Here is a 56,368-nt window from a genome sequence, read left to right on the forward strand (position 1 = left end):
GGTATAGATAACCCCACACACCCCCCCCCCCCCCCCCCCCCCCCCCCCCCCCCCCCCCTCTCCCCCCCCCCCCCCCCCCCCGCGCTGCCCGTACGAGCGGCAGGGCGGGCCCGGTCAGTTGCCGGACTCCGCCGACTTGTCGCGCTGCACGTTGCGGTGCACGGCCAGGGCCGGCCACTCCTCCCGTACCAGGCGGCGCGTGGAGCGGCGCAGATGGCGGGCGCCGAAGCCCGGTACGAGATGGCTCGTCATGCCCGTGGCGGTGGCCAGCGAGCCCAGGGCGCGGCCGCGCTGGTCGGGGAAGCCCGCGCGCATCGCCGCCTCGAAGCGCTGCCGGGCCGGGGTGGTCCAGTCGACGCTGCCCGCGGGGTAGAGGCGGTAGCGGATCAGGCCGAGGAAGCGCCGGTCCTCCGCCCGTAGCGCGCCGCGCTCCACCAGCCGCTCCAGCCACGGCCCCTGCAAGTGCCGCCCCGAGCGCCGTACCCAGCCGCGGGGGCGGGGCCCCCGGTCGCCGCGGCCCTTGCCCGGCGCGGGCAGGGTGGCCATCGCGGCGGCCAGCAGCGGCTCCCGCGGCGGCAGCGGATTGACCACCGTGATGCGGCCGCCCTGCTCCACGATGTGCCCGGAGAGCTGGAGCTCCGCGAGTACGGCGCCGGCCACGCCGTACTGGAGGAACCGCGCCCTGCACAGCCGCCGCCCCGCGGTGGGGTGGTGGGCGAGGAGCAGCAGCTCTTCGGGGAGCGTGAGGTGGGGCGCGGCGAACGTCATGGTGCGCCGGCGTCCGTGGCGGTGGCTTCGGTGCGAGCGGGCGCGATCCGGCCGGTGACCTCGCCGAGGCCGATGCGGGAGCCGTCGGGGCCCGGGGCCCAGGCGGTGATGGTGACCTCGTCCCCGTCCTGGAGGAACGGGCCCTTCCCCTTGGTGAGTTCGAGGAGGCACCCCAACTGGTGCTCCTCGGGGCCGCTGACCGTGCCGGAGGCGAAGAGGTCGCCGGTGCGCAGGGTCGCGCCGTTGACCGTCAGGTGCGCGAGCTGCTGTGCGGCCGTCCAGTACATGGTGGAGAAGGGCGGGGACGTCAGCGGCTCGCCGTTGAGGGCGACCTCGATGCGGATGTCGAGCCCGGCGGGCTCGGCGGCCGAGTCGTCGAGGTAGGGGAGCAGCGGGTAGGTGCGCTCCGGCGGGGCCGTACGGGCGTCGTCGAAGGCGTCGAGCGGGGTGATCCAGGCGGAGACGGAGGTCGCGAAGGACTTCCCGAGGAACGGGCCGAGCGGCACGTACTCCCATGCCTGGAGGTCGCGCGCCGACCAGTCGTTGACGAGGCACACGCCGAAGACGTGGTCGCGGAAGCCGTCCAGCGGCACCGGAGTGGAGGAGGGGGTTCCGACGACGAAGCCGACCTCGGCCTCGATGTCCAGGCGGCGGGAGGGTCCGAAGGTCGGGGCGTCGTCGGCGGGGGCCTTGCGCTGGCCGCTGGGGCGTACGACCTCGGTGCCGGTGACGACGACGGTGCCCGCGCGGCCGTGGTAGCCGATGGGGAGGTGCTTCCAGTTCGGGGTGAGCGCGTCGCCGTCGGGGCGGAAGATCCGGCCGACGTTGGTGGCGTGGTGCTCGCTCGCGTAGAAGTCGACGTAGTCGGCCACCTCGAAGGGGAGGTGGAGGGTGACGTCGGCCAGCGGGAGGAGAAACGGTTCCTCGCTGATCCAGTCGCGCACCTCGGCCCGTACCGCCTGCCAGGCGGGGCGCCCCGCGGCCAGCAGCGGTCCCAGGTCGGGAGCGGCCAGCAGCTCGGCGTGGACGGAGCCGCGGACGGCGGCGACCGCGCCGGCGTCCAGTACGCGCTCGCCGTAACGGACGCCGATCCGCCGCCGCTCGGGGGCGTCGGCGGTGGTGAACACGCCGTACGGGAGGGTGTGCGGGCCGAAGGGGTCTTGCTGGGGCATGGGGTGCTGCCTCGCCTTCCTCGTCGCCGATTGGCTCGGACCAGATTACGGCCTGTCGCCCGCTGGGCAACCGGTCGCAGCCGCCCCGGTAGGAGACGTTCCGGCCGATCCGCGCCGCGATCCTTAAAGCGCGTGCAATGTCCCGAAACGCCTTGCTGGAGCGGACGATTCCGAAGTAGCGTTCCATGTCGGGGCACGCACAGTGGGGGGCCACTGCGCTGCGGTGGCCGAGGGGGAGCTGGTGGCGAGCAGAAGCACGCCCGTAGCGGCGGACCGGTCCGTTCCCGCACTGATCGTCAAGTTCGGCGACTACCCGCTGCACCACGGCGGAGTGGGCGCCATCCGCAGCCTGGGCCGCCTGGGCGTCCCCATGTTCGCCGTCACCGAGGACCGCTGGACCCCCGCCGCCGTCTCCCGCTACCTCAACCGCGGCTTCGTCTGGCCGACGACCGGCACCGAGCGCGCCGAGCGGCTGGTCGAGGGGCTGCTGGGGATAGGCCGCCGGATCGGCCGGCCGACGCTGCTGATCCCCACCGACGAGGAGGCGGCGGTGCTGATCGCCGAGCAGGCGGACGCGCTCCGCGGGCGCTTCCTCTTCCCCCGGGTGGAGCCGGAGTTACCCCGCCGCCTCGCCAGCAAGCAGGGCCTGCACCAGCTCTGCGTGGAGCACGGAGTGCCCTCCCCGGCCGCCGTGTTCCCCGATTCGTATGACGAGATCGCGCGGTACGCGGCCGTCGCGCGCTTCCCCGTCGTCGCCAAGAACCGCGAGGCGTACGAGCGGCGCCGCAAGCCCGCCGTGCACGGCACGACGCGCATCGGCGACCCCCGGGAGCTGCTGGAACTGGCGCGGGAATGGGGCCCGCGGCCCGGCGTGATACTCCAGGAGTACCTGCCGCGCGAGGAGGCCGAGGACTGGATCGCCCACGCCTACTTCGACGCGGAGAGCACGGCGCTGTCGATGTTCACGGGGGTCAAGGTCCGCTCCTGGCCGCCGCACGCCGGGATGACGGCCAACGCGTACGTGGTCGACAACCCCGAACTGGCCGAGATGACGGCGCAGTTCATCAAGCGGATCGGCTTCTCCGGGATCGTCGACCTCGACTGGCGGTACGACCGGCGCGACGGCCTGTACAAGCTGCTGGACTTCAACCCCCGCATGGGCGCCCAGTTCCGGCTCTTCGAGAACGAGCACGGCATCGACGTCGTACGCGCCCAGCACCTCGACCTCACCGGCCGCAAGGTCCCCGAGGGCGAGCAGCTCGCGGGGCGGCGCTTCATCGTCGAGAACATCGACCTGCCCGCGTTCGCCGCGTACCGCCGCAGCGGCTACACCACGCCGCACGCGCCCGCGCGCGCGAGCTCCACGGAACTGGCCTGGCTCGCCCGCGACGACCTGAAGCCGTTCTTCACGATGCTCGTCCGGTTCGTCCGGCCGGGCGCTCTGCACCTGCTGCAACTGTGGCGCTCACGTCGCTCGCGCCGTCGCGCCACTGCCAAGTAACGCCCTGGGGAGGGGACTCGTGACACATCCGGTAGCAGTCATCGGGGCCGGTCCGTACGGTCTCTCGACGGCCGCCCACCTACGGGCCCGAGGGGTGCCCACCCGCGTGTTCGGCGCGCCGATGGTGAGCTGGCGCGAGCACATGCCCGCCGGGATGCTGCTCAAATCGACGCCGGCCGCCTCCAGCATCGACGCCCCGCAGCCCGGCCACACGCTGCTCGACTTCTGCCACGAGGCGGGGGAGCGGCGGTACGAGTCGGACTGGGACATCATCCCCGTCGAGACCTTCGCCCGGTACGGGGAGTGGTTCCAGCAGCGGCTGGTACCGGAGCTGGAACAGGTGCGGGTGGTCTCCGTCGACCGGCCCGCCAAGGGAGGGGCCGGCTTCGAGTTGAAGCTCGACTCGGGGGAGCAGTTCACGGCGCGCGCCGTGGTCGTCGCCACCGGGCTGTCCGGGCTCGCCCACCTGCCGCCCGAACTGGCCCCCGCCGCGCCCGACGGGCCCTCGGCCGCCGGCCCGGTGTCGCACAGCTCGCAACACCGCGACCTGTCGCGCTTCGCCGGGGCCCACGTCGTCGTGGTCGGGGCCGGCCAGTCGGCGCTGGAGAGCGCGGTACTGCTCGCCGACGCCGGCGCCGCCTCGGTCCGGGTGGTGGCGCGCGGCCGGGGCGCGGTGCGGTTCGGCTCGGCCCCGGACGGCCAGTCGGCGCTCCGCCCGGAGACGCCGTTCGGCCGCGCCTGGTCGCTGTACGCCCTGACGTACTACGCCGAAGGCTTCCGCCATCTCCCGCCGCCGACCCGGAAGTTCCTCGTCAAGCGGGTGCTCGGGCCGCTCGGCGCGTGGTGGCTGCGGGACCGCTTCGTCGGCCGGGTACAGGTCACCGAGGGGAAGCGAATCGTACGGGCACGCGTTGCGGACGGCCGCCCGGTACTCACCCTGACCGGGTCCGACGGCCCCGCGAGCGAACTGCCCGCCGACCATGTCCTGGCCGCGACGGGCTACCGCGTGGACCTGGCCGCCCTGGGCTTCCTCGGCCACGGCCTCCGCGCCCGCCTCGCGGTGGGCGCGGGCGGCCCGCGCCTGGACGCCGGCTACGGCTCATCGATACCGGGCCTGCACTTCACGGGCCTCCCGGCGGCGGCGAGCTTCGGCCCGGTGATGCGCTTCGTATGCGGCACGGAGTACGCGTCGCCGCGGGTGGCGAGGGCGGTGGCGGGGAGGTAGGGGCCACTGGTTGGGGCCTGGTTGAGGAGTCGTGCCCGTACGGGACAGCAACGTTCCGCATGGGTCGGCGCTCACTCTCGGCCCGGCCGCGTGGGCCGCGTTTGTGGGTTTCGCGGCTGGGTGGAACGGATCACTCGTTCGAGTTGTTCGGTAGTAATCGTGTTCCCCTGATGCGTGGTTGAGACCACGATGGAGCCCTGGTCTCTTGGAGGGGGAAGCCGGTGGGCATGTCGGTCGGGGCGCTTGCGCCCGATTGGGTTTCGGCCTGCGCTGCCGTGCCCCGGGCGTCGTTCCTGCCCGACCTGATGTGGCCCCACGATATGGGCACCGGGCAGAGCGCCGCCGTCAGCAGAGAGCTGGACCCGGAGGGCTGGCAGCGGCGGGCGGAGGCGGATGAGCCCATCGTCACGCAGTGGGATGACGGAGCCCACGACGGCGACGGCCCCGGCAAGTCGTTCAGTTCGTCGTCGTCCATGCCGAGCCTGGTGTTCTCGATGCTCGGGGACCTCGATGTGCGGCCGGGGCAGCGCGTGTTGGAGGTCGGTACGGGCACGGGGTGGAACGCCGCGCTGCTCGCCCATCGGCTCGGCGCGGCGAACGTCGTCACGGTGGAGGTGGACGGCGCGGTGGCCGCTCGGGGGCGGGCCGCTCTGGAGCGGTTCGGGCTGCCGGTTCACGTGGTGCATGGGGACGGGGCCCTGGGGTGTGCCGGGCGGGCTCCGTTCGATCGGGTCATCGTGACGTGCGGGGTGCGGAGCGTTCCGGGTGCGTGGATTCAGCAGACACGGCCCGGTGGGGTGATCCTGCTGCCCTGGGGGACCTATTACGGGGCCGAAGAAGCCACCGCCCGGCTTGTCGTCGACAGCGATGGGCTGAGTGCCTCCGGGCCCTTCACCCGCTCCGTGGCGTTCATGCGGATGCGCTCCCAGCGTTCCGTATGGCCCCGGCATGACGCGTACGTGCCGGGGCCGGAGGCCATGGACGCCGCGGAGGTCTCGTTCACCGAGGTGCCGGAAGCCGCTTTCCGGGGGGCCGGGTTCGTGATCGGGCTCCGGGTGCGGGACGTCGCCCACAACGCCGACCGCGAGCGCGGCGGCCGGCGGGCCGTCTGGTTCTACGGGCTGACGGACCGGTCCTGGGCCGTTGTGGTCTTCCGGGGCGACCGCGCGCGGGCCAAGGTGTACCAGGCCGGGGCCCGGCGGCTCTGGGGCGAGGTGGAGGGCGCTTACCGCTGGTGGGACGGGCACGGGCGGCCCGGCCCCGAGCGGTTCGGGCTCACTGTCCGCTCGGAGGGGCGGGCCGCCGTCTGGCTGGACCGGCCGGATGGCGCCTGGGGCGTCTGAGCGGCGTCAGCCCGCCGTGCGCGGCAGGCGGTTGCGCCATTCGCGTTCGAAGACGATCTCCTCGCCCTCCCGGCACGTCACCTTGTTGTACGTCACGAAGTCGGCCGCGTCCGCCGTGATCTCCGACTCCGTGTCCACCCGTACGTCCCAGCCGATGTCCGGGCGGTGCAGGCGGATGTGCCAGTCCGAGCGGGTCCGGGCGCTGAGGGGGTCGTAGGTGCGGATGCGGTACGTCTCCAGGGCGTCCTCGGTGAACTGGAGGCCGTCGGGGTAGACGCGCGTGCCGCCGTAGCGGGGGTCGACCTCCAGGGTCCAGTCGGCGGTGGCCACGTCGCGGATGACGCGGCGCTCCGGGCGGGCAGACGCCGCCTCGGGGTATTCGACGCCCAGCGGCTCGGACTGCTCCGGGGGTTCGAAGACGATGGGCGGCCGGGCCGCGTCCGAGGCGGGGTCCCTGACCGGCAGGTCCATGGCGCTGTGCGACGGGTGCACTGTCCAGCCCGCGGCGTCGGGCTGCGGCCAGATCCACGGCCAGTAGGCGGAGGAGAGGGAGAGCCGGATGCGGTGGCCGGGCGGGAAGGCGTGGCCGATGCCGTTGAGGTCGAAGGCCACGTCCTCGGTCGCGCCCGGTTCCCACTCGACGCTGCGGTCGCGGCCGTGCCGCGCGGCCAGGTTGAGGACGCCCCGGGTCACCAGGGTGGAGGAGCCGTCCGGGGCCACGTCGCAGACGCGGGCGATGACCTGGCCGCGCCTTGCCTGCGAGGTGAGGCGGAGCCGGACCCGGGGGCGGCCGAGGATCTCCACCCGGTCGGTGAGGGCGGCGGAGTCGAAGGAGACCGAGCGGCCGTCCTCCTCCCGCTGGTCCGGCGGCAGGTCCGCGTCGTTGCCGAACGGGAAGAAGCGGCCCGCGTCGACGCCGGTGTGCTGCGGCGAGGCGACCTCGACCGGCGCGTCGCCGGGCAGCGCGTAGGCGGTCGTACGGATCGCGGGGGAGGGCCAGGTGTCCTCGCCGACCCAGCGGCCGGGCAGCTCGGTGTAGACCGTGGCCGGCGGGTGGGACTCGCTGATCCAGGCCCGTAGCAGGGGGTCGCCCATGACGCCGGTGTCGGCGTCTTTCAGCCAGTGGTCCCACCAGCGCAGGGTCTCCTGGAGGAAGCCGATGGCCGGGCCGGGCGGCAGGCCGCGGTCCGGGTACTGGTGCGACCAGGGGCCGAGCAGGCCGCGTACGGGCGCGCCGCCGTCCCGGGAGAGGTTCTCGACGAGGCGCAGCACGGTGTCCCGGTACGGGTCGTGCCAGCCGCCCACCGCGAGCACGGCCGCGTTGATCGCGGAGTAGTCCTCGCTGACGCTGCCGTGCCGCCAGTAGGCGTCGCGCGACTGGTGGGCCAGCCAGGTGTGGATGAAGGGGTCGACGGTCTCCAGCCGGTCCAGCCACATCTGCCGCCAGGCGTCGCCGACCTGGGTGGGGTCCGGCGGCCGGGAGACGAAGGCCAGCATGGTGGCGGCCCACGCGTGCATGTCCACGGCGAGCACGGAGCCGCCCATGTAGTGCACGTCGTTGTCGTAGCGGTCGTCCGCCGAGCAGACCGTGATGACCGCCTTGAGCGCCTCGGGGGCGCGGGCGGCGATCTGGAGGCTGTTGAAGCCGCCCCAGGAGATGCCGAACATCCCGACCCGCCCGCTGCACCAGGGCTGGGCGGCGAGCCACTCCACCACCGCGACGCCGTCGGCGAGCTCCCGCTCGTCGTACTCGTCGCCGGGCATCCCATGGGAGTTGCCGTGGCCGCGCACGTCGACGCGTACGGACGCGTAGCCGTGGCCCGCGTACCAGGGATGTCTCTGCTCGTCGCGGGGCGCGGTCCAGTCGCCGAGCCGGTAGGGCAGGTATTCGAGGAGGGCCGGTACGGGCTCGGAGCCGTACGGGCGCCAGATCCGCGCGTACAGCTCGGTGCCGTCCGCCATGGGGATGCGGACGTCCTCGCGGAAGGTGCGGTGCGGGAAGTCGGTGCGGATATGCGGGGTGTTCTGCATGGCGTGGTCCCAACAGCCTCAGTGGACGGGGTGCATGGTGCGGCGCAGCCAGGGGCCGACGGCGATCACCGCGATGCCCGCGATGACGGCGATGGCCCCGTTGGCGCCGAAGTACAGCGCGTTCGAGATCTCGCCGAAGAGCTTCACGGTCTGCGCCTGGATGCCGTTGGCGAGGGCCAGTGAGAGGAACCACAGGGCCATCGTCTGGCTGGCGAAGGCGGCCGGGGCGAGCTTGGTGGTCGCGGACATGCCGGTGGTCTCCAGCAGGATGTCGCCGAGCCCGAGGAGTACGTACGAGACGACCAGCCACCAGGCGGCCATCTTCCAGTCGCCGGCGCGGCCGGTGGTGGCGGGCACCATGACGAGGAAGGACAGGCCGCCGAGGATCACTCCGTAGGCGATCTTGTGGGAGGCGTGCGGCTGCCGGCGGCCCATCCGGACCCAGAGCGCGGCGACGAACGGGGCGAGTACCACCTCCACCACGCCGAGCACGGAGTTGTACCAGGTGGAGGGGAAGTCGAAGCCGAAGACGGAGGTCCGCGCGTGATCGGCGGCCAGCAGCGTCATCGTCGAATACGACTGGAAGAGGATGAAATTGAAGACCACGGACGCGGCGAACAGCACCATGTACGGGCGCAGCCTGCCGCGTTCGGGCGCGCTCACCCGCGGGCTGCGGAACATGACGGTGAAGTAGACGACCGGCGCGATCACGGAGATGACGGTGATGGCGTCGACGGTGCGGTCCATGGTCAGCCACCCCGCGGCGTGCAGCGCGAGTGCGACGGCGGCGAGCGCGACCACGCCCCCGGCGATCAGCAGGGCGGCGCGGCGCATGGCGGCGGGCGGCAGCGCGAACTCGGCGCTGTGCTTGCGGCCGGCCAGGCCGCGGCGGCCGAGCACGTACTGGGCGATGCCGAAGGTCATGCCGATCGCGGCGGCGGAGAACCCCCAGTGCCAGCCGACCTTCTGGCCGAGCCAGCCGGTGATCAGCGGGCCGAGGAACGCCCCGATGTTGATCCCCATGTAGTACAGCGCGAACCCGGCGTCGCGCCGCGCGTCGTCGGTCGCGTACAGCTTTCCGACCATGGTGGAGACATTGGGTTTGAGCAGGCCCGTACCGGCGATGATCAACCCTAGGCCGACCCAGGTCATGGCGCCGGCGGGCACGGCCATCGCATAGTGCCCGCAGGCGATGAGCACGCCGCCCCACAGGACGGCGCGGTAGGTGCCGAGGATTCGGTCGGCGAGCCAGCCGCCCGCGACCGAGACGAGGTAGACCAGGGTGCCGTAGGCGGCGGTGACGGAGGCGGCGGTGTTCGAGGCCATCCCGAGGCCGCCGTGGGCCAGGGTGTCCGCGAAATACAGGACCAGGATGGCCTGCATGCCGAGGAAGGAGAACCGCTCCCACATCTCCAGGCCGAAGAGGGTGAGCAGGCCGCGGGGGTGCCCGAAGAAGGAGTGGTCGGCTGCGGTCGGCGGTCTCTCGTCGGCCGGTGCGGTCTCGGACAAGGCGCTGGCTCCAAGGTCATCAGTGTTCCGACTGCCGTTGCTGCCCCTTCCTTTCCGGGCAAAACCCGATGCTTTGGGTGATCAAGAACATACCGGGTGGAAAAGCGGGCTGCGCGGCGGCGGACGCCGACCGGACGCCGCGCGGAGCGGCCGACCGGGCACTTTGCCGGGCAGGCGGCCACGGTGATCCATACGGGACCGGATACGCTGACTTTCGGTGGAGACAGCGATACATCGACAAACCTCGTGATCGCAGGCAGACAGGAGTAACCCTCGTGACCGTCGTAGGGCCCTTCGGGCTGAGCGTGCGGGACCAGGCTCTTGAAGCCGATGTCCAGGCCGGGCTGGCCGCCGTCGAGGAGGGCCTCCTGGAGGCCACCAAAAGCGAAGTGCCATTCATCACCGAGGCCGCGCAGCATCTCGTGCGGGCGGGCGGCAAGCGGTTCCGGCCGCTGCTGGTGATGCTCGCCGCCCAGTTCGGCGACCCGTACGCGCCGGGCGTCGTGCCCTCGGCCGTCGTCGTGGAACTCACCCACCTCGCGACGCTCTACCACGACGACGTGATGGACGAGGCCGAGGTGCGGCGCGGCGTGGACAGCGCCAACGCCCGCTGGGGCAACTCCGTCGCCGTCCTGACCGGCGACTTCCTCTTCGCACGCGCCTCGCACATACTGGCCGACCTGGGCCCGGAGGCGGTGCGCATCCAGGCCGAGGCGTTCGAGCGCCTGGTCACCGGCCAGATCCTGGAGACGGCCGGCCCGAGCGACGGCCGGGACGAGGTCGAGCACTACCTCGACGTCCTGGCGGGCAAGACCGGCTCGCTGATCGCCGTCGCCGGGCGGTACGGCGCGATGATGGCCGGGGCCGACGAGGGCACGGTCGACATCCTCACCCAGTACTGCGAACGGCTCGGCATCGCCTTCCAGCTCGCCGACGACGTCCTCGACATCGCGAGCGAGGGCCACGAGTCGGGCAAGACCCCGGGTACGGACCTGCGCGAGGGCATCCCCACGCTGCCGGTGCTGCGGCTGCGCGAACAGGCCGCGGCGAGCGGTTCGGCGGACGACCGCGAGCTGGTCGAGCTGCTGAGGGGCGACCTCACGGACGACGCCCGGCTGGCGCACGTACTCGGCCGCCTCCGGGTGCACCCGGCCCTGGAGCAGGCCCGCCGCGACACGGTCCGCTACGCCCAGGACGCCCGTACGTGCCTGGCCCCGCTGCCGGACGGGTTCGCGAAGTCGGCCCTTGAGGAACTGTGCGACGCGGTGGTGCACCGCGCGGGCTGAGGCCCTGTGCGGGCACGGCCCGCTGCTGCTCGGCTGATCGGCTGATCGGCCGTACGGGCCGCACACCGCCCGCGGTCGTACGGGCCGCCCGTCGCCCGTAGATGTACGGGCCAGACGTCGTCGGTGGGCGTACGGGCCAGACCTGGCCCCCGGGCGGGCGGGGCCGCTCCTCGTCCGCGGCCGTACGGGGCCGCGCCTCTCCCACAGCCGTACGGGCCGTGGCGGAGCCGGATTCCACGGGCGTACGAACCGTGGCGGAGCCGGGGGCTCCCCCTAAGGGATCGGGGGCGAGCAGTGAGCCAACTGGGGTACCCCGTCTCCCTGATGACGAGTGGACGTCATACCGGAGGCGTACACGGAGCTGATCCCCGGGGCTGACGTTTCTTACCGGCCGTTTTGATGGGATTGGTAGCGTCACCACAGGGCGGTCGGGCGACAATGGCCCGAGGGTGGACGAGTGCAGGACGCGAGAGACCGCCGCCGACGACGGAGGTAGAGCAGATGCCACTGATCCGACCGACACACGAGACCGACGGCGCGGGCGAGGCCCAGGAGCCTCGCGCGGGGCGTCGCAAGGCGATCCGGTACGGAGTACCGGTCGCGGTCGCGGGGGTGGCGGCGGCGACGATCGGGCTGGTCCCGGCGCTCGCCAGCAGCGGCGACCCCAGCCTTCCGAAGATCACCGCCCAGGACCTGATAGCCAAGGTCGCGGCCTCCGACACCCAGCAGCTGTCCGGTTCGGTGAAGATCTCGACCGACCTGGGCCTGCCCTCGCTGCCGTCCGGCATGTCGCTCGGCGGGGACAGCGCCGGCAAGGGCGGCGGCTCCGACGCCTCCCCGACGTCCAAGCTCACCGAGCTCGCCGCCGGTACGCACACGCTGCGGGTGGCCGCCGACGGACCCGACAAGCAGCGCCTGTCGATCGTGGAGAAGGCCGCCGAGTACAGCCTGATCCACAACGGCGACCAGCTCTGGGGCTACGACAGCGGCAGCAACTCCGCCTACCACGCGACCGTTCCGAAGGATGCCTCCGGTAAGGGCAAGGGCTCCTCCGACGCGTCGAAGGGGCTGCGCGGCGCCTCCCCGCAGGAGCTCGCCAAGCAGGCGCTGGCCGCCGTGGACGACTCCACCTCGGTGTCCGTCGACGGCACGGCCAAGGTCGCCGGGCGGGACGCGTACCAGCTGTCGATCAAGCCCAAGCAGAGCGGTTCGACGATCGAGTCGATCCGGATCGCGGTCGACGCGAAGAACGGCGTGCCGCTGAAGGTCACGGTCAACCCGAAGAGCGGCGGCAAGCCGGTCGTCGACGCGGGCTTCACGAAGGTCGACTTCGGCAAGCCGGCCGCCAGTACGTTCGACTTCACGCCGCCGAAGGGCGCGAAGGTCACGGAGGCGAAGGACGCCAAGGCCGACGCCGGGCGCAAGGGCGGCTCCGGCCCCTTCACCGGCAAGGGCGCGGACAAGGCCGAGGACTGGGCCAAGAACTTCGGCGGCGCGAAGGGCGACTCCGAGGTCAACGTCACCGGCAAGGGCTGGGCCTCGGTCGCCGAGATCTCGATGCCCAAGGGCAGCGTCCCCGGCAAGAGCGGCACGGACAGCAAGGGCGGCAAGGGCAGCGGTGACGCGTCGGGCCTGATGGACTCCTTCGGCACGAAGGTGTCCGGGAAGTTCGGCTCCGGCCATGTCTTCAGCACCCGGCTGGTCAACGCCCTGCTGACGGACGACGGCAAGCTCTACGTCGGCGCGGTCGACAAGGACGCGCTGGTCAACGCGGCGAACAACGCCAAGTAGGCAGGCGCCCGCCGTTCCGCACCACTCTGCCCCGGCCGCCCGTCGGCCGGGGCAGAGTGCTCGGGGCGGGGCGGGGCGGGGCGGGGCGCGGGCAGGCCGGCGGAACGGCAGGCCGGCGGAACGGCAAGTCGGCTGGACAGCCGGGAGACGAAGGTGGAGCCCGTGAACGACGCGTCCCGACCGCACCTGGCGCCGCCGCCCGCGCGCCGGCCCGCCGCCCCGGCTCCGGTGCCGCCGGATGCCGAAGCCGTGATCGCGACGCGCGGGCTCAGCAAGCGCTATCGCGGCGGGCAGCTGGCCGTCGACGGGCTGGACCTCACCGTGCCGCGCGGCAGCGTCTTCGGGTTCCTCGGGCCCAACGGTTCCGGGAAGACGACCACGATCCGGATGCTCGTCGGGCTGATCGAGCCGACGTCCGGCGTCGCGCGCGTCCTGGGCGAGGCGATGCCGCGCGGGGGGCGGCGGGTGCTGCCGAGGGTGGGGGCGCTCATCGAGGGCCCCGCTCTCTACGCGTTCCTGAACGGCCGCGACAACCTCGCCCGGTACGACGCCGCCGACCCGACCGCCGACCCCCGTACCCGGGCCGCCCGGGTCTCCGCCGCCCTGGACCGCGTCGGCCTGGCCGCCGCCGCGGGCAAGAAGGCGCGCGCGTACTCGCTCGGCATGAAGCAGCGGCTCGGGCTGGCCGCGGCCCTGCTCCAGCCGCGCGAACTGCTCGTACTCGACGAGCCGACCAACGGCCTCGACCCGCAGGGCATGCGCGAGATCCGCACCCTGGTGCGCGAGCTGGCCGCCGAGGGCACCACCGTCTTCCTCTCCTCCCACCTCCTCGACGAGATCGAGCAGGTCTGCACGCACACCGCGGTCATGGCGCAGGGCCGGCTGCTCACCCAGGGCACGGTCGGCGAGCTGGCCGGGGCCGCCCGCGGCAGGCTGGCCGTCACCACCCCCGACACGGCGGACGCGGTGCGCGTCCTCAAGGAGCACGGAGTGAGCGACCTCGTCGTCGCCGACGACCGGATCACCGGCGAACTGCCGACGGCGGAGCCCGGCGGCGGCCCCCTCGACCTCGCCGACCTCAACGCCGCCCTGGTACGGGGTGGGGTGCGGGTGCGCGGGTTCGGCACGGAACGGGCCTCGCTGGAGGACGCCTTCGTCGCGCTCACCGGGGAGGGCTTCGATGTCGCGGGTTGACGCCGGGGCACGGGCCGGGGCCGTGCGCGCGCCCAGTCCGCTGTGGCGCCTGGGGCTGGTCCGCAGCGAGATCGGTACGACCTTCCGCCGCTGGCGGACGCTGGCGCTGCTGGCCGTGCTCGCGGCCGTACCGGTCCTGGTCGGCATCGCCGTGAAGATCCAGACGGACGACGGCGGTTCGTCGGGCGGGGGCGGCGCCGGCGGGCCCGCGTTCATCGCGCAGGTCACCAACAACGGGCTCTTCCTGGTCTTCACCTCGCTCGCCGCGACGCTCCCGTTCTTCCTGCCGATGGCGATCGGGGTGGTGGCGGGCGACGCGATCGCGGGCGAGGCGAGCTCCGGAACGCTCCGCTATCTGCTGGTCGCCCCCGCGGGCCGGACGCGCCTGCTGCTCGCCAAGTACGCGACCGTGATCGCCTTCTGCCTGGCCGCGACCCTGGTGGTCGCCGTCTCGGCGCTGGCGGTGGGGGCGCTGCTCTTCCCGCTGGGCGACGTCACCCTGATCTCCGGGACGACGGTCTCCTTCGCGGACGGCCTGCTGCGGGCCGGGGCGATCGCGGTCGCCGTCGCCGCGTCACTGGTGGGCGTCGCGGCCGTCGGCCTGTTCATCTCCACGCTCACCAACAGCGGCATCGCCGCGATGGCGGCGACCGTGGGGCTGCTGATCACCGTCCAGATCCTCGACCAGTTCCCCCAGCTGGACGCCGTACGGCCCTATCTCTTCTCGCACTACTGGCTCTCCTTCGCCGACCTCCTGCGGGACCCCGTCTACTGGGACGAGCTCCTGAAGAACCTGGGCCTCCAGGCCCTGTACGCGGCGGTCTTCGGGTCGGCGGCCTGGGCGCGCTTCACCACCCGCGACATCACGGTGTGACGCGGGCGCCGGCGGGACGGCGCGAGGGGGCCGGGGGCGAGTGGCCGCCGGCCCCGGTGCGGGTGGTTCAGAAGGTCAGCTTCCAGCTGTCGATGTAACCGGTGTCCTGCGGGCCGGTGTCCTGCACGCGGAGGTTCCAGGTGCCGTTCGCGGTCTCGGACGACGCGTCGACGGTGTACGTGGCGATGACGTTGTCGGCCGAGTCATTGCCGCTGGCGGCCTTGAGGCTGAAGGTGCGGCCGCTCGGGCCGACCAGGGCGACGGTGAGGTCGCCGCGCCAGGTGTGCTTGATGTCGACGCCCACCTTGAGGGTGGCGGGTGCGTTGCCCGGGATGCCCGTGACGGTGACGGGCGAGTCGACGGGCGCTCCGGCGTCGGGGATCTGGACGTCGGCGGTGTTCTCGAAGGTCTTGCCGGGCGGGTTGGTGGAGCCGCCGCTCAGCGACCAGACGGCGCTCGCGATGGCGTCGCTGTTGACGTCCAGGGCGGTGTCGTTGATGTTCGCCGAGGTGTCGCAGGAGCCGTGGTAGCAGCGGTCGAAGGCGCGGCCGGAGGTGCCGCCCCACTTCTGGGCCTGGGCCGCGGTCTTGATGTAGTCGGCGCCGCTGAAGAGGCCGCCGACGCGGACGCCCGCGCTCTTGAAGGGCGCGTGGTCGGAGCGGCCGTCGCCCTCGGTCTCGATCTCGGTGGGGATGTTCTTGGTGGCGTAGTAGTCCTTGAAGACCTTCTCCAGCTGCGCGTCGTCGTCGTAGACGAAGTAGCCGGGGTTGGGCGAGCCGATCATGTCGAAGTTCAGATAGCCGTCGATCTTGGAGCGCTCGGCGCCCGGCAGGTTGTTGACGTAATACCGGGAGCCGACCATGCCCAGCTCCTCGGCGCCCCACCAGGCGAACCGCAGGTGCTTGTCGGGCTTGTAGCCCTCGCGGGCGGCGGCGAGGGCGACTTCGAGTATGGCCGCCGAGCCGGAGCCGTTGTCGTTGATGCCCGGGCCCGCGGTGACGGAGTCGAGGTGCGACCCCGCGAAGATCACGTGGTTGAGGTCGCCGCCGGGCCAGTCGGCGACGAGGTTGTAGCCGGTGGCGCCGCTGGAGGTGAACTGCTGCACGGTGGTGGTGAATCCGGCGGCGTCCAGCTTGCCCTTCACATAGTCGAGGGACGCCCGGTATCCGGCCCGGCCATGGGCGCGGTTGCCGCCGTTGGAGTTCGCTATCGACTGCAACTGGGCCAGGTGCGCCTTGACGTTGGCGACCGGGATGTCGGGGGCGGCGACGGTGGGTGCCGCGACGGTGGGTGTGGTGGGCGCCGGGCCCGCGGCCGATGCGGGGGCGGTGCCGAGGAGGGCCGCGGTCGCCGCGGCGCCGACGGTGAACAGGGCGAGACCGCGGGATCTTCGGTGCAGGGGCTGTCCGGTGCTGTGAGGCATGGGGGGCTCCCAACTCTGTTGACGTGGGCATGATGCTGAGGGCGCCCCATGCCACCGTCAAGGGCGGGATTCGGACAGTGATTCCCGGATATCGGGCCCCTCGGCGGGCCCTTCGGGGCCGTTGGCGCGCGCGGTGGCGGCGTGCCCGGCCCTCGCCGCCGCCAGCTCCGCCCGCCCCTTGCGGACCGTACGCAGCGCGTCCCAGCTCAGCAGCGCCAGCGCCAGCCAGACCAGCGCGAACCCCGCCCACCGCTCGGGCGGCATCGCCTCGTGGAAGACGAGGAGCCCGAGCAGGAACTGGAGCGTCGGCGCCAGGTACTGGAGCATCCCGAGCGTGGAGAGCGGCAGCCGCACCGCCGACGCCCCGAAGAGGATCAGCGGCAGCGCGGTCGCGATGCCGCACCCCGCCAGGAGCAGCGCGTGCCCGGCCCCGTCGGAGGTGAAGGTGGACTGGCCGCGCGCCCCCAGGAAGATCAGGAAGCCGAGGGCGGGCAGGAACTGGAGGGTGGACTCGGCGGCCAGCGACTCCAGTCCGTCCAGCCCGATCTGCTTCTTGACCAGGCTGTACGTGCCGAAGGAGAACGCCAGCGTGAGCGCGATCCAGGGCAGCTTGCCGTAGCCGACGGTCAGCACGACGACGGAGATCACGCCGACGCCGACGGCCGCCCACTGCACGCGCCGCAGCCGCTCGCGCAGCACGAGCACGCCGAAGGCGATGGAGACCAGCGGGTTGATGAAGTAGCCCAGGGCCGCCTCGACGACATGGCCGCTGTTGACGCTCCAGATGTACATCCCCCAGTTCACGGAGATGACGGCCGCCGCGACCGCGACGAGCGCGAGCTTCTTCGGCCGGCGCAGCAGCGGGCGCACCCAGGACCAGCGGCGCAGCACGAGCAGGGCGAGCCCGACGGCCGCCATCGACCAGGCCATGCGGTGGGCGAGGATCTCGATCGCGCCGGAGGACTGGAGCAGATGCCAGTAGAGCGGCAGCAGTCCCCATATGCCGTAGGCGATGAGGCCGTATACGAGGCCGGTGCTGGTGTCGGATCGCGACGTCAAGAGGTCCTCCCCGGGGGACGTGGTGGCCCGTTGACGGTAGCGCCGCGGAGACCGCCTGTCAGGTGCGTTCTGTATGACGGTCGTTACCTGGGGTAGGCGGCCCGCCCGGCCTGGCTTTGGCTCCGGCCCCGTTCTCGCACGCAGCCGTTTCACCGCCCGTTCCACGTCGAAGGGCAGGATCGTCACCGTGTCCCGCAAGTGCTCCACGGACCTGGCCGACTGGTCGCCCGTGCCGCGTGCAGCGGCCGGCCCAACAGCGGGGAGTACGTGCGCTGGGGGATCGGCACGGCAGACATGCAAACGCCCGCTGTGCTCGGGGGCGTGTGACAGTCGGTGCTGGTCAGGCGCTCAGTGGCCAGCTTGGGCCGTCGGGAGTGTCGAGCCAGACCCGCTGTGCTGTGCCGCTGACGCTGACGCCGTAGCGGTCGGAGGCGGGCTTGCCGTTGCCGCGGAAGACGGCGTATGTCTCTTCGAGGTGTGTCCAAAGGCGGCGGGGGCCGGCCTCGGTCGCGGTGCCGTCCGCGTCAAGGCCGGCGATGGAGCCGTCGGGGGACCATACGCGCGCGCCGTTGGGGGCGGGGTTGTCGTCGAGGTCGTACTGCCAGACAAGGCCGGGCTCGACGATGCCGACGAGGAACCGGAAAGCGTTGTTGAAGAGCATCGCGGTGGGCAGCGTGGAGGGGCGCCCGGGTGCGTCGGAGAGTTGGGCGAGGTCGCCTTTGGGCGGGCCGGTCTCTTCACCGTGGCGTAGCGGCATGAATGCGGCGGTGCCGATGAACCGGCCCTCTGCGGTGCGGGGGCCGGTGCGATGGATGCGGGCGAGTCCGAGACCGAGCGGGGCCAGAATGAGCCCGCCGTCGGCGAGCTGGTCGAGCCACGCCGGGGGCACGGATTCGATGCCGCACGTTGCCAGGATGCACCCGTACGGGGCCGCGGCGGCGTGGCCGTGCACACCGTCGCCGGTGATGACGCGCGGTCGGTATCCGGCCTTGGCGAGGCGCTCGCGGGCGGGCTCGGTCAGCTCATCCGTCAGGTCGACGGTCGTCACGTGCTGCTCACCGAGACGGTGCGCGAGCAGGGCCGAGTTGTAGCCGGTGCCCGTGCCGATTTCGAGCACGGTGGTGTCGTTGTCGGCGATGTTGAGGGCTTCGAGCATTTCCGCCATGAGCGAGGGGACAGTGCTGGACGAGGTCGGGGCACCGTCGGTGCGTTGCGTGATGAGGGTGCGGTCGGCGTAGACGCCGGCGAGCCATTCCTCGCGGGTGTCGGGGTCGTCTCCGCTGACGCGGCGCCCGCTGTTGTCGTAGTAGGCGGGTACGAAGACGTGGCGGGGGACGTGCTCGAACGCGTCGCGCCATGCCGGGGTGACGAGGTCGCCGGAGTCGCTGAGGGCTTGGGCGAGTTCGACCCGCAGCGCGGCGGCCCGCTCGTCGAGTCCGGGGTCGGGAGCGGGGTTCGTCATGCGGTGGTGCCTTTCTCGAAGAGGTCGGCGAGCGCGTGCGTGATGGGTTCGCGGGTGCGGTCGATCCATGCCCACTGGCCGTTGGCGTTCACGTCGATGAGGTGGTGGGTGCCCTTGCTGTCGACGATCAGGTCGAGGGCGGCGAAGACGAGGCCGAGACGGTCCAGCAGGGTGCGCATGCCGTCGGCGACGGCGACGGGCAGCTCGGCGGGGCCGTAGCTGAGGCTCTCTGCGTCGCGGCGCCAGTCGAGGCGGGCGGGCCCATCGGGTGCGTGGACGGCGACGGGGAACAACTGGCCGTCGACGACGGTCACGCGGACCTCGTACGCCTTGTCGGTGATTTCCCGTTGGAACAGATGGGTGGTCAGTGCGATTCGGGGGTCGCTCCACTGCTCGCGCGGTACGCGGCGGGTGTAGAGCTGTCCACGCTGTCCGCCCTCGGTGTGCACGATGCCGCCGAGGACTTTGGTCACGATGTGCCCGCCGCATCGTTCGGCGAACGGGGGGACGTCGTCGGGGTTGTTGGTGATCAGTGTCTCCGGTACATGGAGGCTGACCTCGATGGCGGCGGCAAGCTGGCGGGGTTTGGTGCAGTCCGCGTTGCGCTCGGGCCGGTTGACCCATAGGACGTCGGGCAGCGAGCCGAGCACACCGGATACGGCGCGTTTGGCCTGTGAGGCGGCGAAGTCCTGCTCGGGGCCGCTCATGGTGTCGGGAAAGGCGAAGCGGGTGGGCTTGCGCCACCACACCGCGCACAGCTCGGACAGGTCGATTCCGTGTGTGCGGCCGTGCATCTGCCCGCCCCATCGGCCATCGGGCCGCAGTTCGGCGGACAGGGCCGAGGCAGTCGGGAAGTCGGCAAGGTCCGTACGCCAGAACGGTACGCCGCGGCGGTTGAGCTCGCGCAGGACGTAATCGGCGGTCGGGTCGAGGGCGTAGGTCACGACGAGCACGCGCGGCGGCGCCGCGCCGCGCGTGCTCTGCCCGTAGGCGTGAGTCATCAGTCGTCGTTCTCGTCGTGATCGACGGCGATCGCGTCCTTGCCGTCCGACGGGGTGTTGCATGCCGTACCGGCCATGCACTCGACATCGAGGGCAACCTGCCCGTCGGCGAGGGAGAGCTGCGAGACCGGGTCGACGGCGACCGCGGGGCGACGGCCGGGGGTAACCAGGGAGGTCAGCGCATCCAGCCCGAACGGCCGGGTAGCGAGCGGGCCGGCAGGCTCGGTTCGGATCGCGTGAGACAGGGTCGGAACTCGTTCAGTGGGTACAGACATGCCGTGTGTTCCCTTCGCTCAGTCTTGCGGATCGGTTGGCGTGTGCGGTGGTGCACCGCCCCGAACAACGAGCCTGTGAACAAGCCGAGTTGTCCGAGGCGGGGACTGAGTCGTCACCAGTTGGCGACGGCGATCGCGGGGTCGTAGTCGATACCAGCCGTGGCCAGGGCGGCGGCGGTGCCCGAGGCGCGGCGGAGCGGTTGCCCTCACCAGATGTCAAGGCAGGCGATGGAGTAGCGCATTGTGTAGTCGCGTCCTCTTGACTCGGTCGCTGGCGACGTTCTGTCCCGGCGGCCGGTGCTACGACTCCATCGGGGCGCTTTGCCGTCGAGTCCGGAACGCGGCCTCGTACTCGGCGTGCCGTCCGAGCCCGACCTCGGCGCGGCGTGCGTCGAGGTGGTCCGGGTCGGCGACGTCCCACAGGCGAGTGCCGTGACCGTCGCCGGTGTCGAGGTACTGCGTGCCGAACAGTTGCGGTTCTCGCTGGTGCATGAGGCACCGGTCGGTGAGGTACGCGAGGTGCCATGCGGGTGCCTCGCCGCGGGCGACGGCGTCGCGGAGCATGTTCAAGGCTCTCAGCTGAAAGTCGAGTTCTGCGTGCTGGGCGATGAGCCATGCCGCGGTTGTGGCCTGCTCGCCGACGAGGGAGAGGCCGGGCCATCCGTACTCGTCGAGGATACGGGCAAGAGCGGCGGTGTTGTCGGTGTCGACGGTGCGCATCAGGTCGCCGTCGGGAGCGACGCTCGGACAGTTCTCGCGTACGCCGCGGGCGTGTTGGTCGGTGGCCATGCGGCGCAGCAACTCGTCGGCGACGGCGGGATACTGCGTCGGTGTGGGGTCGGGCATGGCTCTGTCCCTCTCTGCCTACCTGGCGGGCGGTCGGCGGGTGGCCGATGAAGAGTGCAGCCACTGACGGGCTGCGGTGGCACGGTCGTGCTGTTCCTCGGGTACGACGATGCGCCGCTCTCTTCGGGGAACGCCGACCGCGGGCTGCCGGCGGACGACAGCGTTCGCCGGCACATATACGCGGGTGACCTCGATGTGGACCGAGCGGCCGACTACGTAGGCGTTGCCGTCCTCGAACTCAAGTCGCTTACGCCTGCCGGCGAGCTCCCGCACATCGGCGACGGCGTGCGGGATGCCGCCTACGGCGATCACGTCGCGAGGCCGGACACTGTCGGCGGCAATGGTCACGGTCTGCACGAGTGGATCAGGCATACGGAGCCCTTCGCTGGGGAGGTGAGGCATGCGCCCCTACCGCAGGCGGTCGGGCCGCATAGGCGGAGCTCGACCGGGGCCATCACGGCAGGGGCGGGGGTGGGGGCGCAGCTCAACTGTCATAACTCCAAGATCAGCCGTGTTGAGCTCGCGAGGCGGGCCTGCACGCGCAAGGACTTTGACGCCTTCATGGAGCTGTACGAGGTTGACGAGGAGAAGCGCGCGGAGCTCGCCGAGTTGATGGTCCGGGGCAAACAGCGCATCCCGCCGTGGTGGCAGGCGTACGCGGATGTGATCTCCGCGAACTACGCCGAATTTCTGGCCTACGAGTCGGAAGCGGTCCGCTGTCTTGAGTACCAACCGCTACTCATTCCGGGACTGTTGCAGACGGACAGCTACGCCCGCGCGATCACCGGTCCGGGCTTCGCTGCTCTCGGCCCTGACCAGGTCGACAGCCTTGTCGAGGTTCGGATGCGTCGGCAGGAGCGCCTGCGCGATGATGAGACGCTGACGCTCGACGCTGTAGTTACCGAGGCCGCGCTGCGCCTGCAAGTGGGCGGAGCGGAAACTATGCGGGCTCAGCTTCGCCACCTCGCCGAAGTCGCATCACTCCCGAACGTGACATTCCGCGTGATTCCCTTCGAGGCGGGGGAGAACGGGGCAAGCACGGGAGCTTTCACGCTCTTCAGCGATGGGCAGGAGAGTGATGCAGACGTAGCCTTTATGGAGTCGACGGAAGCGACCACCTTCCGGGATGATGCGCTCGGGCTACGCCGCCTGAACCGCCTGTTCAGCAACCTGGCTGGGGCCGCGCTGTCGGAGCAGGACACTGTGAAGCTGGTCGAACGTATCGAGAAGGAACGGTGAGATGAACGAGCCGGCCGACCTGTACGCGGTCGACCTCGCGCGCGCCGCGTGGCGTAAGAGTTCCTACACGGCGAACAACGGCAATTGCGTCGAGGTCGCCCGCATCCCCACCATGCCCGGTGTCGCTGTACGCGACTCCAAGAACGTGGACATTCCAGCGGCGCGCGTCTCCCGCGCGGCGTGGTCTTCCTTCGTGGCTGCTGTCGATGACGACACGCTGGCAGGCTGATGACAGGCGAGCGAGCGAAAGCCGAGCTGTACGCGTTGGATCTTTCCAGCGTGACGTGGCTCAGCGCGCCGGACAGTGACGCGCGCGATCGCATCGAGATCGCCAAACTTCCCGGTGGAGCTGTCGCTATGCGAAACCCGGCGGACCCGGCCGGAACAGTGCTGCGGTATACCGCAGCCGAGTGGGAAGCCTTCACCCTTGGCGTGCGCGACGGCGAGTTCGATCTGTCGCCGGACCACTGACAACCGGAACAAGACGCAGAAAGGCGCCCCCTGTACGGCCCTTGCTCAGGCCGTACAGGGGGCGCTGTTGTCCAGTGGGCGAGCTGCCAGGGAGATCAGAGCGTCGGTGCCCGCGGCGCTCTGCACGGCGACCTGCGCGACGCGCGGCCCGAAGTTCTCGCGGGCGGTAGGCGAGACGGTCGCGGGCGGGGAGCGCGGCGTCGTCGGTGTCGGCCATGCCCTCATGGCAGCGGGTGCCGGTGCGAGACGTCGGTAGACGCCCCGCACCGGCACCCGTGAGAGCCCGTACGGATCAGCCGTCAGCCGACGACCGTCCAGGTGTCGTTGCCGGCGAGGAGGGACGCCAGGTCGCCCTTGCCGTTCTGCACGACGGCCGCTTCCAGCTGGTCGGACATCTGGGTGTCGTAGACCGGCCGGTCGACGCTGCGCAGCACGCCGATCGGCGTGTGGTGCAGGGTGTCGGGGTCGGCGAGGCGGGAGAGGGCGAACGCGGTGGTCGGGGACTCGGCGTGCGCGTCGTGGACCAGGATCCGCTCGGCGTTGTCCGCCGTGACCTCGACGACCTTCAGATCGCCGGTGGCCTGGTCCCGGACGACGCCCTTGGCACCGTCGGCGCCGAACCGGATCGGCTGCCCGTGCTCCAGCCGGATCACCGCCTCCTCGGCCTGCTGCTTGTCCTTGAGGACCTCGAAGGCGCCGTCGTTGAAGATGTTGCAGTTCTGGTAGATCTCCACCAGCGCGGTACCGGGGTGGGCGGCCGCCTCGCGCAGCACCGAGGTGAGGTGCTTGCGGTCCGAGTCGACCGTACGGGCCACGAAGGAAGCCTCGGCGCCGATCGCCAGCGAGACCGGGTTGAACGGCGCGTCGAGGGAGCCCATCGGCGTCGACTTGGTGATCTTCCCGACCTCGGAGGTCGGGCTGTACTGGCCCTTGGTGAGGCCGTAGATCCGGTTGTTGAAGAGCAGGATCTTGAGGTTCACATTGCGCCGCAGCGCGTGGATGAGGTGGTTGCCGCCGATGGACAGGGCGTCTCCGTCACCGGTGACGACCCAGACGGAGAGGTCGCGGCGGGAGGAGGCGAGGCCGGTGGCGATGGCCGGGGCGCGGCCGTGGATGGAGTGCATCCCGTAGGTGTTCATGTAGTACGGGAAGCGGGAGGAGCAGCCGATGCCCGAGACGAAGACGATGTTCTCCTTCGCCAGGCCGAGTTCGGGCATGAAGCCCTGCACGGCGGCGAGGATGGCGTAGTCGCCGCAGCCGGGGCACCAGCGCACTTCCTGATCGGACTTGAAGTCCTTCATGGACTGCTTGGCCTCGGCCTTGGGCACCAGGGAAAGCGCTTCCGTCGTCGCTGAGCCCTCCGACAGCGTCTCAGTCATTGATGGCCTCCTTGAGCACATCGGCGAGTTGCTCGGCCTTGAACGGCATCCCGCTGACCTGGGTGTAAGAGCGGGTTTCGACCAGGAACCTCGCCCGCAGCAGGGTGGCGAGCTGGCCGAGGTTCATCTCCGGCACGACGACCTTGTCGTAGCGCTTCAGCACCTCGCCGAGGTTGGCCGGGAAGGGGTTGAGGTGGCGCAGGTGGGCCTGGGCGACGGTGTGGCCCTCGGTCCGCACCCGGCGGACCGCCGCGGTGATCGGCCCGTACGTCGAGCCCCAGCCGAGCACGAGGGTGTCGGCCTCGCCGGTGGGGTCGTCCACGTCGAGGCCGTCGACCGCCACGCCGTCGATCTTGGCCTGCCGGGTGCGGACCATGAAGTCGTGGTTGGCGGGGTCGTAGGAGATGTTGCCGGTGCCGTCCTGCTTCTCGATGCCGCCGATGCGGTGTTCGAGGCCGGGCGTGCCGGGCACGGCCCAGGGCCGGGCGAGGGTCTCGGGGTCGCGCTTGTACGGCCAGAAGACCTCGGTGCCGTCCGCCAGTTGGTGGTTGGGCCCGTGGGCGAACCGCACCCGCAGGTCCGGCAGTTCCCCGACGTCCGGCACCCGCCACGGCTCGGAGCCGTTGGCGAGGTAGCCGTCGGAGAGCAGGAAGACCGGGGTGCGGTAGGCGAGCGCGATACGGGCCGCGTCGATGGCCGCGTCGAAGCAGTCCGCCGGGGTCTTCGGGGCCACGATCGGCACCGGGGCCTCGCCGTTGCGCCCGTACATCGCCTGGAGCAGGTCGGCCTGTTCGGTCTTGGTGGGCAGCCCGGTGGAGGGGCCGCCGCGCTGGATGTCGACGACCAGCAGCGGCAGTTCGAGGGAGACGGCGAGTCCGATGGTCTCGGACTTGAGCGCCACGCCCGGGCCGGAGGTGGTGGTGACGGCCAGCGAGCCGCCGAAGGCCGCGCCGAGCGCCGCGCCGATGCCGGCGATCTCGTCCTCGGCCTGGAAGGTGCGCACGCCGAAGTTCTTGTGCCGGGACAGCTCGTGCAGGATGTCCGAGGCCGGGGTGATCGGGTACGAGCCGAGGTAGAGCGGCAGGTCCGCCTGGCGGGAGGCGGCGATCAGCCCGTAGGCGAGCGCCAGGTTGCCGGAGATGTTGCGGTAGGTGCCGGCCGGGAAGGCGGCGGTGGCGGGGGCCACCTCGTAGGAGACGGCGAAGTCCTCGGTGGTCTCGCCGAAGTTCCAGCCCGCCCGGTACGCGGCGACGTTGGCCTCCGCGATCTGCGGCTTCTTCGCGAACTTCTTGCGCAGGAAGGACTCGGTGCCCTCGGTCGGCCGGTGGTACATCCACGACAGCAGGCCGAGCGCGAACATGTTCTTGGAGCGCTCCGCCTCCTTGCGGGGAAGCCCGAACTCCTTGAGCGCCTCGATCGTCAGTGTCGTCAGCGGCACCGGGTGGACGTTGTACGCCTCCAGCGAGCCGTCCTCCAGCGGGCTGGTGGCGTAGCCGACCTTCGCCATCGGGCGCTTGGTGAACTCGTCGGTGTTGACGATGATCTCCGAGCCGCGCGGCACGTCCGCGATGTTCGCCTTCAGGGCGGCCGGGTTCATGGCCACCAGCACATTGGGCGCGTCGCCCGGCGTGAGGATGTCGTGGTCCGCGAAGTGCAGCTGGAAGCTGGAGACGCCGGGCAGGGTGCCGGCGGGCGCCCGGATCTCGGCGGGGAAGTTCGGCAGCGTGGACAGGTCGTTGCCGAACGACGCGGTCTCGGAGGTGAACCGGTCACCCGTGAGCTGCATACCGTCACCCGAGTCCCCCGCGAACCGGATGATCACTCGGTCGAGTTGGCGCACCTCTTTGCCGCCCGCCCCGCCGGGTTTGTGCTGCCCGGTGAGGGACTGGGACTCGCTCTGCTGTTCGGCTGGTTCGGCCTGCTCGGCCGGGCTACTGACCTGGCTGGTCACTGCTACGGACCTCCCTAGAGGCGGTGGCTGCACGCGGTGATGTCGACCGGTGTTCCCACAGCCATCGTACGGGCGTAAGGGTGACCTTCCCTGGGCGGATCACCTGCCGATTGCAGGCACCAGATGCCGTTCTGTCATGGTTTGCCATGCTCTGCTCGCCCTCCGAGCCCTCCTCTGGAGACGCCCCCCGCTCCGTCTTTGGTTCTACGACCTTGGTGCTCGACCCGCACACCATCGGCCGCCGACCGGTGCGGCGGCCGGGGCGTCAGTTCTTGAGGTAGGTCAGCACCGCCAGTACGCGGCGGTGATCCCCGTCACTCGGCGACAGCCCCAGCTTCAGGAAGATGTTGGAGACGTGCTTCTCCACCGCGCCGTCGCTGACCACCAACTGCCGGGCTATGGCCGAGTTCGTACGTCCTTCGGCCATCAGACCCAGCACCTCGCGCTCCCGCGGCGTGAGCCCGGCCAGCACGTCCTGCTTCCGGCTGCGGCCCAGCAACTGCGCGACGACCTCCGGGTCCAGCGCGGTGCCGCCCTCCGCCACCCGCACCACCGCGTCCACGAACTCACGCACTTCGGCTACCCGGTCCTTGAGGAGGTAGCCGACGCCGCGGCTGGATCCGGCCAGCAACTCCGTCGCGTACTGCTCCTCGACATACTGCGACAGCACCAGTACGCCCAAGCCGGGATGGTCCCGGCGCAGCCGCACCGCGGCCCGTACGCCCTCGTCGGTGTGGGTGGGCGGCATGCGGACGTCGGCGACCACCACATCCGGCAGCTCGCCCTCGGCCGCGAACTCCTCGATGGCCTTGAGCAGCGCCTCCGCGTCGCCCACCCCCGCCACCACGTCGTGTCCGCGGTCGGTCAGCAACCGGGTGAGTCCCTCCCGAAGCAGCACCGAATCCTCGGCGATGACCACCCGCACGCTGTCCTCCACGATGTACGTCCCCCCATGCTTGGCATGTCCCCCCAAGCATCGCAGGATTCCGCCTCGGAACGGGACGCTCCGAGGCGGAATCCAAGGAAGTGGGGCGGGAGAGGCGTTGGCTTCTCCGTACGGACGCGCCGATTCACTCGGCGGCGCCGGGCGGGCCCTCCGCTCGGCGGGGCCGCCGTGCCCGGCCGCGGCGGGCGGTCCGGGGACAGCCGCGCCAGGGCGGTCCGACAAGCCGCGCCGGGGCGGTTTCGGGGCCGGCCGCGCCGGGGCGGTCCGGGGCCGGCCGCGCCGGGGCCCGGGGTCAGCGCCAGGGCAGTTCGGCCGTGACGACCGTCGGGCCGCCGGCGGGGGAGACCACCACCAGCAGGCCGTCCACGGCGTCGAGCCGTTCGGCGAGCCCCGCCAGGCCGCTGCCCTTCTCGGTCGACGCGCCGCCTCTGCCGTCGTCGCGGACCTGGAGCATCAGCCGGCTCTCCGACCGCCACACATCGACGTTCGCGGTGCGGGCGCCGCTGTGCTTGCTGATGTTCTGGAGCAGTTCGGAGACGGTGAAGTACGCGCTGCCCTCGATGGCCGCCGCGGGCCGGGACGCCAGGTCCACGTCGACGCTCACCGGCACCGTGCACCGCGCGGCCAGCGCGGACAGGGCCGGGCCGAGGCCGCGGTCGGTGAGGATCGCGGGGTGGATGCCGCGGGCGAGATCGCGCAGTTCCTGGAGGGCGATCTTCACCTCGCCGTGGGCCTCGTCGACCATGCGGGCGGCGGCCTCCGGGTCCTCCTCCAGCTTCTCCTTGGCGAGGCCGAGGTCCATGGCGAGGGCGACGAGCCGGGCCTGCGCGCCGTCGTGCAGGTCGCGTTCGATGCGGCGCAGGTCGGCGGCGGCGGTGTCGAAGACCACGACGCGGTCCGACTCCAGCTCCGTGACGCGGGACGCCATCCGGGACGGGCCCAGCAGCCCCAGCACCAGCAGCCGGTCCACCTGCGCCAGGCCGCGGATCACCCACGGGGTGCCGAGGACGACGACGAGCCCGATGGCGCTGGTGACGGCGAGCTCGAAGGGGTTGTCGAGGTAGAAGTGGGTGCCGCCGCTCTCCCCGTACAGCTGGATGCCCGGCTGGCCCCAGTAGTGCGGGTACATCCACTGGTACGTCGGGTAGAGGAAGACCGTCCAGCCGAGGGCCCAAAGGATCAGCGATGCGACGGACGACGCCATCGCCCACGGCAGGTGCAGCAGCGCGTAGAGCAGATGGCGCCAGGAGACGCCGCTCTTGAGCACCGCGCCGATCCAGGCCATCGGCCCGGTGCGGCCCTCCGCCGGGCGCAGCGGCTCCGGGGAGCCGACGTCCAGCCGCAGCAGGGCGCGGGCACGGGTCCGTTCGACGGCGCCCAGCGCCCGGCACCCGATGAGCCCGGCGGCGAGCACCGGGACGCCGATGAAGGTGATCAGCAGACCCGCGCCCACGCTGAGCATCACGACCGCGTAGACGAAGCCGACGAGGGCTATCGGGAAGCTCAGCTGAAGGTAGAGGAACTCGCGCCAGGTGCGGCCCTCCAGCGGCGCGCGCAGCACGGCGGGCACCCGGTGGGCGCGGGCAGGCGGCCCGTAGCCGCCGCCGTGGCCGTCGTCGCCGTGGTCGGGATACCCGCCGCGACCGCCCTGACCGACGTACGCGCCGTGATCGATGGCCATCTGTCTGTCCGATCTCCAAGGTCTTCGTGACCGTTGCTGTTGCTGTTGCTGTTCGTAGCTGTTCGCGGCTGTGCGAGTGGCCGCGGCCGCCGCCGGCCCCCGGATATCCGTACCGGTTCACCTAGGCTCTACGCTCCCCGATCACCGCGCGGAGGGCCATGGAGCGTGTCGGCGTCCAGGGGGTGGGGCTGGCCCTACCACGGGCCCGGAGGCCCGCCGCCTCCGATCAGCCCGCCGCGCGCTCCCGCCACGGCAGTTCGGCCGTGACGACCGTGGGCCCGCCGGCCGGTGAGTCCACCACGAACAGCCCGTCCACCGAGCCGAGCCGCTCGGCGAGCCCCGCCAGGCCGCTGCCCTTCGCCGTGGAGGCGCCGCCCCGGCCGTCGTCCCGGACCTGGAGCATCAGCCGGTTCCGCGACCGCCACAGCTCGACGTTCGCGGTACGGGCGCCGCTGTGCTTGCTGATGTTCTGGAGCAGCTCGGAGACCGTGAAGTAGGCGATGCCCTCGACGGCCGGCGCGGGGCGCGCCGCGAGATCCACCGATACGCCCACCGGCACCGTGCACCGCCCCGCGACCGACGACAGCGCCGGGCCGAGGCCGCGGTCGGTGAGGAGCACGGGGTGGATGCCGCGGGCGAGGTCGCGCAGCTCCTGGAGGGCGACCTTCACCTCGCCGTGGGCCTCGTCGACCATGCGGGCCGCGGCCTCCGGGTCCTCCAGCAGCTTCTCCTTGGCGAGGCCGAGGTCCATGGCGAGGGCGACGAGCCGGGCCTGGGCCCCGTCGTGCAGGTCGCGTTCGATGCGGCGCAGATCGGCGGCGGCGGTGTCGAAGACCACCCCGCGGTCCGACTCCAGCTCCTCGATCCGCTGCTCCAGCTCGTTCGAGGGGGAGAGCAGCCCCCGGACCATCACCCGGTCCGCGTTGGTCAGCCAGCGCGCCACGAAGCCCAGCACCGGCCAGCCGACGATCAGCGTCAGGAGCGTGACGACGAACGTGAAGATGCCCCATGGCAATCGTATGAACAAATACAGCGTGGACCGCCAGCCCACCGGGTCCTTCAGCGCCGTCCACAGCCAGGAGAAGAACCCCCGGCCCGGGCGCTGCCGCCGCAGCGGGCTCGGCTCCTCGACCCACAGCCCCAGCAGCGCCCGCGCCCGGGACCGCTCCGTCCGGCCCAGCCCCCGGGCCCCCGACAGCCCCAGCGCGAGCAGCGGCAGCCCGATCACGGTGACGGACAGCGCCACGCCCGCGTACAGCCACATGGACACATACACGAAACCGACGAGGGCCATGGGCAGATTGACGAGCAGATGCGCGACTTCCCGCCACGTCTGCCGGTTGAAGGCGAGAAAGGCGGGGGGCAGCCGGTCCTCGCCGATAGCGCTGTCGTCGGTGGCGCTGTCATCAACGGCACGAGCGTCTCTACTGCTGGCGGTCATACCGATAAGCCTGCCGGGCCGTCCGGCCCCGCGCCATGGGGTTCGTTGGCGGGCGGAAGTAGGGATAACCCCACCTTCACGGTGACAGGGCGGCTCACGGGATAGCGGCCAGGGCCTAGAATCCCGTGCGTACAGATCGTCGAATGCGGATGCGCAGCAGCAAAGGGAGCGAGGGGCGGACGTGCCGGAGACGACCGTACGCACCGCCGACGCCGGGGTCCGGCTCGCGGCCGGCTACTTCCACAGCTACTCGGTCGTCGGTCTGCTGGCCGTGGTCGGCGTGCTCTTCGTCGCGGTGGCCTTCGCGTCCGGGCGGCTGCTGCGGCCGGTCGTGCCGACGCGCGAGAAGATGCTGACGTACGAGTGCGGCGTGGACCCGGTCGGCGAGGGCTGGGCGCACACCCAGGTCCGCTACTACGTCTACGCCTTCCTGTATGTGATCTTCGCCGTCGACTCGATCTTCCTGTTCCCGTGGGCGACGGTCTTCGCCGCGCCCGGATACGGCGGCACCACGCTCGTGGAGATGTTCATCTTCCTCGGCTTCCTCGCCGTCGGCCTGATGTACGCATGGAAGAAGGGCGTCCTCGAATGGACGTGACACCCGCACCGGTGGACCTCCCCGAGCCGCGCAGGCTCGGGACGCTGGCCCGCCTCGCCCCCGAGCCCATGAAGGTGGTCCTCAACTGGGGCCGCCGCTACAGCCTGTGGGTCTTCAACTTCGGGCTGGCCTGCTGCGCGATCGAGTTCATCGCCGCCTCCATGGCGCGCCACGACTTCATCCGGCTGGGCGTGATCCCCTTCGCGCCCGGACCGCGGCAGGCCGACCTCATGATCGTCTCGGGCACGGTCACGGACAAGATGGCCCCGGCCGTCAAGCGCCTGTACGAGCAGATGCCCGAGCCCAAGTACGTCATCTCCTTCGGCGCCTGCTCCAACTGCGGCGGCCCGTACTGGGACTCGTACTCCGTCACCAAGGGCGTCGACCAGATCATCCCGGTCGACGTGTACGTACCGGGCTGCCCGCCCCGGCCGGAGGCGCTGCTCCAGGGCATCCTCAAGCTCCAGGAGAAGATCGCCCGCGAGTCGCTGGCCGAGCGCTACGCCACGGACGGCCCCTCCGGGGCCGCGCTCCGCAGCGGCCTCGTCACGCCACCGCCGCCCCCGGCCTCCGCCGACCCGGAAGCCACCCCACCGACCGGGGAAGCCGAGAGATGACAGCCCCCGAGCCCGAGAACACCCCCGACGGCCAAGGGCCGGCCGGCCCGGACGACGAGACCGCTCCCGGGGCTGTCGCGCCCGGCGCTTCCGGCGACGCCGGCTCCGGGGCTGTCGCTTCCGGCGGCTCCGGGGCCCCTGTGACGGGTGAGGCGGTGCCCGAGTCGGTGCCCGAGGCGCTGCCGCCCGTCGGCTGGCTGCCGAGGCCGGCGGAGGAACTGTTCGGCGAGGGCGCCACCGCCGAGGAGGCGTACGGGCTGCTGACCGTCGACGTGCCGTCCGCCGCCTGGCTCACCGCCCTCGAAACGGCGCGGTCCGCCCTCGGCTGTACGTACTTCGACTGGCTCAGCGCGGTCGACGAACCGGGCACGGGCTTCCGCGTCTGCGCCCATGTGGTGGCGCTCGGGGCCGCGTCCGGTGCGACCGGCTCCGGCGGGGCCGCGTCCGGCGATGTCCCCTCGGGCGGTTCGGACGCACCGGCCTCCCGCGCGACGGCGCCCGGTGCCGGTGGCGGCTCGTTGCGGCGGTTGCTCGTACGGACCACCGTCCCGCATGAGGCTCCCGCGCTGCCCACCGCTGTCGGTGTGTACGCCGGAGCGGAGTGGCACGAGCGCGAGACGCACGAGATGTTCGGCGTGGACTTCACCGACCACCCCCACCTCGTCCCCCTGCTGCTGCCCGACGGCTTCGAGGGGCACCCGCTGCGCAAGGACTTCGTGCTCGCGGCGCGGGTCGCGAAGGCGTGGCCCGGGGCCAAGGAGCCGGGGGAGTCGGAGCACGGGGGGCCGAAGCGTCGGCAGATGCTGCCGCCCGGCGTGCCCGACCCCAACGAGTGGGGCCCCCTCAAGGGGCAGTTGCCGCCCGCTCCCGCCCGCCCGGCACGCGGCGCCCGCGCGGCCGGTGCCGGGGCGCGGGGCGGTGCCGCTGGTGCCAGTGCCGGTGCCGCTGGTGCCGGTGCTGAGCGTCCGGCCCGGCGCACCCGCAGCGTGAGCGCGGGTTCGGCGAGCCAGCAGACCGAGACGCCAGGGACGCCGGAGGCGTCGGAGACCCCCGCGAGCCCGCCCGCCGAGCGGCCCGCGCGGCCCGTACGGCGCTCGCGGTCCGCGTCCGAGGGTTCGGCCAGTCAGCAGCCTTCGGAGTCGCCATCGGAGCGGCCGTCCGAGCCGCCTTCGGAGTCGCCGGAGCAGTCGGCGACGCCCGTACAGCCCGCCGCGCCGGAAGGTTCCTCCGAAGGCTCCTCCGACGCGCCGTGGCACAACGCCCGCCCGGCATTCGAGGAGCCCGCGCGCGAGAAACGCGACAGCGGGAAACGCGACGACCCGCAGGACCCGACCCAACCGCCGACGGAGCCGGACACAGGAGGTGAGAAGCCGTGAACGACACCCTCGACGTGGTCGTACGCCTGCTCGCCGTCTTCGTCGCCTTCCTCGTCCTCCCGCTCGTCGTCGGCCAGACCGAGCACAAGGTGATGGCGCACATGCAGGGCCGCCTCGGCCCGATGTACGCCGGCGGCTTCCACGGCTGGGCGCAGCTCGTCGCGGACGGCGTGAAGTTCGCGCAGAAGGAGGACATCGTCCCGACGGGTGCGGACCGGCGGATCTTCCAGCTCGCCCCGGCCGTGGCCCTGCTCCCGTATCTGCTCGTGCTCGTCGCGATCCCGATCGGCCCGGGGAACCAGGTCGGCCAGTCCATCGACGCGGGCATCTTCTTCGTGCTGGCCGTGATGGGCGTCGGCGTCCTCGGCTCGATGATGGCGGGCTGGGCGTCCGCCAACAAGTTCTCCCTGCTCGGCGGCCTGCGCACCGCCGCGCAGCTGCTGGCGTACGAGCTCCCGATGGTTCTCGCCGCCGCCTCCGTGGCGATGGCGGCGGGCACGGTCTCGCTGCCCGGCGTCCTCGACGCCTTCCACTGGTGGTGGGTGCCGTGGCAGATCGTCGGCGGGCTCGTCTTCTTCACGGCCGGGCTCGCGGAGCTGCAACGGCCGCCGTTCGACATGCCGGTCGCCGACTCCGAGATCATCTTCGGCGCGTACACCGAGTACACGGGTCTGCGCTTCGCGCTCTTCCTGCTCTCCGAGTACGCCGGGATCGTCGTGCTCTGCGGTCTGACCACCGTGCTCTTCCTCGGCGGCTGGCACGGCCCGTTCGGCGGCGACGGCCTCGGCTGGCTGTGGACGCTGCTCAAGACGGCCGTCCTCGCCTTCGTCGTCATCTGGCTGCGCGTCAGCTATCCGCGGCTGCGCGAGGACCAGTTGCAGAAGCTCGCCTGGACCGTGCTCATCCCGCTCGCCCTCGCGCAGATCGCGCTCACCGGCATCGTCAAGGTGGTGATCCAGTAATGGCCGAGCCCCAGCCGCCCGTACCGTCGGGGGCCTCCGTGCAGCCGGCCCGGTCGCGCATCCCGGGCAGCGGCCTCGCCAAGGGCCTCGCCGTCACCCTCCGCACGATGACCCGGCGCACGGTCACCGCGCAGTACCCCGACGCGCAGCCCGACCTGCCGCCCCGCACCCGCGGCGTGATCGGCCTGTTCGAGGAGAACTGCACGGTCTGCATGCTGTGCGCGCGCGAATGCCCGGACTGGTGCATCTACATCGACTCCCACAAGGAGACGGTGCCGCCCGCGGCCCCCGGCGGGCGCGAGCGCAGCCGTAACGTCCTGGACCGCTTCGCCATCGACTTCTCGCTGTGCATGTACTGCGGTATCTGCATCGAGGTGTGCCCGTTCGACGCGCTCTTCTGGTCCCCGGAGTTCGAGTACGCGGAGACCGACATCCACGAGCTGACGCATGAGCGGGACAAGCTCCGCGAGTGGATGTGGACGGTTCCGGCGCCGCCCGCGCTGGACCCCGCGGCCGAGGAGCCGAAGGAGATCGCGGCGGCCCGTAAGGCGGCCGAGAAGCTCGCGGCCCAGGCGGCCAAGGCCGAGGCGGAAGCCGCCCAGGCGGCACAGGCCGAAGCCGAGGCCGCCGGAGCCGAGGCAGCCGAAGCCGAGGCCAATGAAGCCCAGGCCGCCGGAGCTGCGGACGCCGACGCCGACGCCGAAGCCCCGGCGGCGGAGCCGCCCGCCGCCGACGGAGACCGGACCCGGGAGGGGGACGCGTGACGCTCGCCGCCGCCGGACACGGCTTCCTGTCACCGACCGGCGTCGAGATCGCCTTCCTCCTGGTCGGCATCGCGACGCTCGGCGCGGCCCTCGTCGCCGTCACCACCAAGCAGCTCGTGCACGCCGCGCTGTGGCTGGTCGTGGCGCTCGGCGGGCTCGCCGTGGAGTACCTCCTCCTGACCGCCGAGTTCATCGCCTGGGTTCAGGTCCTGATCTACGTCGGTTCCGTCGTGGTCCTCCTCCTCTTCGGGCTGATGCTCACCAAGGCGCCCATCGGCCGCTCCCCGGACGCGGACTCCGGCAACCGGTGGGCCGCGCTCGCCGTGGCCATCGCTTCCGCCGCCGCCCTCGTCTGGGTCGTCGTGGACGCCTTCCGTACGACCTGGATCGACCTCGACGGCGTCGTACAGGGCTCCACCAAGGTCTCCGGAGAGTTCCTCTTCCGGCACTGGGTGCTGCCGTTCGAAGCGCTCTCCGTCCTGCTGCTCGCCGCCCTCGTCGGCGCGATCGTCCTCTCCCGGCACAAGGACCGGGAGCACGACGAGAGCGCTGCCGGCCCCGCCGGTCCCAGCATCCCCGCCGACCCCGCCGGCCGACAGAACGGGGCACGCTGATGCATCTCGCCTATCCCGCCGTGCTCGCCGTCCTCCTCTTCTGCGTGGGCATCTACGGCGTGCTCGCCCGGCGCAACGCGATCCTGGTCCTGATCTCCGTCGAGCTGATGCTCAACGCGGTCAACCTCAACCTCGTCGCCTTCGACGTATGGCTCCGCGACGAACTGCACGCCGGCCAGGCGCTCACCCTCTTCACCATCGCCGTGGCCGCCGCCGAGATCGGCATCGGCCTGGCCATCGTCCTGCTCGTGTACCGCAACGGCGGCACCGCCGACGTCGACAAGCTGCGCGACCTCACCGAGCGGGCGGACGGCCCCGAGGAACCGGCAGACCGCGAGGAGAAGGCCGAGGCCGCCGCGTGACGATCACGACCACCGCCGTCCTCGTCCCCCTCCTGCCCTTCCTCGGCGCCCTGGCGGGGCTGCTGCTCGGCCGCCGCGCCCCCGGCTTCGTACGGCCGCTGGCCGTGCTGCCGTCCGTGGCCGCGGCCGTGCTCGCCGCCGTCGTGGCCTGGCGGCAGGGCGGCGGGGACGCCGTCGACGCGGCCACCCGGCTCACCCCCACCGGCTCCGTCCCCATCGATCTCGCCCTGCACCTCGACGGCTTCGCGGCCCTCGTCGCGGTCCTCGTCACCGTCGTCGCGTCCTGTGTGCAGCTCTACTCCACGGGCTATCTGCGCGACGACCCCCGCTACCCCTCCTACGCCGCCCTCGTCTCCCTCTTCACCGCCGCGATGCTGCTGGTCGTCTACTCCGGCGATCTGATGGTGCTGCTGGTCGGCTGGGAGATCATGGGCATCTGCTCGTACTTCCTCGTCGGCCACTACTGGGAGACCGAGGCCGCCCGCTCCGCGTCCCTCAAGGCGTTCCTGGTCACCAAGGCCGGTGACGTCCCCTTCCTGATCGGCATCTTCGCGCTCGCCGCCGACGCCGGTACGTTCCGGATCAGCGGCATCGTCAGCGCCGCCGCCTCCGGCGGCCTCGACCACCCCACCCTCATCGCGCTGCTCCTGATCGCCGGGGTCGCCGGCAAGTCCGCGCAGTTCCCGCTGCACACCTGGCTGCCCGACGCGATGGCGGGCCCCACGCCCGTATCGGCGCTGATCCACGCCGCCACGATGGTCGCGGCGGGCGTCTACTTCGTCGCCCGGCTGCTGCCCGTCTTCGCCGCCTCCGCCGCGGCCATGGTGGTGCTCGCCGCGATGGCCGCGATCACCATGGTCGGCTCGGGGCTCGCCGCGTTCGCCCAGGACGACATCAAACGGGTGCTCGCGTACTCGACCATCGGACAGCTCGGCTATATGACCGGCGCCCTCGCCGTCGGCGACCGCGGCGCGGCCGTCTTCCACCTCCTCTCCCACGGCGCGTTCAAGGCGCTCCTCTTCCTCGGCGCCGGCGTGATCATCCATGTCGCCGGCACCAACTCGCTGGCCGCGATGGCCCGGATGAAGGGCCTGTGGGGACGGGCCCCCGACGCCTTCTGGACCATGACCGTGGCCCTGCTCGCCCTCGCCGCCATCCCGCCGTTCAGCGGCTTCTTCTCCAAGGAAGCCGTACTCGGCGCGGCCGAGCACGCCGCCACCGGGAACGCCGACGGAATCCCCACCGCGGCCGGCTGGACCGTACTGGTCGCCGGACTGCTCACCGCCCTCCTCACCGCCGGCTACGCCACCCGGCTGTGGCTGCTCGCCGGCTCGCCCCCGCTGCTGCGCGGCGGCAGCAAGGGCCCCGCGCTCTCCGCCGCCGACCAGGTGCGCCCCGGACCGGCGCCGGCCGTCGCGAACGCCGCCGACCCCGCCGCCGGGGGCCACCCCGCCCGGACCCCCGTCGTCATGAACGCCGTCCTGTGGGTGCTGTTCATCCCCACCGCGGCGCTCGGCCTCGCCGTCGGCGCCCTCCCCGACTGGTTCGACGGCCACCCCCTCAAGCCGACCCTGTCCACCTCCATCATCGGCACCGGTTTCGCCCTCGTCGGCGTCCTCGTCACCTACGCCGCCTGGCGCCACACCTCCACCCTGGCCGCCCGCGTACCGCTGGGCGCCGTCGCGGCCGACCCGGGCGCCGACCCCGCGGTCTCCGAGGAAGAGGCCATCGCCACGCACGAGAGCGCGTACGGGGACATCGCGAGCGCACCCGACCCCGCCGACCCCGGCCGCCTCCTCCTCGGCCCCCTGCACCGCCACGCCGCCGCCGGGTTCCACCTCGACGCCCTGTACTCCGGCGTGTTCGTCCGCCCCGTGCGCGCCGCCGCACGGCTCGTGCGCTTCCTCGACCGCGAGGTCGTCGACGCCTACGTCAGCGGCGCGTCCGGCGTGCCCCGCCTGCTCGGCGCGGCCGTCCGCCGCGCCCAGACCGGCAATGTGCAGACCTACCTCAGCGCCCTGCTCGCCGGCTCCGTCATCCTGGCCGTCGCCGCCGTACTCGCAGCCACCGGAGGCTGACCGTGAGCCACACCGTCATGCAGGTCCTCCTCGCCGCGATCGTCGTCGTCCCCCTCCTCGGAGCCGTCGCCGCCCTGCTCCCGGCCCCGCCCGGGCTCAAGGGCAAGAGCCCCGACCAGGCCGTGCTCCGCCACGGCGTCACCGTCAGCGGCCTGATCCTCGCGCTGTCCATCGCCCTGGCCGTCGGCTTCGACCACGACCACCCCGCGCGGATGCAGGCGACCACCGACGTCGGCTGGATCCCGGCCCTCGGCATCCGCCTCCACCTCGGCGTGGACGGCGTCTCGCTCCCCCTTCTCGTACTGACCGCGCTGCTGACCTTCCTCTGCGCCCTCTACAGCTACGCGCACATGCCCGCCGGCCCGTCGCCGAAGGCGTTCGTCGCGCTGATCCTCGTCCTGGAGTCCGGCACCCTGGCGACCTTCGCCGTGCTCGACCTGGTGCTGTTCTTCCTGGCGTTCGAGATGGTGCTCATCCCGATGTACTTCCTCATCGCCCGCTGGGGCAGCGGCCAGCGCGAGCGCGCCGCCTGGAAGTTCATCCTCTACACGCTGCTCGGCTCCGTCGTGATGCTGCTCGGCCTCCTCCTCATCGGGGTCAAGGGCGGCACTTTCGACATGGTGGCACTCGCCACTGACAACGGCTCGAAGCTCGGTCACACCACGCAGCTCCTGGCGGTCCTCGCCATCGGCGTCGGACTGGCCGTGAAGGCCCCGATGTGGCCGCTGCACAGCTGGCTGCCGGACGCGCACACCGCCGCCCCGACCGCGGGCTCCGTGCTGCTGGCCGGGGTGCTGCTGAAGATGGGCACGTACGGATTCGTACGCATCGTGCTGCCCATCGCCCCCGACGGGGCGCGCACCTTCGCGCCCTACCTCGCCGCCTTCGCGGTCGTCGGCATCATCTACGGATCGCTGGCCTGCCTGGCCCTGGCCCGTACGGGGGCGGGCGGCGACCTCAAGCGGCTGATCGCCTACTCCTCGGTCGGGCACATGGGCTTCGTGCTGCTGGGCATCGCCACTCTCAGCCCGACCGGCGTGAACGGCGCGCTCTTCGCCAACATCGCCCACGGACTCATCACCGGCCTGCTCTTCTTCCTGGTCGGCGCGGTCAAGGACCGGTACGGCACCAGCGACCTCGACCAACTGGCGGGCAAGGGCGGCGCGGCGCTGTACGGGCGGGCCCCCCGGCTCGGCGGGCTGCTCGCGTTCGGCGCGGTCGCCTCGCTCGGGCTGCCCGGCCTCGCCGGGTTCTGGGGCGAGATGCTCGCGATGTTCGGCGCGTTCCGGCCCGCCGACGGCCTCAGCCGCCCCGCCTTCCTCGCCTTCATGGCCATCGCCTGCGTCGGCACCCTGCTGACCGCCGCGTACATGCTGATCGTCGTGCGCCGCGTGTGCATGGGCGAGCGGCGGCCGGACCCCGTGGGCGGCCCCGGGGGCGCGCCGCCGCTCCTCGCCGTACCCGACGTCCAGACGTACGAGTTCGCGGCCTGGACCCCGCTCGTCGCCCTCACCGTCCTCGCCGGGCTCTGGCCCGCGGCCCTCCTCGGCCTCACCGACCCGGCCGTTCAGCAGCTCCTGCGCGGAGGCGCCTGATGACCTCCCTGGTCCAGTCCGTCGACTGGCTCGCCATCGCCCCGCCCGTCATCACCGCCGTGGTGGCGCTCGCCGTCCTGGTCGCCGACCTCTTCCTTCCCGAAGGGAAGAAGGGGGCGCTCGGCTGGATCGCGATCGGCGGCCTGGTCCTGGCCGGGCTGTCGCTGCTGCCGCTCCTGGACGGCGACCAGTCCACCTTCTGCCTCACCTCGGGCGCCGAGGCGTGCAGCTATACGGCGGACCATTTCGCCCTCGTCATCCAGTTCCTGGTGATCGGCGGCGCCCTGCTGACGGCGCTGCTGTCCATTAACTCGATCGTCGATCTCAAACTCCCCGCGGGCGAGTTCTGGTTCCTGCTGCTGTCCTCCGCGGCCGGCGCCGCGCTGCTGCCCGCCGCCCGCGACCTCGCGACCCTGGTGATCGCCCTCGAAGTGGCCTCGCTGCCCGCCTTCGCCCTGGTGGGCCTGCGCCGCGGCGACCGGCTCTCCTCCGAGGCCGCCCTGAAGTTCTTCCTCTCCTCGGTCACCGCGACCGCCGTCATGCTGCTCGGCGTCAGCTTCGTGTACGCGGCCACCGGCAGCCTGCACCTGACGCGAATCGCCGAGGGGCTCACACACGTGGACCCGCGCCTCGACGTGCTCGCCCAGGCGGGCGTGGCCCTGACCCTGGTGGGCTTCGCCTTCAAGACCGCGGCCGCCCCCTTCCACTTCTGGGTGCCCGACACCTATGTGGGCGCGCCGCTGCCGGTGGCCGCCTATCTCTCGGTGGTCGGAAAGGCGGTCGGCTTCTCCGGGCTCATCCTGGTGACCGTCGTCGCCTTCCCGTCGTACGGGCGGGTGTGGGGCCCGGCGCTGGCCGTGCTCGCCGCGCTCACGATGACGGCGGGCAACGTCGCCGCCCTGCGCCAGCGCCAGGACCGCACGCACAGCGCCGTACGCCTGCTCGCCTGGTCCTCCGTGGCGCAGGCGGGCTATCTGCTGGTCCCGATCGCGGCCGCCGCGTACACCGACTCCGCCGGCGGCGCGGCCCACGCGATCGGCTCCACCGTCGCCTACGCCCTGATGTACGCCGCCGTGAACCTCGGCGCCTTCGCCGTGGCCGCCCTCGTCGCCCGTACGAGCCCGGCCAACCGCGTCGCCGACTACCGGGGCCTCTACGCGCGCCGCCCGCTCGCCGCCCTCGCGCTGGGCTTCTTCCTGCTCTGCCTGGCCGGGCTGCCGCCGGGGATCATCGGCCTGTTCGCCAAGGTCACGGTCTTCTCCGCGGCGGTGAACGCCGGGCTGGGCTGGCTGGCCGCCGTCATGGCCGTCAATGTGGTGATCGCGCTCTACTACTACCTCCAATGGACGGCGGCCCTCTTCCGGGCGCCGGAGGGTAAGGCGGTGCCGGAGGGCGAGGCGGTGCCGGCCGGCGAGGCGGTGCCGGCCGGGGAGGCGGTGCCGGAGGGCGCGGCGAACGGAGCGGCGGCGGCCGGGCAAGAGCCCGAACCGGCCAACCCGAAGATCCCGGCCACGCTCACCGCGGCCATCGGCCTCGCCGCCGCCCTGGGCATCGTCCTGTCCGGCGCGCCGCAGCTCGTACTGCGCTTCGCCTCCGGCGTGCTCCTGTAACTCACCCGTACGGACGTACGGCCGCCCTGGTGCACAAGGGAACTAGCGGCCTTCATCTGGCGTTGACCAGTTCGGAAGGGTCCACTGAAGAGTGGAAGCGCCAAGCAAAGGGTTCCCCTGCCGCATCATTTGGAGGGCGTACCGTGCACCGCCGGCACAACGGGCTCAAGACCGCCGTACTCCTCGGCGGACTCTCGGCCCTCATCATCGTCATCGGCAGCCTCTTCGGGCGTACTGGCCTGATCGTGGCCGTCCTCGTGGCGCTCGGCACCAACGCGTACGCCTACTGGAACAGCGACAAACTGGCGCTGCGCGCGATGCGCGCCCGCCCGGTCAGCGAGTTCGAGGCCCCGCAGCTGTACCGCATGGTCCGCGAACTCTCGACGGCCGCGCGCCAGCCCATGCCCCGCCTCTACATCTCGCCCACCGACGCGCCCAACGCCTTCGCCACCGGCCGCAACCCGCGCAACGCCGCCGTCTGCTGCACCGACGGCATCATGCGCCTCCTCGACGAGCGCGAGCTGCGCGGCGTCATCGGCCACGAGCTCAGCCACGTCTACAACCGGGACATCCTGATCTCCTCGGTGGCCGGGGCGCTCGCCTCCATCGTGATGTTCCTGGTGAACTTCGCCTGGCTGATTCCCATCGGCCGGTCCGACGACGACGAGGGCCCCGGCTTCATCGGCATGATCATGATCATGCTGCTCGGCCCCATCGCCGCCTCGCTGATCCAGCTCGCCGTCAGCCGCTCCCGCGAGTACGAGGCCGACGCCTCCGGCGCCAAGCTCACCGGCGACCCGCTCGCCCTCGCCGCCGCCCTGCGCAAGCTCGACGCGGGCACCAAACAGCTCCCGCTCCCGCCCGAGCCCCGGCTGGAGACCGCGAGCCACCTGATGATCGCCAATCCTTTCCGGCCCGGCGAGGGCATGTCGAAGCTCTTCTCCACCCACCCGCCGATGGCGGAGCGCATCAGCCGCCTCGAACAGCAGGCGGGGTACCGCCCATGACGCCGCCCCGGCCAGTCCGGCCCCCTTCCGCTCCGGCGGATCGCAACCACTCCTCGGCATGTGAGCGTCTTGCCTGCTGGAAGAGGGTTCACACGGAGGAGACTGTCGCATCATGAGGTTCATCCTGAATATCGTCTGGCTGGTCCTCTGCGGCTTCTGGATGGCCGTCGGATACGCCGTGGCGGCTTTGATCTGCTTCGTGCTGATCGTGACCATCCCCTTCGGCATCGCGTCGATGCGGATAGCGGGATACGCCCTGTGGCCGTTCGGCCGGACGACCGTGGAGCGCCGCGACGCGGGGGCCGCGTCCTGCGTCGGCAACGTCATATGGCTGGTCTTCGCGGGGTGGTGGCTGGCGCTCGGCCATGTGATCACCGGCGTCGCGCTGTGCGTCACGATCATCGGCATCCCGCTGGGCATCGCCAACTTCAAGCTCATCCCGATCTCCCTGATGCCGCTGGGCAGGGAGATCGTCCCGACGGATCAGCCTTTCGCGATGCGCTGAGCCCGCGCGGCTCGCTGAGACCGCTGTAGACCCGGGGCCGTCGTAGAGGGGCCTCAAGGGGGTCTTAAGGAGAAGCGCGTCCGTTCTTCCGTGGCACTTCTCGTCGTGACCGCGGGCGACGGCGGACGATGGTGGCCCCAGCGATCCGAGCGAGAACGGGGCCGTCATGGCGAGCGTGTACGGAGTGCCCAGCGTGTCCGTCGTCCGACCGGCTCCCGGGGTCGCCGGAGTGCTGCGAAGGGCGGACCGGCGGGCCGCCGCCGAGCTGCATCCGGCGGAACGGGAGCTGGCCGACGCGCTGGGCGCGGGCCGCCGCCGGGACTTCGTTGCCGGCCGGCACGCCGCCGCCGACGCGATGCGGCTGCTCGGGCGCTCGGGCCCGGTGCTGCGCGACGGCGCCCGGCCGCGTTTCCCGCCGGGGGTGCGCGGATCGGTCAGCCACTGCCAGGGCGGGGCCGCGGCCGCCGTGGCGGGCGTCGGGCCGGAGATCGTCGGCGTCGGGGTGGACGTGGAGCGGCTGGGGCGGCTGGACCGCCGTACGGCCCGGCTGGTGCTGACCCGCCGGGAGCGCGCCGGCCTGCTGCGCGAACCCGCCGACGCCGCGCTGCTCACCGTGGCCTTCTCGGCGAAGGAAGCGGCTTACAAGGCCCTCTGCGGGCTGGCCGCCGAACGCGACCTGGTGTTCCACAGCGTGGAGGTGCGCGTCCTGGGCGCCCGGCTCCGCATGGAAGCGGCGCGGGAGCTGCTCCCGCCCGAGCACCGGATATCGGGCCAGGTGCACTTCGACGGCCCGTACGTATGGACCACGGTGCTGGTCACCGCGGACGGCGTACGAGCCGACGAGCGGGCGGCGGCCCGTACGGAATGAGTCGCGCGGCGGCCCGTACGGGATGCCCCAGACGGGCCGAGCCGTACGGGCCGAGTCGGGCGGCGGCCCGTACAGGATGAGCCGGGCGGGCTGGGTTGTACGGTATGGCCCGGGCGGGCCGAGCCGTGCGGGACGAGCCCGGCGGGGTGGCTCGAAGGGCGCCGCGAGGGGGTGTCTCCCCCTCCGCCCGTACCGCCGCGCGGCGGTCCAGCGCGCACGGCGGCTCACACGGCCCGCGGCCGGCTCAGGACGCGGCGCACTGCGGCAGCACCCGGTCCGCGACCAGTTCCAGGTGGTCCAGGTCCGTGAGGTCGAGGGTGCGCAGATAGACGCGGTCCGCCCCGGCCCGCTCGTACTGTCCGATGAGGTCCGCGATCCGGTCCGGGGTGCCGTGGAACGCGTGCTCGGGCAGCGGCTCCCGCAGCGCCTGCGCGCGCCGCCGCTGCTCGGCGTCCGTACGGCCGCAGCACACGGTCTGGATCACCGAGAAGCGCATCGAGTCCGGGCCCCGGCCGTTCTCGGCCAGCGCCTTGCGTATCCGGTCGTACTGGATTCCGGCCTGTTCCGGCGAGACGAACGCGGCGTTGTACTCATCCGCGTAGGCGGCGGCCAGCGCCGGGGTGCGCACCGCGCCGGTGCCGCCGACGATGATCGGCGGATGCGGGCGCTGGACCGTCGGCAGCGTGGGCTGGGCCCCGACGAGCCGGAAGTGCTCGCCGTCGAAGTCGAAGCGTTCGGCGCGGCCGGTGCCCCACAGCCCGCGTACGATCCGCAGTTGTTCTTCCAGGCGCGCGAACCGCTTGCCGGGGTACGGGATCGCGTACGCCTCGTGCTCGGCCTCGAACCACCCGGCGCCCAGGCCGAGTTCGGCCCGCCCGCCGGACATGCCGTCCACCTGGGCGACCTGGATGGCCAGCTGCCCGGGCGAGCGGAAGGTGGCGGGGCTGACCAGGGTGCCCAGCTTCACCCGGTGCGTGTCGCGGGCCAGCCCGGCCAGGGTGAGCCAGGCGTCGCTGGGCCCGGGCTCCCCGGCGTCCTCGCCCACCTGGAGGTAGTGGTCGGAGCGGAAGAACGCGTCGAAACCCAGCTCCTCGGCGGCCTGCGCGGCGCGCAGCACCGTCGCGTACGGGGCGCCGCGCTCGGAGGGTTCGGTATGAATGCGCAGCTGCACGGAATTCTCCTTAAAGAGCCTGTGCCATATCCCTGGCCGGTGCGCCGGGTGCCCTTGGCGGCCCCGGGCGCTTCCGCCGGGAACGCTAACCGGCCCGCCGACGGCCCGGTATTCCCCGGCGGAAGCGGGTGTGTGCCACTTAGGAGGCATTCCCTTGTGCCCTGCGCGGTAGGAGAGTTGAGGCGGCGTCAGGCGGGCGCCTAGCGTGCCGGACGAACGAACTCGCCGTGCACTGTTCGATTCCTGCGGTGCGCGTTTTCCGTCTGGTGCCGTCCGGCTCCGTCCGGTTCCATCCGGCGGTTTTCCCATGGGAATCGGCCACTTCCTGGAGGAAGTATTCCTATGTCCCGTTCCGTTGCCGTGCCGCGATCCGGCCGGCCCCGGCCGCCGGTGCTCACGCTCATCGCGGTGTGCCTGGCGTCGGTGCTGTTCCCGCTCTCCATCACCGGCACCTCGGTCGCCCTGCCCAGCATCGGCAGCGACCTGCACAGCGGCCTGTCCGCCATGCAATGGGCGGTGAACGGCTACAACCTCACCTTCGCGGGCTTCATCCTCGCCGCCGGTTCGCTGGCCGACCTGGTGGGGCGCAAGCGTGTGTTCTTCTCGGGCACGGCGCTCTTCGGCGCCGGGGCGCTGGTCGCCGCGCTGGCCGGGAACGCCCTGGTGCTGGACCTCGCGCGCGCCGTCGCCGGGGTCGGGGCCGCCGCCGCTCTCCCGAGCGGCAGCGCCCTGCTCGCCCAGGTCTTCGAGGGGAAGGCGCGGGCGCGGGCGTTCGGGCTGTTCGGCACGACGGTCGGGCTCGGCCTGGCCCTCGGCCCGAGCGTCTCGGGCGTCCTGGTGACCTCCTTCGGCTGGCGGTCCGTCTTCCTCGTCCCCGCGGCCCTGGCCTTCGCCGTGCTGCCGCTGATCCCGTTCGTGCCGGAGTCGCGCAACGAGCGGGCGGGCCGCATCGACAAGGCCGGCACCGTGACGTTCACGGGGTCGCTGGTCCTGCTCGTCCTCGGCCTCGTCGAGGCGCCGCAGGCCGGCTGGACGGCCCCGGCCACGCTCGGCTCGCTGGCCGGGTCCGTGGCGCTGCTGGCCCTGTTCGTCCGGGTGGAGCGGCGGCAGGAGCAGCCGATGTTCGACCTGGGGCTGCTGGCCCGCCCGAAGTTCCTCGGCCTCTGCCTGACCGTGGTCGTCATCGTGCTCGGCTTCAGCCCCCTGGTCGTCTACCTGCCGTCGTACTTCTCCGCCGTCGACGGCCTCAGCGCCCAGCAGGCCGGTCTGACGATCATGATGCTCACCGGTCCGACGCTCATCTTCCCGGCGATCGCCGCGGCGCTCACGCGATGGGTGCCGGCCCGGGTCCAGCTCGTGGCCGCCGTGCTGTTCGCCGCGGTGGGCTACGCGTGGCTGACGGTCATCGAACCCGGCGGCGGCGCCCTGGCCATCCTCGGCCCGCTGCTGCTGATCGGCGCGGCGGTGGGCATCTCCTTCGGCCTGCTGGACGGCGCCGCGGTCGGCAGCGTGGAATCGGAGCGCGCCGGGATGGCCGCGGGGATGTTCAATACCATGCGGCTGGCGGGGGAGGCCGCCGCGATTGCCGTGGTCGGGTCGCTGCTGGTGACGTTCACCCAGAGCGGTCTGGCGGGCAAGCTCGGCTCGTACGACACGCCGTACGCACACCGGCCCGACCAGGTCGCGGACCTGCTCAACCAGGGTGACCTGGCGACCGCCGCGGACACGGTGCGGCCGAAGGCGGCGCACGACGCCTTCGCGGCGACGGCGTCCTCGGCGTACACCGGGGCGCTGCACACGATGCTGTGGGTGCTCGCGGCGGTGGGGCTGATCGCGGCGGTGCTGATCGCGCTGCTGCTACGGGAGCGGCGGGGGGCGGGGGACGGTGCGCTTGATGGATCCGGTGCACCCGATGCGCCTGGTGTGCGTGAGGTGACGGTTGAGGACGGTACCGCTGCTGCTTCTGGCTGTGATGCCGACGCCGAGCCGGTCCCCGTACGGACCTCGTGACGGGTCGTCAGCGGTCGCGAGGAGCGCGACGGGCACGACGGGCGCGCTGAGCGCCGGGCCTGGGGCGGAGCACGGACAACCGTGCTCCGCCCCAGGCGTTGTTGGCGGAGTCGGCGGTGCGACGGTTCGTACCGCCTCGGCTCCGCCTCCGCACGGGCGGTCGCGCGCGGCCCCTTCGCGGGACCGTACGCGGCTGTCCGTACGCGGCTGTCCGTACGCAGTTGTCCGTACGCCGTTGCCCGTACGCCGTTGCCCGTACGAGCGGACGCACACAGCGCTTCGCCCCGCCGGGCAAGGTCCGGCGGGGCGAAGCGCCGCGCGTGGGCGGGCGGTTCAACGGTGCTGTGGCGGCGAGGGGTTCGGGGTCGGGTCGGGGTGCGCGTGGGCGGCTGCCAGTACGGCCGGCAGCTCGGCGACACGGTCGGGGGCGAGGGTGGTGAGCAGATGGCCGTCCGGCCGTACGACCGCGATCGCGGCCCGGGGGCCCAGCGCGTCGGCCAGCGGCCCCGGCGCGGTGGCGGGCGTCACGACCGCGGCGTGCGGGGCCGCGGCGGCCGTCGCCCGCCGTACGGTCTCGGACCACCCGGCGCCGGGACGCCTGCCGGGCCACAGCAGGACGGTCAGGGTGTCGTCGGCGGTACGGGTCCACTCCCGGCCGTTGACGCGGACCGTGGAGCCGGTGTCGGAGGGACTGGTGGTTCCGGTGGGGAGTACGGGCAGGCGGTCGCCCGTACGGGTCCGGGTACCGGGGAGTCGCCGTTCGGCCGTCCCGTCGGAGGCGGACGGGTAGCGCACCGCCGTCTGGGCGACCAGCGGGGCGATGGTGCGCTGGAGGAGACCGGTGGCGGACGCGGTGCGCAGGGCGGCATCCCGGACGGCGATCTGAGGGCTCTTCCGGAGCAGGCCCCAACGGGTCTGCCGGGAGGTGTTCCGGGCGACCGCGTGGGCGGCCGACCGCCGCTCGCGGTCGTAGCCCGTGACAGCGGACTCGGGCAGCAGGCCGTTGATGATCCCGCCGAGCCGCCAGCCGAGGTTGACCGCGTCCTGGAGGCCGGTGTTCATGCCCTGGGCGCCCGCCGGGCTCATGATGTGGGCCGCGTCCCCGGCCAGCAGGCAGTGCCCGGAGCGGAACCGCCCGGCGGTGCGGGCGTGGACGCGGAAGGTCGTACTGAAGCGCAGCTCACCCATCGCGTTGCGCCCCGGGCCGCGCTCGTCGAGAACGCGCTGGAAGAACTCGCGGGAGGGCGGGGTGTCGTCCTCGGGGTGCGGCACGCTGACCGCCACCCGTGTCACATCGCTCCCCAGCGGCCCGAGGGCGAGGCTGCCGTCGCGGGTGTAGCAGTAGCTCACGACGTTCATGGGCGCGTCGCCGTGGACCTCGGCGTCGGTGATGGCGAAGCTGACGTCGAACTGCTCGCCCTCGAAGCCCGCGTCGAGCAGGCCGCGCAGCGCGCTGTGCGCCCCGTCGGCGCCGACCAGCCAGGAGGTCTCGACCTCCTCCACCATGCCGTCCGCCGTCGCCAGGACGGCTACCGGGCGGGGGCCGTGCGGGTTCCTGACGTCGGTGAGGCGTACCCCGCGCTCGATCTTCCCGCCCAGTTCCGCGAGCCGGTCCTGGAGGAGCCGCTCCGTCTCGCTCTGGGCGATGGCCACCGCGAAGGGGTACGGCGTGTCGGTCAGCCGGTTCATCCACGCGGTGCCGAGCCTGCGGCCGCTGGAGAAGTACGCGACGCCGTCGATGCGGTGGCCGCTCGCCACCAGGCGCTCGGTCATATCGGTACGGCGCATGAGTTCGAGGAGCCTGGGCCACACGATCGTGGCCCGGGAGTGGGCCGAGTGCTCGCGCGCGGCGTCGACCAGCCGGACGGGGATGTGCTGTTGGAGCAGCTCGCAGGCCAACAGCATGCCGACCGGACCGGCTCCGACGATCACCACCTGCTCATTCATGAATGTGCCTTTCGGTAAGTCAGAAGTCAGAAGTCAGAAGTCAGAAGTCAGAAGGAAGAAAGGAGGAGAAGAAAGGAGGAGAAGGAAGAAGGGGGGCGGTCGGGAGACGACGGGGCCCAGGGCGGCGTGGCAGAAGGCCGCCGGGCCCGGTGGCTCGGCGGCCTTCTGGTGGACCGGGGGCAGAGGCCGGTCACCGGGGCTTCGGTCAGGCGGCCGCGACACCGGCCAGCCGGTGCCAGCCGTGCGCGTCGGCCGCGGCCGTCAGCTCCGGGTTGGCGCCCACGACGACGGGGTGGCCGACGAGGCTGAGCAGGCCCAGGTCGGAGCCGTGGTCGCCGTACGCGTGGCAGTCCGCCGCGGCGACCCCCGCGTCGGCGATCAACTGCCGCGCGGCCGCGGCCTTCGCGTCGCCGATCATCGTGCGCAGCACCTCGCCCGTGTAGACGCCGTCCCGCACCTCCAGGTGGGTGCTGATGAGGAGGTCGGCTCCGGCGTGCGCGACCACCGGGTCGAGGGGGGCCGGGAAGGAGCCGGAGAGCACCACGGTCGTACGGCCCTCGGCCCGGTGTGCGCGCAGCGCGGCGAGTACGTCCTGGTGGAAGAAGCCGCCCCGGGCCAGCCGCCGGTCGAACCAGGAGCGGCCGACCCGCGCGACCTCCGCCGCCCGGTACCCGGCGAAGCGCCGGTAGAAGAGGCGGTTCCCCTGGGCGCGGGGGAGCCCCGGGCGCAGCAGATCGCGGGCCTCCTGGTGCAGGCGCGCCTGTTCCTGCGGGGTGTGTCCGACGGCCTCAAGGAAGAAGTCGTAGAAGTCGAACATGCTCTTGACGGTGATGAGGGTCTCGTCGGCGTCGAAGAAGGCGATGCCGGCGGGGCGCGGTTCCATCCGAGGTCTCCTGGCGGGTGAGTTGGGCGGGTTGGGTGACGGGCGGGCGCGGAGGCGCGGGGCGCGGGTGCTCAGCCGAGGGTGATGGCGACTTCGGCGACCGTCGCGCCGCTCTGGACCGCGGCCGTGAGGTACGAGCCGGGGCCGTGCTCCGGGTCGGGCCGGGTGGTCAGGCGTACGGTGTCGTCGAGTTCGGCGAACTTCTCGAAGGAGCCGCGCAGGCGCAGCACGCGGCCCGCGCCGATTCCCGCCCCGTCGCGGTCGGCGCCGCCCCCCGAGCTCAGTAGCAGCGCGCCCTGCCGTGCCGCCTCGCTGAACACCATCGCGGGCACGTGGTCGTACGGGTGGTCGTACATGCTGCGGTTGCGGAACGTACGGGCGCTGAGGACCGATTCCAGGGCGCCGGAGGCGTGCCGGGCGTCGTCGAGCACGACGTTCATCGGGTCGAGGCGGCCCGCCCGCGCGGCGTCGGCCGGTTCGCCGTGCGGTTCGGCGGGGAGCAGGAAGGCGGTCGGCACCTCGCTGCCGCGCTGCATCCGGCGCAGCGCGTGGTACTGCTCCGTAGGGGTGCAGCTGACGTCCATCGAGAGGGTGCCCAACGGCTGCCCGTCGAGGGTGAGCCGCATCGCGAAGACCAGGCGGCGCAGTCGGCCGCCGCGTTCGACGCGGTCGGTGACCGCGCCGTGCACGGTGAGTTCGCCGGGGCGTTCGCCGCAGTCGAGGGCGGCCGGGCCGGTCACCTCCAGCGCCCAGGAGGTGACCATGAAGGTGGTGGCCTCGGGTACGCCCTGATGGCAGTGGGCGGCGTAGGTCACGGACTGGCGGCACGCCTCCAGTACGAGAAGGGGGTCATGGAAGGCGCGGCGGCCCGGATGATCCCTGAAATAGGCGTGGGACAGCGGGAGTTGAGCCGCTGCGACGAAGGCGCGGCCGTCCGTCGCCCGGGAGTCGGTCAGGAACACCTCGGACAGCGACCACCGGTGCACCAGGCCGCGGGGCACGGTCCGTTCGCGTGAGAGCTCGTCCGGTGCGGCGGGGGGCAGGCTGGACAGCGGGCCGGTGTCCGGGGTGTCAGTGGTGGGGGAGGCGGCGGACTGCATGATTTCTCCGGTCGGTAGGGGTAGGTGGGGGGTGGTAGTGGGAGGTGGTGGCGGGCAGGCATCGATAAGGGGTGCCACGGCGGAGAGTCGCCGGAACGGGTCAGGGGCGGGCCACGACGAGGCAGCCGACGCACCCGTCCGGGCCGACGGAGGTCACCACCGCGACGCGTTCGCCGTCGGCGGGGGTCGCCGGGTCCTGCCAGTGGGCCAGTACGGCCGCGAGTTGCAGTGCGGCGCTCGCGCCGTACGTCTCGCCCAGGGCCAGATCCACGCGGAGCCGCCGGGGCGCGGCGGGGGCGGGGAAGACGTGGCGCAGGGCGCGTTCCTCGACGGCCGCCCAGCCGCGCCGTCCGCCCGCCCCGGCGGCGATGATCGCCACGTCTCCGGGGGTGACGCCGCTGCGTGCCAGGGAGGTGCGTACGCAGGCGGCGAGGCGGCGGCCGACGCCCAGGACGTCCTGTACCGGGTCGGCGTAGCCCGTCTCGCAGGCCAGCAGCCTCCCGAGGGGACGACGACCGGCCGTCTCCCCACCGGCCGTTTCCCCACCGGCCGTCTCCACGCCGGCCGCTTCTCGCTCACCGGCGTCCGCCAGTTGCAGGGCGAAGACCGCGCACCCCTCGGCGAGCGGAGTTCCGGGCCGCAGCGCGCCGCTGAGGTGCCAGGCCCAGGCGCTCTGCGGCGACACCTCTTCCACGCCGCCCGCGAGCAGCCGTGCCGCGCGGCCGTCCACGAGGGCGGTACGGGCGTACCGCAGGGCGTGCAGCGCGGCCGGCGGCCCGCCGGATACGGTCGCGTTGACGCCCGTGAGCCCGTGCTTGATGGCGGTCCTCCCGGCCGCCGAGTTCATCAGGGTGCCCGGGAAGGCCGAGGGGTTGACCAGGTACGGGAGGTCCTGCACGAAGGTATCGCGCAGGAAGGCCGACTGTGCGCCGGAACTTCCCACGGCGGTGCCGAGCACCACGCCGGTGCGTTCGGGGCCGGGGCCCGGGCCCGCCTCGGTGAGCGCCATCGTGCAGGCGGACATGGCCAGTTGGTCGGTACGAGTGAGGCGGCTCAGGCCCTTGGCGCCGATGACCGCGGCGGGGTCGAAATCCGCCACGGGGCGTACGGCCAGGGGCGGGCGGCCGTCTCCGGCCCCGTCGGTGGCCCCATCGCCGGCCCAGTCGGCCCCATCGGCGGGGGCCGGGCCGATGCCGGTCGCCGCCGCGTCCCCGATCGGAGCCCGGACGCTCGCCAGGGCGCCGGCGAGCGCGGCCAGGCCGGCCCCGGCCGGGCTGAGCACCGAGCAGCCGACGATGTCCACCGGCACCACCACCGGTGGCGCCCCCCGCCGCGCCGGTACGGTCCGGGCGTCCGGCGGCTGAACGGCTGTGGCGTTCACTGGGAGACCTCCCCGAAGAGCGTGATGGCGTTGTTGCCGCCGAAGGCGAATCCGTGGTTCTCCACCACGCCCGGCCGGGCGGCCCTGGCCCGGCCCGGCACGCAGTCCAGCCCGGGGCCCAGCTCCGGATCGACCTCGCGCAGCGTCGCGCTCGGCGGCAGGAACCCCTCGTACAGGGCCGCGCAGGAGACGATCGCGCCGAACGCCGAGGCGGCGCCCATCGTGTGGCCGAGCATCGACTTGATGGAGCTGATCGGTGGCACGCGATCGGCGAACACCTCCCGCACCGCCTTCACTTCGGCGATGTCGTTGGCCCGGGTCCCCGTGCCGTGGGCGCAGATGTAGCCGACGTCGCCGGGCTTCACCCCGGCGTCGGAGTGGGCGGCGCGGATGCACGCGGCGATGGAGGACGGGTCGGGGTTGGTCATGTGCCGCGCGTCGCAGGTGACGCCGTAGCCGAGCACCTCGGCGTAGACGCGGGCGCCGCGGGCGAGCGCCGCGTCGAGCGGTTCGAGGAGCAGGGCCGCGCCGCCCTCCGCGGTGACGATGCCGTCGCGGTGGGCGTCGAACGGCAGGGGCTCCCCCTCGGCGAGGGCGCCGAGCCGGTGGAAGCCGGCGTGCGTGGCCCGGTTGGAGGCGTCGGCCCCGCCGCACAGGGCGGCGTCCGCCGCGCCGCCCCGGATGAGGTCGTAGGCGTACCCGATGGCGTAGTTGCCGGCCGCGCACGCCGTGCCGAAGGTCAGTACCTCCCCGCCCAGGCCGAGTTCGCAGGCGACGGCGGCGGCGATGCGCCCGGCGTCCGCCTGTCCGATGAGCCCGGGCGACAGGGCGTCGAGGCCGTCCGTGACCCACTGGGACACGAGCCGCTCCATCACCTGGGACTCGCCGTTGGTCGTGCCGAAGCACGCCGCGGTGCGCTCCAGGTCCAGCGCGCCGGGGGCGACGGCCGCGTCCTGGACGGCCAGCCGCGCCGCGAGGGCCGCGAACAGGCCGCTGCGCCCCCACCGCTGCGGGCCGGTGCGCCGCAGCAGGGGGCCGGGGTCGAAGTCCGGCACCTCCCCGGCACGGGTGTGCTCGAACCCCGCGGTGTCGAACTCCGCGGCGGGGCCGATGCCGCTGCGCCCCGCCCGGATGCCCTCGATGAACGGCCGGACGCCGATGCCCAGACCGCTCACCGCGCCCATGCCGGTGACGACGACCCTGCGTTCCCCCGGCTCAGGCACTGACGGCCGCCGGGGTGTGATGGCGTGCCACGAGGGCGTACGCGGCGGGCAGGTCGTCCAGCTCCGTCAGGTCCTCCTGCGGGATGCGGATGCCGAGGTCGCGCTCGAAGCGCGAGTAGATCTCGATGACGAGCAGGGAGTCGGCGTCGAAGTCGTCGACGAAGCTGCTGCCGTCCGTGAGATCGCCGATCTCGGCCTCCAGGACGTCGGCGACGATCTCGCGGATCCGCTGCTGGAGCTCTTCGGAAACGTTGTCGTGGTTCATCGGTTCTCCTCGGTATGACACGGGTACGGATCCGCCGCGAATACGGAAGGCCCGGTTCAGGAATTATTTGCGGCCGATTTTCGGCTTGCGAGATGAATGGAACACCGATTTCGATGCCCCCGGCAACTCTCTCCAAAGGGGCAGTGACGGCTACTCATAATTCGGCATAGTCGGCATCACCGCAGGTGGAGATGGTTGTGCTGAGCCTTGATCGGAGTTTTCCGGCGCCCTTTCAATCTCCTTCGGTGCGCCTTTCATTCGCCTTTCAACCGGCTTTCATCCAGCTTTTATCGGGCCCCCGCACTGTGCTTTCCGATAACTCATGGGAGGCGGTTCGGATATGAGGCTGGTGGAGCCAGCGGGGATCGCGGCCGCCGCGCTGTGGCTGCCCCGGGGCCGGTCCCGGGCGAAGGACGCGGTACGAGAGGGGCGGTTGCGCGTGCGGCAGGCCGCGGACCTCGGCCACGAGGAGATCCCGGTCGCGGAGGACGTCGCGCCGCCGGACATGGCGGTACGGGCTGCCCGCACGGCTCTCGCGGCGGCCGGCGTCGGGGCCGCCGACCTCGGCCTGACCTGCCACGCGTGGATGTACTACCAGGGGCACGACCTGTGGTCGCCCGCCCACTACATCGCCCACCGGCTCGGCGCGCTGCGGGCCGTGCCGGTCGGCGTCCAGCAGGTGTGCAACGGCGGCAGCGCCGCCGTCGAACTGGCGGCGGCCCGGCTCGCCGCCGGCGCTGCCGCGAGAGTGGCCCGCGACGTCCCGGCGGAAACGGCCGGCGACGCTCCGGCGGGACCAGTCCGCGACGCTCCGGCGGAAACGGCCGGCGACGCTCCGGCGGGACCGGCCCGCCACGCCCTCGCCCCTGACGCCCCCGCCCCCGACTGGGCCCTGGTGACCACGGCCGACCGCTTCGCCGAGCCGGGCTTCGACCGGTGGGCGAGCGACTACGGCGTCGCCTACGCGGACGCCGGTACGGCCGTACTGCTGCGCCTGCCCGCCGGCCCCTCGGACGCCCTGCTGCTCCGGTCGGTGGCGAGCGTCGCCGCCCCGGAACTGGAGGCCATGCACCGCGGCGCCGACCCGTTCGCGCTCGTACCGCGCGGCCACCGGCCCTGCGTGGACATGCGCGCCACCAAACGCGCCTACCTGCACGAACACGGGAACGAGCCGTTCGTGCGGGCCAATCGGCACGCCATCGGCGCGGTCGTGGCCGAGGCGCTGGACGGCACCGGACTGGACCCGTGGGACCCGCGTCTGCGCTACGCGGTGCTGCCCCGTTTCGGCGCCAAGACCCTCGCCGAGTCCTGGGTCGCGGAGCTCGCCGGGCACACCGGCGCGGAGCCCGTGGACTACGGCCGTACGACGGGCCACTTGGGTGCGGGAGACGCCGCGGCCGGCCTGGCGGACCTGCTGCGGCGGCGCGCACTCGCGCCCGGCGAGGCGGCCCTGGTGTTCAGCGCGGGGGCGGGGTTCACCTGGTCCTGCCTGCTGGTGCAGGCGCCCGGCACGGATCGCTGAACGAGCCGTAACTCGTACCCCGGAAGCCGGAACCCCGGAACCCCGGAAGCCGGAACCCAGAAACCCGAAGCCCGAAGCCCGAAGCCCGAAGACAAGTGAAAGGAAGGCATGAGATGTCGAGATCCGTGTTCATCACCGGAGGAAACCGGGGCATCGGCCTGGCCGTCGCCCGCGCGCTGGCCGCCGACGGCGACCGCGTGGCGGTCGGGTACCGGTCCGGCGAGCCGCCCGAGGGGCTGCTCGGAGTCTGCTGCGAGGTGACCGACATGGCCTCGGTCGAGGCGGCCTTCGAGACCGTCGCGCGGGAGCAGGGGCCCGCCGAGGTGCTGATCGCCAACGCCGGGATCACCCGTGACACCCTCCTGCCGCGCATGTCGGAGGAGGCGTTCGACGAGGTGCTGGACACCAATCTGCGCGGGGTGTTCCGGACCGTACGGGCGGCGGCCGGGCCGATGCTGGCCGCCCGCCGCGGCCGCATCGTCCTGCTCTCCTCCGCGCTGGCGTTCCTCGGCGCGCCGGGGCAGACCAACTACGCCGCCACCAAGACGGCGCTGGTCGGCCTGGCCCGGTCGCTGGCCTGGGAACTGGGCGCCCGGGACATCACCGTCAACCTGGTGGCCCCCGGCATCATCGACACCGACATGACCAAGCGGCTGTCGGACCGCCGGATGCGGGACACCATGAAGATGACGCCGCTCGGCCGGCCGGGGACCGTCACCGAAGTCGCCGCGGCGGTCCGCTTCCTGGCGAGCGAGGAGGCGGGTTACATCACCGGGACGGTGCTGCCGGTCGGCGGCGGCATCGGCATGGGCATGTGAGCCGCCGCGGCCGCCGCCCCGGCGAGGGCCGGCGTACGGGCCGGGGCGGGGGCCGGGCCCGTTTCCGGCGGCGTATCGGTGAGGATGCTCCGCAGCAGGGCGTGCGGATGCGCCGACGGCCCCAGCCCCAACTCGTCGGTGAGGACCCTGCGCAGGTCGTCGTACGCGTCGAGCGCCTCCCGGCGCCTGCCCGACCGGCGCAGCGCCTCGATGAGGCAGGCGTGGAACCGCTCGTGGTACGGGTAGGCGGCCACCAACGACCGTAGCTCCGGCATGAGTTCGTCATGCATGCCCAGCCGCATCTCGGCCTCGACGCGCGCGCCCACCGCCTGGATGCGCAGTTCGTCGAGGCGCTGGAGGTGGACCTCCAGATGCTGTCCGGCGTGCACACCGGACAGCGCGCGGCCCTCCCACAGCTGGAGCCCCGCGCGGCACGCCGCGGCCGCCTCGGCGGGCAGGCCCCGGGCCAGCAGGGCGCGCCCCTCGGCGGTGAGCCGGGCGAACCGGGTGGCGTCCAGCTGGTCGGGTTCGAGCTGCATCAGATAGCCGGGCGGGCGGGTGGCCAGCAGCGGGCCGACCGGTGCGCCGAGGCACTCCTCCAGTTGGCGCCGCAGGTGGTAGATGTGCGTACGCACCGTGCCGACCGCCCAGCGCGGCGGCTTCTCCGCCCACAACTCGTCGACCAGCGCGCCGGTTTCGACGACTTGCCCGGACCGCAGCAGAAGGAGGGCCAGCAGCTTGCTGACCTTCGGGCCGCGCGGGATGTGGACGGTGCCGTTCACGGTCATCCGCAGTGTGCCGAGTACCGAGAAATGTATGTGACTGGCCATCTTCTGCCGCTACCCCCAACAGACAGTGGATGAATGGCTCGGTGGCGCTCCCGCGCTGTGTGCCGCGCGGTGACGGGTGCGTACGTACGTGCGTACGTGCATACGGCACGGGCGGCGTCGTGCCACGCCGCGCCCTGTCACGCGTCCGCCGGCTCACCGGCCTTCCGGGCGCCCTGAGGGCGCTCTTCGGGGGACCCTAGCCGCCCGTACGAGGTGGGCGTATGTGTCGGACGGCGCTCCCGGGCTGTCACTTTCGGGAGCCCATCGCCCGCCCCGCGGAGCCCGCGGTCACTCCTGTGCGTGCGGCGCGGTGCCCTCCGGGCGCAGCCGGGGCAGGACCTCGGGGGCGGCCAGGCCCGGCAGCAGCTGCTGCCACCAGGTGGTGATCCGGCGG

At 72.4% G+C, this 56,368-nt stretch carries 53 protein-coding genes (1 of these 53 running past the window's edge); 27 read left to right on the top strand and 26 right to left on the bottom strand.

The window, feature by feature from the left end; all coding sequences use genetic code 11:
- Nucleotides 1–114 precede the first annotated feature (114 nt).
- Entirely contained in the window at nt 115–768 is a 654-nt protein-coding gene (locus AC07AB_RS31080) for a GOLPH3/VPS74 family protein (RefSeq protein ID WP_478573816.1), read from the bottom strand.
- On the bottom strand, nt 765–1,940 hold the full coding sequence (gene fahA / locus AC07AB_RS31085; RefSeq protein WP_478573819.1) for a fumarylacetoacetase: 1,176 nt from the start codon (nt 1,938–1,940) through the stop codon (nt 765–767). Before fahA ends, AC07AB_RS31080 begins: the two co-directional genes overlap by 4 nt.
- Nucleotides 1,941–2,181: 241 nt before the next feature.
- Here fahA and AC07AB_RS31090 point away from each other — a divergent pair, with 241 nt between their 5' ends.
- From AC07AB_RS31090 to AC07AB_RS31105, 4 genes are all read left to right on the top strand, one after another.
- Nucleotides 2,182–3,441, top strand: a complete 1,260-nt coding sequence (locus AC07AB_RS31090) for a carboxylate--amine ligase (RefSeq protein ID WP_478573821.1) — start codon at nt 2,182–2,184, stop codon at nt 3,439–3,441.
- Nucleotides 3,442–3,460: 19 nt separating this feature from the next.
- Nucleotides 3,461–4,666 (top strand): FAD-dependent oxidoreductase, encoded by a 1,206-nt coding sequence (locus AC07AB_RS31095; protein ID WP_478573824.1) that lies wholly within the window; start codon nt 3,461–3,463, stop codon nt 4,664–4,666.
- A gap of 31 nt (nt 4,667–4,697) precedes the next feature.
- The gene (locus AC07AB_RS31100; RefSeq protein WP_478573826.1) at nt 4,698–4,820 is read left to right on the top strand and encodes a DUF397 domain-containing protein; all 123 of its coding nucleotides are present in this window, start codon (nt 4,698–4,700) and stop codon (nt 4,818–4,820) included.
- Nucleotides 4,821–4,986: 166 nt separating this feature from the next.
- Entirely contained in the window at nt 4,987–6,009 is a 1,023-nt protein-coding gene (locus AC07AB_RS31105; protein ID WP_478573829.1) for a methyltransferase domain-containing protein, read from the top strand.
- Between the two features lie 6 nt (nt 6,010–6,015).
- Here AC07AB_RS31105 and AC07AB_RS31110 read toward each other — a convergent pair whose 3' ends face one another.
- The gene (locus AC07AB_RS31110; protein ID WP_478573832.1) at nt 6,016–8,040 is read right to left on the bottom strand and encodes a CocE/NonD family hydrolase; all 2,025 of its coding nucleotides are present in this window, start codon (nt 8,038–8,040) and stop codon (nt 6,016–6,018) included.
- Between the two features lie 18 nt (nt 8,041–8,058).
- Nucleotides 8,059–9,549 (bottom strand): peptide MFS transporter, encoded by a 1,491-nt coding sequence (locus AC07AB_RS31115; protein WP_478573835.1) that lies wholly within the window; start codon nt 9,547–9,549, stop codon nt 8,059–8,061.
- A gap of 275 nt (nt 9,550–9,824) precedes the next feature.
- On the opposite strand from AC07AB_RS31115, the gene AC07AB_RS31120 reads away from it, so the two are divergent.
- From AC07AB_RS31120 to AC07AB_RS31135, 4 genes are all read left to right on the top strand, one after another.
- The gene (locus AC07AB_RS31120) at nt 9,825–10,835 is read left to right on the top strand and encodes a polyprenyl synthetase family protein (RefSeq protein WP_478573838.1); all 1,011 of its coding nucleotides are present in this window, start codon (nt 9,825–9,827) and stop codon (nt 10,833–10,835) included.
- Nucleotides 10,836–11,336: 501 nt separating this feature from the next.
- The gene (locus AC07AB_RS31125; protein ID WP_478573841.1) at nt 11,337–12,626 is read left to right on the top strand and encodes a LolA family protein; all 1,290 of its coding nucleotides are present in this window, start codon (nt 11,337–11,339) and stop codon (nt 12,624–12,626) included.
- A gap of 228 nt (nt 12,627–12,854) precedes the next feature.
- Nucleotides 12,855–13,820 carry an ABC transporter ATP-binding protein gene (locus AC07AB_RS31130; protein ID WP_478573980.1) on the top strand — a complete coding sequence of 322 codons (966 nt, stop codon included), beginning with the start codon at nt 12,855–12,857 and terminating at the stop codon, nt 13,818–13,820.
- Nucleotides 13,807–14,694, top strand: coding sequence for an ABC transporter permease (locus AC07AB_RS31135; RefSeq protein ID WP_478573844.1), 888 nt, complete (start codon nt 13,807–13,809; stop codon nt 14,692–14,694). The genes AC07AB_RS31130 and AC07AB_RS31135 overlap by 14 nt, the downstream gene beginning before the upstream one ends.
- 67 nt (nt 14,695–14,761) lie before the next feature.
- On the opposite strand, the gene AC07AB_RS31140 is transcribed toward AC07AB_RS31135, so the two are convergent.
- The 7 genes from AC07AB_RS31140 to AC07AB_RS31170 all read right to left on the bottom strand — a co-directional run bounded on the left by AC07AB_RS31140 (nt 14,762) and on the right by AC07AB_RS31170 (nt 21,132).
- The gene (locus AC07AB_RS31140) at nt 14,762–16,117 is read right to left on the bottom strand and encodes a M28 family metallopeptidase (protein WP_478573847.1); all 1,356 of its coding nucleotides are present in this window, start codon (nt 16,115–16,117) and stop codon (nt 14,762–14,764) included.
- A 57-nt stretch (nt 16,118–16,174) separates the two neighbouring features.
- Complete coding sequence (gene rarD / locus AC07AB_RS31145) at nt 16,175–17,176, bottom strand: EamA family transporter RarD (RefSeq protein ID WP_478573850.1); 1,002 nt, start codon at nt 17,174–17,176, stop codon at nt 16,175–16,177.
- A 340-nt stretch (nt 17,177–17,516) separates the two neighbouring features.
- Nucleotides 17,517–18,638 carry a methyltransferase domain-containing protein gene (locus AC07AB_RS31150; protein WP_478573853.1) on the bottom strand — a complete coding sequence of 374 codons (1,122 nt, stop codon included), beginning with the start codon at nt 18,636–18,638 and terminating at the stop codon, nt 17,517–17,519.
- On the bottom strand, nt 18,635–19,639 hold the full coding sequence (locus tag AC07AB_RS31155) for an MvdC/MvdD family ATP grasp protein (protein ID WP_478573856.1): 1,005 nt from the start codon (nt 19,637–19,639) through the stop codon (nt 18,635–18,637). The genes AC07AB_RS31150 and AC07AB_RS31155 overlap by 4 nt, the downstream gene beginning before the upstream one ends.
- Nucleotides 19,639–19,914, bottom strand: a complete 276-nt coding sequence (locus tag AC07AB_RS31160; protein ID WP_478573858.1) for a hypothetical protein — start codon at nt 19,912–19,914, stop codon at nt 19,639–19,641. Before AC07AB_RS31160 ends, AC07AB_RS31155 begins: the two co-directional genes overlap by 1 nt.
- A gap of 300 nt (nt 19,915–20,214) precedes the next feature.
- Complete coding sequence (locus tag AC07AB_RS31165; RefSeq protein ID WP_478573861.1) at nt 20,215–20,760, bottom strand: DUF6624 domain-containing protein; 546 nt, start codon at nt 20,758–20,760, stop codon at nt 20,215–20,217.
- An 18-nt stretch (nt 20,761–20,778) separates the two neighbouring features.
- On the bottom strand, nt 20,779–21,132 hold the full coding sequence (locus AC07AB_RS31170; RefSeq protein ID WP_478573864.1) for a hypothetical protein: 354 nt from the start codon (nt 21,130–21,132) through the stop codon (nt 20,779–20,781).
- 99 nt (nt 21,133–21,231) lie between these two features.
- Here AC07AB_RS31170 and AC07AB_RS31175 point away from each other — a divergent pair, with 99 nt between their 5' ends.
- Genes AC07AB_RS31175 through AC07AB_RS31185 form a run of 3 tightly spaced genes read left to right on the top strand, consistent with a single transcriptional unit; the run spans nt 21,232 to nt 22,470 of the window.
- Complete coding sequence (locus AC07AB_RS31175; RefSeq protein ID WP_478573867.1) at nt 21,232–21,999, top strand: DUF5753 domain-containing protein; 768 nt, start codon at nt 21,232–21,234, stop codon at nt 21,997–21,999.
- Between the two features lies 1 nt (nt 22,000).
- The gene (locus AC07AB_RS31180) at nt 22,001–22,228 is read left to right on the top strand and encodes a DUF397 domain-containing protein (RefSeq protein WP_478573870.1); all 228 of its coding nucleotides are present in this window, start codon (nt 22,001–22,003) and stop codon (nt 22,226–22,228) included.
- Nucleotides 22,228–22,470 (top strand): DUF397 domain-containing protein, encoded by a 243-nt coding sequence (locus AC07AB_RS31185; RefSeq protein ID WP_478573873.1) that lies wholly within the window; start codon nt 22,228–22,230, stop codon nt 22,468–22,470. Before AC07AB_RS31180 ends, AC07AB_RS31185 begins: the two co-directional genes overlap by 1 nt.
- A gap of 45 nt (nt 22,471–22,515) precedes the next feature.
- On the opposite strand, the gene AC07AB_RS31190 is transcribed toward AC07AB_RS31185, so the two are convergent.
- The 6 genes from AC07AB_RS31190 to AC07AB_RS31215 all read right to left on the bottom strand — a co-directional run bounded on the left by AC07AB_RS31190 (nt 22,516) and on the right by AC07AB_RS31215 (nt 29,868).
- Nucleotides 22,516–22,695, bottom strand: a complete 180-nt coding sequence (locus tag AC07AB_RS31190; RefSeq protein WP_478573876.1) for a hypothetical protein — start codon at nt 22,693–22,695, stop codon at nt 22,516–22,518.
- Nucleotides 22,696–22,769: 74 nt separating this feature from the next.
- Entirely contained in the window at nt 22,770–23,849 is a 1,080-nt protein-coding gene (locus tag AC07AB_RS31195) for a 2-oxoacid:ferredoxin oxidoreductase subunit beta (protein ID WP_478573878.1), read from the bottom strand.
- A complete protein-coding gene (locus tag AC07AB_RS31200; RefSeq protein WP_478573881.1) occupies nt 23,842–25,800 on the bottom strand; it encodes a 2-oxoacid:acceptor oxidoreductase subunit alpha in 1,959 nt (652 codons plus the stop codon). Before AC07AB_RS31200 ends, AC07AB_RS31195 begins: the two co-directional genes overlap by 8 nt.
- Nucleotides 25,801–26,065: 265 nt before the next feature.
- Nucleotides 26,066–26,737 carry a LuxR C-terminal-related transcriptional regulator gene (locus tag AC07AB_RS31205; RefSeq protein ID WP_478573884.1) on the bottom strand — a complete coding sequence of 224 codons (672 nt, stop codon included), beginning with the start codon at nt 26,735–26,737 and terminating at the stop codon, nt 26,066–26,068.
- Nucleotides 26,738–27,038: 301 nt separating this feature from the next.
- On the bottom strand, nt 27,039–28,427 hold the full coding sequence (locus tag AC07AB_RS31210) for a sensor histidine kinase (protein WP_478573887.1): 1,389 nt from the start codon (nt 28,425–28,427) through the stop codon (nt 27,039–27,041).
- Nucleotides 28,428–28,653: 226 nt separating this feature from the next.
- A complete protein-coding gene (locus AC07AB_RS31215; RefSeq protein ID WP_478573890.1) occupies nt 28,654–29,868 on the bottom strand; it encodes a sensor histidine kinase in 1,215 nt (404 codons plus the stop codon).
- 181 nt (nt 29,869–30,049) lie between these two features.
- Between AC07AB_RS31215 and AC07AB_RS31220 the strand changes: the two genes are divergently transcribed.
- The 13 genes from AC07AB_RS31220 (at nt 30,050) to AC07AB_RS31280 (ending at nt 42,824) form a co-directional block, all read left to right on the top strand.
- Complete coding sequence (locus AC07AB_RS31220) at nt 30,050–30,466, top strand: NADH-quinone oxidoreductase subunit A (RefSeq protein ID WP_478573893.1); 417 nt, start codon at nt 30,050–30,052, stop codon at nt 30,464–30,466.
- The gene (locus AC07AB_RS31225) at nt 30,457–31,083 is read left to right on the top strand and encodes an NADH-quinone oxidoreductase subunit B (RefSeq protein WP_478573896.1); all 627 of its coding nucleotides are present in this window, start codon (nt 30,457–30,459) and stop codon (nt 31,081–31,083) included. The genes AC07AB_RS31220 and AC07AB_RS31225 overlap by 10 nt, the downstream gene beginning before the upstream one ends.
- Nucleotides 31,080–32,459, top strand: coding sequence for an NADH-quinone oxidoreductase subunit C (locus AC07AB_RS31230; RefSeq protein ID WP_478573898.1), 1,380 nt, complete (start codon nt 31,080–31,082; stop codon nt 32,457–32,459). The genes AC07AB_RS31225 and AC07AB_RS31230 overlap by 4 nt, the downstream gene beginning before the upstream one ends.
- Complete coding sequence (locus AC07AB_RS31235) at nt 32,456–33,421, top strand: complex I subunit 1/NuoH family protein (protein WP_478573900.1); 966 nt, start codon at nt 32,456–32,458, stop codon at nt 33,419–33,421. Before AC07AB_RS31230 ends, AC07AB_RS31235 begins: the two co-directional genes overlap by 4 nt.
- Complete coding sequence (locus AC07AB_RS31240; protein ID WP_478573903.1) at nt 33,421–34,185, top strand: NuoI/complex I 23 kDa subunit family protein; 765 nt, start codon at nt 33,421–33,423, stop codon at nt 34,183–34,185. The genes AC07AB_RS31235 and AC07AB_RS31240 overlap by 1 nt, the downstream gene beginning before the upstream one ends.
- Entirely contained in the window at nt 34,182–34,799 is a 618-nt protein-coding gene (locus AC07AB_RS31245) for an NADH-quinone oxidoreductase subunit J family protein (protein WP_478573906.1), read from the top strand. Before AC07AB_RS31240 ends, AC07AB_RS31245 begins: the two co-directional genes overlap by 4 nt.
- Complete coding sequence (gene nuoK / locus AC07AB_RS31250; protein WP_478573908.1) at nt 34,799–35,161, top strand: NADH-quinone oxidoreductase subunit NuoK; 363 nt, start codon at nt 34,799–34,801, stop codon at nt 35,159–35,161. The genes AC07AB_RS31245 and nuoK overlap by 1 nt, the downstream gene beginning before the upstream one ends.
- Complete coding sequence (locus tag AC07AB_RS31255) at nt 35,158–37,239, top strand: NADH-quinone oxidoreductase subunit 5 family protein (protein ID WP_478573911.1); 2,082 nt, start codon at nt 35,158–35,160, stop codon at nt 37,237–37,239. Before nuoK ends, AC07AB_RS31255 begins: the two co-directional genes overlap by 4 nt.
- Before the next feature lie 17 nt (nt 37,240–37,256).
- Entirely contained in the window at nt 37,257–38,834 is a 1,578-nt protein-coding gene (locus tag AC07AB_RS31260; RefSeq protein WP_478573983.1) for a complex I subunit 4 family protein, read from the top strand.
- On the top strand, nt 38,834–40,444 hold the full coding sequence (locus AC07AB_RS31265) for an NADH-quinone oxidoreductase subunit N (RefSeq protein WP_478573914.1): 1,611 nt from the start codon (nt 38,834–38,836) through the stop codon (nt 40,442–40,444). The genes AC07AB_RS31260 and AC07AB_RS31265 overlap by 1 nt, the downstream gene beginning before the upstream one ends.
- Before the next feature lie 143 nt (nt 40,445–40,587).
- Nucleotides 40,588–41,451 (top strand): zinc metalloprotease HtpX, encoded by an 864-nt coding sequence (htpX, locus tag AC07AB_RS31270; RefSeq protein WP_478573917.1) that lies wholly within the window; start codon nt 40,588–40,590, stop codon nt 41,449–41,451.
- Nucleotides 41,452–41,563: 112 nt separating this feature from the next.
- Nucleotides 41,564–41,956, top strand: coding sequence for a YccF domain-containing protein (locus AC07AB_RS31275; RefSeq protein ID WP_478573920.1), 393 nt, complete (start codon nt 41,564–41,566; stop codon nt 41,954–41,956).
- A 193-nt stretch (nt 41,957–42,149) separates the two neighbouring features.
- Complete coding sequence (locus tag AC07AB_RS31280) at nt 42,150–42,824, top strand: 4'-phosphopantetheinyl transferase superfamily protein (protein WP_478573923.1); 675 nt, start codon at nt 42,150–42,152, stop codon at nt 42,822–42,824.
- Nucleotides 42,825–43,068: 244 nt separating this feature from the next.
- Here the strand turns inward: AC07AB_RS31280 and AC07AB_RS31285 are convergent, their stop codons facing one another.
- The gene (locus tag AC07AB_RS31285; protein WP_478573926.1) at nt 43,069–43,995 is read right to left on the bottom strand and encodes a TIGR03560 family F420-dependent LLM class oxidoreductase; all 927 of its coding nucleotides are present in this window, start codon (nt 43,993–43,995) and stop codon (nt 43,069–43,071) included.
- A 342-nt stretch (nt 43,996–44,337) separates the two neighbouring features.
- Here AC07AB_RS31285 and AC07AB_RS31290 point away from each other — a divergent pair, with 342 nt between their 5' ends.
- Nucleotides 44,338–46,005, top strand: a complete 1,668-nt coding sequence (locus AC07AB_RS31290) for an MFS transporter (RefSeq protein WP_478573929.1) — start codon at nt 44,338–44,340, stop codon at nt 46,003–46,005.
- Between the two features lie 333 nt (nt 46,006–46,338).
- Here the strand turns inward: AC07AB_RS31290 and AC07AB_RS31295 are convergent, their stop codons facing one another.
- The 6 genes from AC07AB_RS31295 to AC07AB_RS31320 form a co-directional block, all read right to left on the bottom strand.
- Nucleotides 46,339–47,952: an FAD-dependent monooxygenase gene (locus AC07AB_RS31295; protein ID WP_478573931.1), complete on the bottom strand. Its 1,614-nt coding sequence runs from the start codon at nt 47,950–47,952 to the stop codon at nt 46,339–46,341.
- Between the two features lie 205 nt (nt 47,953–48,157).
- Nucleotides 48,158–48,835 carry an HAD family hydrolase gene (locus AC07AB_RS31300; RefSeq protein ID WP_478573934.1) on the bottom strand — a complete coding sequence of 226 codons (678 nt, stop codon included), beginning with the start codon at nt 48,833–48,835 and terminating at the stop codon, nt 48,158–48,160.
- Between the two features lie 71 nt (nt 48,836–48,906).
- Complete coding sequence (locus tag AC07AB_RS31305) at nt 48,907–49,935, bottom strand: AfsA-related hotdog domain-containing protein (protein WP_478573937.1); 1,029 nt, start codon at nt 49,933–49,935, stop codon at nt 48,907–48,909.
- Nucleotides 49,936–50,035: 100 nt separating this feature from the next.
- Nucleotides 50,036–51,316: a beta-ketoacyl synthase N-terminal-like domain-containing protein gene (locus tag AC07AB_RS31310; RefSeq protein WP_478573940.1), complete on the bottom strand. Its 1,281-nt coding sequence runs from the start codon at nt 51,314–51,316 to the stop codon at nt 50,036–50,038.
- Nucleotides 51,313–52,539 (bottom strand): beta-ketoacyl-[acyl-carrier-protein] synthase family protein, encoded by a 1,227-nt coding sequence (locus AC07AB_RS31315; protein ID WP_478573942.1) that lies wholly within the window; start codon nt 52,537–52,539, stop codon nt 51,313–51,315. Before AC07AB_RS31315 ends, AC07AB_RS31310 begins: the two co-directional genes overlap by 4 nt.
- The gene (locus tag AC07AB_RS31320; RefSeq protein ID WP_478573945.1) at nt 52,532–52,804 is read right to left on the bottom strand and encodes an acyl carrier protein; all 273 of its coding nucleotides are present in this window, start codon (nt 52,802–52,804) and stop codon (nt 52,532–52,534) included. The genes AC07AB_RS31315 and AC07AB_RS31320 overlap by 8 nt, the downstream gene beginning before the upstream one ends.
- A gap of 340 nt (nt 52,805–53,144) precedes the next feature.
- Between AC07AB_RS31320 and AC07AB_RS31325 the strand changes: the two genes are divergently transcribed.
- Both AC07AB_RS31325 and AC07AB_RS31330 read left to right on the top strand, forming a co-directional pair.
- Nucleotides 53,145–54,326 (top strand): 3-oxoacyl-[acyl-carrier-protein] synthase III C-terminal domain-containing protein, encoded by a 1,182-nt coding sequence (locus AC07AB_RS31325; protein ID WP_478573947.1) that lies wholly within the window; start codon nt 53,145–53,147, stop codon nt 54,324–54,326.
- A gap of 113 nt (nt 54,327–54,439) precedes the next feature.
- Nucleotides 54,440–55,144 (top strand): SDR family oxidoreductase, encoded by a 705-nt coding sequence (locus AC07AB_RS31330; protein WP_478573949.1) that lies wholly within the window; start codon nt 54,440–54,442, stop codon nt 55,142–55,144.
- Here the strand turns inward: AC07AB_RS31330 and AC07AB_RS31335 are convergent.
- Both AC07AB_RS31335 and AC07AB_RS31340 read right to left on the bottom strand, forming a co-directional pair.
- On the bottom strand, nt 55,090–55,974 hold the full coding sequence (locus AC07AB_RS31335; RefSeq protein ID WP_478573952.1) for an AfsR/SARP family transcriptional regulator: 885 nt from the start codon (nt 55,972–55,974) through the stop codon (nt 55,090–55,092). The genes AC07AB_RS31330 and AC07AB_RS31335 overlap by 55 nt on opposite strands.
- Nucleotides 55,975–56,262: 288 nt before the next feature.
- On the bottom strand, nt 56,263–56,368 hold the 3' end of the coding sequence (locus AC07AB_RS31340; protein ID WP_478573955.1) for a ScbR family autoregulator-binding transcription factor. The gene runs 521 nt beyond the window's last position; the window shows 106 of its 627 coding nt (coding positions 522–627); its start codon lies off the right edge, out of view; the stop codon is at nt 56,263–56,265.

It is taken from the genome of Streptomyces sp. NPDC044033, from assembly GCF_056434425.1.

Coding starts and splice junctions, on each gene's coding strand:
- AC07AB_RS31330 (WP_478573949.1), top strand. CDS start 54,440: ATGTCGAGATCCGTGTTCATCACCGGAGGAAACCGGGGCATCGGCCTG.
- nuoK (WP_478573908.1), top strand. CDS start 34,799: ATGCATCTCGCCTATCCCGCCGTGCTCGCCGTCCTCCTCTTCTGCGTG.
- AC07AB_RS31185 (WP_478573873.1), top strand. CDS start 22,228: ATGACAGGCGAGCGAGCGAAAGCCGAGCTGTACGCGTTGGATCTTTCC.
- AC07AB_RS31135 (WP_478573844.1), top strand. CDS start 13,807: ATGTCGCGGGTTGACGCCGGGGCACGGGCCGGGGCCGTGCGCGCGCCC.
- AC07AB_RS31230 (WP_478573898.1), top strand. CDS start 31,080: ATGACAGCCCCCGAGCCCGAGAACACCCCCGACGGCCAAGGGCCGGCC.
- AC07AB_RS31110 (WP_478573832.1), bottom strand. CDS start 8,040: ATGCAGAACACCCCGCATATCCGCACCGACTTCCCGCACCGCACCTTC.
- AC07AB_RS31190 (WP_478573876.1), bottom strand. CDS start 22,695: ATGAGGGCATGGCCGACACCGACGACGCCGCGCTCCCCGCCCGCGACC.
- fahA (WP_478573819.1), bottom strand. CDS start 1,940: ATGCCCCAGCAAGACCCCTTCGGCCCGCACACCCTCCCGTACGGCGTG.
- AC07AB_RS31300 (WP_478573934.1), bottom strand. CDS start 48,835: ATGGAACCGCGCCCCGCCGGCATCGCCTTCTTCGACGCCGACGAGACC.
- AC07AB_RS31180 (WP_478573870.1), top strand. CDS start 22,001: ATGAACGAGCCGGCCGACCTGTACGCGGTCGACCTCGCGCGCGCCGCG.
- AC07AB_RS31265 (WP_478573914.1), top strand. CDS start 38,834: ATGACCTCCCTGGTCCAGTCCGTCGACTGGCTCGCCATCGCCCCGCCC.
- AC07AB_RS31150 (WP_478573853.1), bottom strand. CDS start 18,638: ATGACGAACCCCGCTCCCGACCCCGGACTCGACGAGCGGGCCGCCGCG.
- AC07AB_RS31170 (WP_478573864.1), bottom strand. CDS start 21,132: ATGCCTGATCCACTCGTGCAGACCGTGACCATTGCCGCCGACAGTGTC.
- AC07AB_RS31210 (WP_478573887.1), bottom strand. CDS start 28,427: ATGGCCATCGATCACGGCGCGTACGTCGGTCAGGGCGGTCGCGGCGGG.
- AC07AB_RS31335 (WP_478573952.1), bottom strand. CDS start 55,974: ATGGCCAGTCACATACATTTCTCGGTACTCGGCACACTGCGGATGACC.
- AC07AB_RS31320 (WP_478573945.1), bottom strand. CDS start 52,804: ATGAACCACGACAACGTTTCCGAAGAGCTCCAGCAGCGGATCCGCGAG.
- AC07AB_RS31275 (WP_478573920.1), top strand. CDS start 41,564: ATGAGGTTCATCCTGAATATCGTCTGGCTGGTCCTCTGCGGCTTCTGG.
- AC07AB_RS31240 (WP_478573903.1), top strand. CDS start 33,421: ATGGCCGAGCCCCAGCCGCCCGTACCGTCGGGGGCCTCCGTGCAGCCG.
- AC07AB_RS31160 (WP_478573858.1), bottom strand. CDS start 19,914: ATGTCTGTACCCACTGAACGAGTTCCGACCCTGTCTCACGCGATCCGA.
- AC07AB_RS31125 (WP_478573841.1), top strand. CDS start 11,337: ATGCCACTGATCCGACCGACACACGAGACCGACGGCGCGGGCGAGGCC.
- AC07AB_RS31165 (WP_478573861.1), bottom strand. CDS start 20,760: ATGCCCGACCCCACACCGACGCAGTATCCCGCCGTCGCCGACGAGTTG.
- AC07AB_RS31215 (WP_478573890.1), bottom strand. CDS start 29,868: ATGACCGCCAGCAGTAGAGACGCTCGTGCCGTTGATGACAGCGCCACC.
- AC07AB_RS31105 (WP_478573829.1), top strand. CDS start 4,987: ATGGGCACCGGGCAGAGCGCCGCCGTCAGCAGAGAGCTGGACCCGGAG.
- AC07AB_RS31080 (WP_478573816.1), bottom strand. CDS start 768: ATGACGTTCGCCGCGCCCCACCTCACGCTCCCCGAAGAGCTGCTGCTC.
- AC07AB_RS31325 (WP_478573947.1), top strand. CDS start 53,145: ATGAGGCTGGTGGAGCCAGCGGGGATCGCGGCCGCCGCGCTGTGGCTG.
- AC07AB_RS31225 (WP_478573896.1), top strand. CDS start 30,457: ATGGACGTGACACCCGCACCGGTGGACCTCCCCGAGCCGCGCAGGCTC.
- AC07AB_RS31140 (WP_478573847.1), bottom strand. CDS start 16,117: ATGCCTCACAGCACCGGACAGCCCCTGCACCGAAGATCCCGCGGTCTC.
- AC07AB_RS31195 (WP_478573878.1), bottom strand. CDS start 23,849: ATGACTGAGACGCTGTCGGAGGGCTCAGCGACGACGGAAGCGCTTTCC.
- AC07AB_RS31290 (WP_478573929.1), top strand. CDS start 44,338: ATGTCCCGTTCCGTTGCCGTGCCGCGATCCGGCCGGCCCCGGCCGCCG.
- AC07AB_RS31260 (WP_478573983.1), top strand. CDS start 37,257: ATGCAGGTCCTCCTCGCCGCGATCGTCGTCGTCCCCCTCCTCGGAGCC.
- AC07AB_RS31305 (WP_478573937.1), bottom strand. CDS start 49,935: ATGCAGTCCGCCGCCTCCCCCACCACTGACACCCCGGACACCGGCCCG.
- AC07AB_RS31155 (WP_478573856.1), bottom strand. CDS start 19,639: ATGACTCACGCCTACGGGCAGAGCACGCGCGGCGCGGCGCCGCCGCGC.
- AC07AB_RS31295 (WP_478573931.1), bottom strand. CDS start 47,952: ATGAATGAGCAGGTGGTGATCGTCGGAGCCGGTCCGGTCGGCATGCTG.